Genomic DNA, 57671 nt, shown 5'->3' with positions numbered 1-57671 from the left:
CCTTGGTCAGCCGGTACAGCCGGCTGGAGAGCACACGCATGACCCAGGCAATGGCCGGAATCAGCAGCGTGACAATCAGGGTCAGTCGCCAGTTCAGGTAAAGCAGGTAACTGGACAGCGCCAGCAGGGTCAGGGTGTCCCGGGTCAGGCCCATCACCGAGTTGACCAGCATGGACGAGCCGTTTTGCACCTCGTAGACCACGGTGTTGGCCAGGGTGCTGGCTGACTGGTTCGAAAAAAGATCCAGGCGGGCGGTCATCAGCTTCTGGAACATGGCCTTGCGCAATTCCAGCAAGCCGATGTTGGTGACCTTGGCCAGCGCAATCTGCGCGAGAAAACCCGCGAAGCCGCGCACGCCGAACAGCAGCAGCAGCGACACGGGAACCATCCAGATATCGATGCCCCCCTTGCGGAAGCCCTTGTCCAGCAAGGGCTGCAACAGGGCGGGCACCAGCGGCTCGGTCGCGGAAGCCACCACGGTGGCGCCCACGGCGATGGCCCAGGCGCTGGGGGACTGGCTGAAATAAGGCCAGATGCGGCGCAGGCGCTGGCCGATGGGCGCCGGTGACGCCGTCCCCTTGGCGCCGGCAGCGGCGGCCTGCTCGGGGCCGGTCGTCAAACCGGGGCCTCGTTGCCGGCGCTGGCCGGGGCAACCACGGCCTGGCGCATGTCGCAGCCAGTCGCAGACATCCCACCGGGCGCCGGGAACGGGTCAGCAGTAACGGTGCGGGGAAGGGCTGCGATAGTTGGCATGGGCGCCGCATCAGGCCGTGAAGTGAGCAAGCCTGCATTATCGTGGAACAATTGGCGGCCAATTCCTACAAAGACCGCCGCTGGCAGCGCCCACAATCAACCGCTTGTTTGCGGAGCGTTAAATCAGGGCGGCTGTGCTTGCGACATTCACCAACACCCGAGCGCCCATGACCCTGTCCGTCATCATCATCACGAAAAACGAAGAGGCCAATTTGCAGGCATGCCTGGAGTCCGTTCGGTTCGCCGACCAGTGGGTCGTGGTTGACAACGCCAGCACCGACAACACGCGCGCCATTGCCAGAGCCTTCGGGGCGGAAGTCACTGAAACGGCCGCCTGGCCCGGCTTCGGTCCGCAAAAAAACCTCGCCCTTGGCCTGGCCACCCAGGAATGGGTGCTTTCCCTCGATGCGGACGAGCGTGTGACGCCCGAGCTGGCCGCCGAGATCCAGCAGGCGGTCCTCCATGGCGCGGCAGATGCCTTTGAAATTCCCCGCCTCACCCAGTTCTGCGGCCAGTGGATTCACCACTGCGGCTGGACGCCGGACGCGGTGCTGCGCCTTTTCCGGCGCGGCCAGGGCCGGTTCAGCGACGATCTGGTGCATGAGCGCGTGATCCTGAGTTCCGGCGCTGTGTCACGGCTGAACGGCAAGCTGTTGCACTACAGCTACCCGACGCCGGCCCACTACTGGCGCAAGCTGGAGCAATACAGCCTGGCCTGGGCCACGCAGGCGCATGCGCGCGGCCGGTCCAGCTCCATGCCGAGGGCGGTAATATCGGGCGTGGCCGCTTTCATCAAAAGCTATTTCTTTCGCCTCGGCATCCTCGACGGCAGCATGGGTTTTGCCGTGTGTGCCATGCAGGCCCAGGCCGCCTTCGGCAAGTACTTCACCCTGTATTGTTTGAACCAGAAAAATGCACCCCAAAAAACCTGACCCATCCTCGATTCAATCCCTGTCTGCAGGCCGTCGCAGCTTCATCGCCGGCCTGACCGGCAGCCTGGGCGTCCTGGCGGTACAGCCCGCCTGGGCCCAGTTCCGGGTCGAGGTGTCGGGCGTTGGCTTGACCCAACTGCCGATCGCCATTGCCGGTTTTCGCGGCGATGCGCAGTCGCCGCAGAAAATCGCCGCCATCGTGCAGGCCGACCTGGAGCGAAGCGGCCAGTTCCGCGCGGTCGATACCGCCGGCCAGAACCTGGATGAAAATTCCCGCCCCGACCTGTCGGTGTGGCGCCAGCGCGCCGCCGATTCGCTGCTGACCGGCAGCGTGACACGTCTGGCCGATGGCCGCTTCGACGTACGCTGCCGCCTGTGGGATGTGGTGCGCGGACAGGACCTCGGTGGGCAAAGCTACGTGATACCGCAGGGCGACCTGCGCCTGTCGGCCCACCGCATCGCCGACTTTGTCTATGAAAAACTGACCGGCGAGAAAGGTATTTTTTCCACACGCATCGCCTATGTGACCAAGGTCGGCCCGCGCTACAACCTGTGGGTGGCCGACTCCGACGGCGAAGGCGCGCAGTCGGCACTGACCAGTCCCGAACCGATCATTTCCCCGGCGTGGTCGCCGACCGGCGCGCAACTGGCTTACGTGTCGTTCGAGTCGCGCAAGCCGGTGATTTATGCCCATGACGTGGCTTCGGGCAAACGCCGCCTGCTGGCGAACTTCCGCGGCTCCAACAGCGCGCCGGCATGGGCGCCGAACGGCAACCAGCTGGTCGCGACGCTGAGCCGCGATGGCGGCTCGCAGCTGTATGCCATTCCGGCAACAGGCGGCGAGGCGCGCCGGCTGACGCAATCGGCCAGCATCGACACCGAGCCGGCGTTTTCGCCGGACGGGAAATACGTCTACTTCGTGAGCGACCGCGGCGGCTCGCCGCAGATCTATCGCATGGGCGCCGGTGGCGGCAACGTCGAACGCGTCACCTTTACCGGGAGTTACAACATATCGCCGGCGTTGAGCCCGGACGGTCGCTGGCTGGCCTATATTTCACGCATAGGTGGCGCCTTCAAGCTGCACCTGATGGATCTCGGCAAGGGAACCGCCATCTCGATCACCGACACCAGCGCCGACGAAAGCCCGAGTTTTGCGCCTAACAGCCGGCTGATCGTGTATGCCACCCAGCAACAGGGCAGGGAAGCCCTGCTGACCACCACCCTGGACGGCAAGATCAAAGCCCGCCTGACCGGCGCCGCCGGAGACATCCGTGAGCCGGACTGGGGACCTTTCCAGAGGTAACTCGCCCGTCTTCCACCAACCCCTTTGTTTTTTTACGGAAAGTATCCACACATGAAGCGCATCCTGATCTCACTCGCCTCCATCATCACCCTGACCGCCGCACTGGTCGGCTGCAGCTCAGGCGTCAAACTCAATGAAGTGCCTGTCGAAAGCCGGACTCCTGTCACCACGGCACCGGGAACCGGCGATGCGGCGGGCGTCAGCGGCCGCGTTGTTGCGCCGGTTCAGATCGGCGCCACCGATCCTTCGCTCGCCGGCCCGCCCGGTGCAGCCCGCGTGATCTACTTCGACTACGACAGCTTTGTCATCAAGCCGGAATTTCAGGCGACGGTGGAAGCCCATGCGCGTTTCCTCAGCGCCAACAAGGCACGAAAACTGGTGATTGAAGGCAACACCGACGAGCGCGGCGGCCGCGAGTACAACCTTGCGCTGGGTCAGAAACGTGCCGAGGCCGTGCGCCGCGCGCTGGGCCTGCTGGGTGCCACCGATGCGCAGATTGAGGCCGTGAGTTTCGGCGAGGAAAAACCTGCCGCTGCGGGCACGGACGAAGAGTCTTACTCTAAAAATCGCCGCGCTGAATTCAACTACCGTTAAGCCGAAGCCATGACCTTGAAGAACTTCCGGACTTCGCTGGGGGCCGTGGCGTGCGCACTGGCCTGCGCCATGGCGTTTAACGCCCATGCTGCGCTGTTCGAGGATGATGACGCGCGCAAGGCGATTCTTGAATTGCGCCAGCGGCTCGATGCATCAGCGTCCGAGCTGCGCAAGTCTGGTGATGAAACCGCCCAGCTGCGTCGCAGCCTGCTCGAGTTGTCCGGCCAGATCGACCAGTTGCGCAGTGAACTGGCCAGAATGCGCGGGCAGGACGAGCAGTTTGGCCGTGAACTTGCCGAAGTCCAGCGAATGCAAAAGGACTTGTCGCAGGGTGTGAACGACCGGCTCAGCCGGTTTGAACCGTCCAAGGTCAGCGTTGACGGCCGAGAGTTCGTGGCCGACCCCGCAGAAAAGCAGGAGTTCGACGCCGCGCTGGCGGTGCTGCGCAAGGGCGAGTTTGCGCCGGCCCAGGCCGCCTTCACCAATTTTCTCAAGCGTTATCCGCAAAGCGGCTACAAGGCGCCCGCGCTGTTCTGGCTTGGCAATGCCCAGTACGCACTGCGCAATTACCGCGATGCCCTGGTCAATTTCCGCGCGCTGGTCGCCGCCGACCCCGAGCATGTGCGTGCCCCGGAAGCCGTGCTGGCCGTGGCCAACTGCCAGGTCGAGCTCAAGGACGTCAAGGGGGCCCAAAAGACGCTGGCAGACCTGATCAAGGCCTACCCGCAGTCGGAAGCCGCTTCGGTCGCCAAGGAACGCCTGGCCAAGCTCAAGTAGAGACTTCGCAGGCGGCAGGACAGCGCACTTCGTGCCCAGCCCCTAAAATCGGGGGATGGATATTTCCCAGCTCAACACACTCACCGCCCAGATTCTCTGGGCGGCCTTCATTCTGGCGGCGCTGTTTGGCGCGGTTGTCCAGCGCACCCACTTCTGCACCATGGGCGCCGTCAGCGACATCGTCAACATGGGGGACTGGACACGCATGCGCGTGTGGGGCATGGCCATCGGCGTGGCCATGATCGGCTTTTACGGCCTTGCCGCAGCCGGACTGATCGACCCGGCCAAAGCCGTGTATGCCTCCAACCGTTTCGTCTGGCTTTCCGCGCTGGTCGGCGGCCTGCTGTTCGGCTTTGGCATGGTGCTGGCGTCGGGCTGCGGCAGCAAGACACTGGTACGCATTGGCGGCGGCAACCTCAAATCACTGGTGGTATTTGTGGTCATGGCGGTGGCCGCATTTGCCACTCTCAAGGGCATTACCGCGGTGCTGCGCGTGGGCACGGTGGACCGCGTCGCTATCGATTTCTCCGGCAATGCCGCCTTGCCCACATGGGCTGCGGGTATGGCGGGTGTCTCACCCGCTCTCGCCGGGCTGGTTCTGGCGCTCGTGCTGGGTGGCGGGCTGATTGTCTGGGCGTTGGCCGGTTCGGGATTTCGCCGTTTTGACAACCTGCTCGGCGGGCTTGGCATTGGCCTGCTGATTGCCGCCATGTGGTGGCTCAGCGGGCACATGGCCTATGTCGCGGAGCATCCGGAAACGCTGGAGGAGACTTTTTTGGCGACCAATTCCGGCCGCATGGAGGCGCTGAGTTTTGTGGCTCCGATGGCCTACACCATCGATTGGCTGATATTTTTCAGTGACAAGACCAAACTGCTGACGCTGGGCGTTGTGTCTGTGTTTGGCGTGGTCGCTGGCTCGGCGCTGTATTCCCTGCTGTCACGCAGCTTCCGCTGGGAAGGCTTTCGCAATACCGAAGACACCGCCAATCACCTGGTCGGGGCCGTGCTGATGGGGGTGGGCGGGGTGACCGCCATGGGTTGCACCATCGGGCAGGGCTTGTCCGGCATCTCGACGCTGAGCGCCACCAGTTTCGTCGCTGTCACGGCCATCATCGCCGGCGCCGTGGCGGGCCTGAAATACCAGATCTGGCGGCTGGAGCACAGCGTTTAATGGCCCCCACGTTTGTCGCTGCGCGTACTGCACTGTCCCCCGAGGGGGTTGATTTCCCTTGGGGCGGCCCGGCGGGAAATTACTAGTGGCTGAAATTCCTTCCGAACTCCCTGCCGATCTGGAGCGGCGCTTCGGCGGGCTGGCGCGTCTGTATGGTGTGGCAGGCGCAAAAAAAATCCGTGCGGCGCATGTGGTGGTGGTGGGCCTCGGTGGCGTGGGCTCCTGGGCCGCCGAAGCCCTGGCGCGCAGCGGCGTGGCGAGCTTGACGCTGATTGACCTGGACCACATCGCCGAGTCCAACATCAACCGCCAGATCCACGCGCTCGACATCACACTGGGGCAGGCCAAGGTCCAGGCGATGCGCGAACGCATTGCGCACATCCATCCCGGATGTGCGGTGCATTGCATCGAAGAGTTTGTCGATGCCGCCAACTGGCCGGCGATTGCCGGGCTGGAGGCACACGGTCACAGCCATGTGTCGGTCATCGATGCCTGCGATCAGGTCCGCGCCAAAACCGCCATGGCTGCCTGGGCGATGCGCCACAAGGTCAACTTCATCAGCGTCGGCGCAGCCGGCGGCAAGCGCCACGCGCACAAGGTCGACATCGAGGACCTGTCGCTGGTCACGCACGACCCGCTGCTCGCGCAGCTGCGTTACCGCCTGCGCAAGGAGCAGGGCGCAGCGCGCAAGGGAAAGATCGGTGTGGCCTGCGTGTTCAGCCGCGAGGCGGTGACGCAGCCCGCAGCCCTGCCCACGGGGGCTGACGCTGTGCTGGACGCCTGTGCTATCGAGGACGATGCGGCGAGCGATGGCAGCCTCAATTGCCATGGGTACGGATCGGTGGTCAGCGTGACATCGGCCTTCGGTTTGTGCGCTGCGGGCTGGGTGCTCAACAAAATTGCTGAGTAGTTTTTAAAGAGCCAAAAAATGACGCTATAATTTGAGGCTGTTCTGCATCACGTGCAGTACAGACCAGGGAGAAATCCTTGGGGCCTTAGCTCAGTTGGTAGAGCAGCGGACTTTTAATCCGTTTGTCGTGGGTTCGACCCCCGCAGGCCCCACCAGTATTCAAAGGGTCTGACCATCATGGTCAGACCCTTTTTTCTTTCCGGCTCCGCGCTGTCTGGCGCGCAGTTCAACGCCCGTGTCTGGCGTGACCTTCCTGTGACCACAGCTGCCCCTTCAAATGCATCCCCGGCAGGCGGTAGCCTGCCAGCCTTGCATGCGTGTAAGGCAATCGAGGTTGCAAAAGCGACGCGACTCGCTGACTGACGGGCCACCGCTGGTTGCCGCAGTGGTGCGGCCCCACAGCGATAGTCTCTTTAGGTCAAGGCGACCATCCCATAAACGAGTGATAGGAGAGCGACTCTTAATTCAATACCATGCGTTGCAGGTACGACGGTGCGCGGTTCGCCTTGCAGATTCCGGGACTGGACGGCTGGAGCTGCGTTGTGACGTGGCTGCTCAAGATATCGGGCAAATCCTTCACGCCAAAGCAAACTGAAGAGGACGTAGAACATGGACAGATCGAATTGGATTGCCCCCGATCACTCGAATGAATAAGCGCGCCATCCAGTCGTTCCTGCCATTTTGCCCCGGCTTCGCACCACGCCGACGGACTACAAACGCCATTTCCTGCTACGCCACGGTCGTCGTGTCCTGACATATGACAGGCCCTGCGTCCTATGGACGTCGACAGGTCAGAACAGGCGACACCCATTTTCCAACCCAAGGAGTTTTCATGACATTTCCATTAAATCGTCTGCACGTGTTTGTGATCGCCGGGCTTATGGGCGCTTCCGCCGTCAGCCTTGCGCACGCGCAGGAAAAGAAAGCTGCCAATCGTGGCAAGGCCGTGTCTTCCGAAAAGTCGGAAAGTGCCGCCGCCGTCGAATCCATCAGGGTTGCAGATTTGCTTGCGCGTTACGGTTATGCGAACAAGGACCCGCTGGCCTTGATTACAGCGGCCAAGATCAAGAAGCAGGCAGGCGCGTCAGAGTCGAAGGCCGTGCGTGTGGGTGGCAAGTCTGGTGAGGCAAAAAGCAAACCTGATGAGCTGGCGGCAGATGCTGTCCTGGCACGCGGTAGGGAGCTTGCTGCAGGTCGTGCAGATCTGGTGGCACTGGCGGACGATATCGGGAAATCGGGTACCCGAGGCGCAGAAAACGGCCCAGGCGCCAAGCGAACGGTGGTCAATACGCGCGCGGTTGACAGCTATCGCGTCACTTTCCGTGGCGGTGAACCTGCACGCGTGGTGGTCTCGGGTGACGGTGACTCGGACCTCGACCTGTATGTCTATGACGAAAATGGCAACCGGATCTGCCAGGACACGGATGCAACGGACACCATGATCTGCAGCTGGACGCCGCGCTACTCCGGCCCGTTCACTATCCGCGTACGCAACCTCGGCGAGGCGAATGTGTACCGTATCGTTCATAACTGAGAGAAATGATCGGGGGACGCGCGGACCCGTTGGTCTGCGCGCTTCGCGCGTGGGATGGATTCGTCCGCTTTGACTGTGGGTGAGGGGTGTTGCATGAAGTACCGTCGCGTGAAACCATGGTTGGTTGCCGGAGGCTGCCTGTTGATGAGCGCTTGCTCGCTCGCAGCCAATCTGAACTACCGTGCCCTGCTGGTTGGCGTTTCGGGATACCCTGGGCTGGACGCCAAACTGCAGTTGGAGGGGCCGCGCAATGACGTGACCCGCATGCGCGGTGTGCTGTTGCAGCGCGGCGTGCCCGCCCAGAACATCGCGGTACTGGCAGATGGCGTGCCAGGCGCAGAGTTGCCCACCCGGGCCAACATCCTCGGCCAGTTGGACCGGCTCGCGAGCACGGCAAAACCCAACGATTACATCGTCCTGCACATGGCTGGGCACGGAAGCCAGCAGCCGGTCAGTCCTGGCAGTCCGTTCGCCAGGGATGAGCCAGATGGCCTTTTTGAGATCTTCCTGCCACGCGACGTCGGCGCCTGGCAGAACCTGCCCGGGGGCAAGGGTGGTGCCGTCCAGAATGCCATATTCGACCATGAAATCCGTGCTGCGGTGGACCGCATGACGGCTACCGGTGCCTTTGTGTGGGGCATCTTCGACTCCTGCCATTCGGCTACGTTGGTGCGCTCTGCGGGAGGTAGCGAGGAAGTACGAATGCGCCAGGTGTCGCCCCAGGACCTGGGCGTGCCGGCCACCGCCATGGACCGCGCCACACCTCGCGCACCGGCGGGAACCGTCGCCACCGCCGCCACCGCCGTTGCGCCCAGCAGTGGCGCCGGCAGCGTCGCGGCCAACCGTGGCGGATCAGCATTTTTTTATGCGGCACAAACCTCCGAGCCCACCCCCGAAATGCGGCTGCCTGCAGGCCATCCGAAGCGGACCTCGCATGGACTCTTCAGTTTCGTGATGATGCAAGCGCTCGAAGGGGGCGCCGGCATGAGCTACCGGCAGTTGTCGCAGTATGTCCTGACGCGTTACGGCGGCATGAACGAAACACGCGTCACACCGCTGTTCTCAGGCACGGCCCTCGACAGTGCCGTGATGGGACAGGATGCAGCGACGGTACGCCAGTGGAAACTGACGGATGCGAAAGAGCTGACGGTCGGGGCAGGCGCATTGGCGGATCTGGAGGAGGGCGCCGTGCTCGCCATCCTGCCAACGCCAATCTCCGGATTATCCGAAGCGATCGGCTACGTGCAGGTGTCCAGAGCCGAGCTCGCCACCGCACGCATCGAACCAGTCGACTACGCCGGCATACCGAAAAAAACCGACACCGAGCTGAAGGTCGGCACCGTGGGGCGGCTGGTGCAGCAGGCCATGAAATTTTCCCTGTCTGTGGGTGTGGACCTGCAGCAATGCACCAGGCCTTGCGCCTTTGACGCGCCCCTGACGCGGCTGAGGAATGCCAAGCCGGGTGAGGGCGTTGCAGGTGCGCAGGTGCAATGGGTGGCGCCGGGCCAGGCTGCCGATGTGCGACTCACGGCGATCGGCGATCGGCTCTGGCTGATGCCACCCACGCTCGGCGGCCAGCAGGCCTGCACATTGCGGCCCATGGCGCTGAAGGCGGCTTGCGACGATCAGATGGAACGCAGCCTGGTGAGCATCACGCTTGGCTCCTTAGCCTCGCCGGGCAACGCCGCCCAAACCATAGGCCGCGCGCTCCATGCTGCCTCACGTGCCGCCAACCTGATGCGCATCGCATCGGCACTGGCTAGCTCGCCCACCAATGGTCAGGTCAAGACTTCGGTTGCGATCACCAGCAAGGGGGGCCGTCGGACGGCTTATGTCGCCGGTCAGGTTCCGCGTCTGGAAGACGGTGACAAACTCCTTGTCACACTGGAGAACACGGGCCGTGTTTCCGTGGACGTGACGGCCTTGTACCTGGACAGCCGCTACGGGATAACTGCCATGTTTCCGCGGGGCCTGGGAGCAAGTAACCGGCTGGAATCAGCGGCATCCGACAGTTTTGAACTTGAAATCCATGATGACACACTGGGTCTGGAACGCTTGGCCGTGATTGCTGTCGAGGCTGAAAAGCAAAGCGAGCGGGCTGATTTTTCCTACCTCGCTCAGCCTTCCTTGCCGAGCGAAACCGTGACGCGTGGCGGAAACGAGGCTGACGGCAACGCCCTGTTCCGCGATGCGGGTTTTGCTGAGTACGCCACCCGGGGCGGACGTCCCGCCGCCGTGTCTGCCCGCACCGGCATGCAGGTTTTCTCCTGGCAAGTGGTCCGCTAGCGTGATGTTTCGTCAATCTGGGCATCGCCTGTTTATTTCCGCACGGGGACATTGGTCATGACCGCCGACACCAGCGGGCAGGACAGGCTCTGGCTTGACCTGGTGGCCGATGGCGGGCCGCAGGCCGACAAGGCCGTGGAGTCGTTGTTTCGGCAATACCGGCGGCCGCTGATGGGTTTTCTGATCCGCCGGGGCGTTGGGGCTGACGTCGCAGAAGAGCTGGTGCAGGAGGTTTTCATCCGCATGGTACGCGGCGCGAGTGGATTCCGGCATCAGGCGCGTGTGTCGTCCTGGCTGTTCCAGATTGCAGCCAATCTGCACATAGACCAGACGCGAAGGATCAGCCTGGAGGACACCATGGATGACGCTCAATGGCAGGTTATTGAGGGCACGGTTGCCACGCAATGCGGAACGGGGGAGCAGGATGCGGCTGGCGCTGAAGCCCTCCAGGAATGCTTTGATCGAGGATTCTCCGAGTTTGCCCAGGCGCATCCCCAGCGGGCCCAGGCGCTGCAGCATGCGGTCCTGCACAAATGGTCGGTACGCGACATTGCCACCTTCTTGAACCGTACCGAGGGCGCCACGCGCGAGTTCCTGTCGCAGTGCCGCAAGAAGCTGCGCGAGCACCTGGCGCCATGCCGAGACTTCCTGCGCGAGATGTAAATGGCTTTACCCGGGGAAAACGATGATATCGACCAGTGGGTCGAGCAGCTTGCAGGTCGCTGGGGCATCAACCCCTCGGCCCAGGGAGCGCCCGAGGGGCCCGCTGAGGTGCGGGTGCTGCGCGAGGTGCTGGCGCACCGCTCTGCGCATGAACGCGAAGTGCTGGACCGCACGCACGGCCTGCAGGCCAGCGAAGATCATGCACTGCAACGCCTGCGTTTCCGGTTGAAGCGGGAGGGGTTGCTCGGCCGGCCTGTATGGCGCCGCCTGCGCTGGTTGCCGGCCGTGGCCGCGGCCCTGCTGCTGGCCGTCGCGGGTGTCAGGCTCCACTTGCCGGAGCCGGAGTTGCCGCATGTGGCCTATGCCTTCGCTTACGAAGAGCCGCCGCGTTATCGGGGTGCGGTGTCGCAGGTGCCGGTTCGCGTCGACAAGCCAGTGGCCTCTGCACTTCAACTTGCTGCCGCTCTGGAGAAACTGGGCGCGCAGCCAAGGCTGTACGTCTGGCAGGGCGAGGCCATTGTCGATTTTGAGGCTACACCCGCAACGTGGGACGCGCTGCAGAAGAACCTGCCCACCCTTATTCTGCCGGCAGACGCAAGGCACGTCGGCCTGAATCGACTGGTTTTCAGTGCGCGCTAAAGCGTTGTTGGGCCTTTGGTTTGCCGCGGGCGTGGTGGCGGCCGAGCCCAATGGAGCTGTCTGGCAGGGCACCATGGAGGTACGGGAGCAGCAGGGGAGGGCCTGCGCGATGCAGCGCATGCCCCCTTATCAGCTGCCTGTGCACATGGTGCGCTGGACCGGATCGGCGCGGGGTGAAACACTGTTTGCCTGGGGCGCCATGCAGCCTGCCATGTTGCAGTCCGCGGCTCAGGGCGGGGACGCGTATACCGTGCGTTTTTTCGACGCCACACAGCCAGTTGGTGAAGCGCAACTGGGATTTTCAGGTGGCACGCTGCGTGTCAATTGGCGCGAAAGCGCCACAGCGCAGTCGCCCGGCTGCAACTGGACCCAGGCCACGCTCTCGCTGCAACCCGTGGCCTCTCCCGAGGCAGCGCTGTCATTGATGGTTCACGCGCGTTATCTTCATCGGACCCAAACCCTGCTTCAGCAGTTGCGGACAGTCGACAAGGCATCAAGCCTCCCATTGCTTGAGCAGTTTTCGGCCCTGGCCAGCGAGATTCCCGAGCCTGCCCTGGCCGACAAGGGCGTCGCACAAGCCTTTCTGGAAGCAGGTGAGCACGCCATGGCGATGCGACGGCCCGCGCAGGCGATGCGGATGCTGCACCTATCCAGCGGCATCTACCGCCGCCTCGCGCCCGGCCATCCCGACGACGCAGCGCTGGCCTTGTCGCGCGAGGCTCATCTCCTTCGCCGCCAGGGTGGTTTGCCGGCAGCTCTGGACCTGATGGACGAGGCTCTCGCCGTACTGGCCGCTGCCCATCGCGGGAACGGAGCAACAGCATCGAATCTGCTCAACCTGCTGGGTGCCTGGCGGCTCAAGGATGGGCAGACACAGGGCGCGCTCGAGGTTTTTCAGCGCGCGGTGCGTATTGATCTTGCGCGGCAGGCTCCCAATGATGAGCAGGCCATGTCCCTCAACAATCTGGCCCAGGCTCTTCAGCGCGCGAACCAGTTCGATGCTGCTGCCCGGATGTTTGAACAAGCGCTGGCGCTGGCAGAGCTGGATCCGGCCGAGAGTGACTCGCTTGTGCAGGCTATCCGTGACAACCTGGCAGCCTTGCGTAACCAGTCCGACAGCATGCCGCGCACCCGGGGCAAGCCTGACATCTCGCCTCGGACGACGTCAGACAGCAGGATGACTGCCATCGCGCGGCACCCTTCCATTTTTACGACAGGCTGAACCATGTACGCATATGCTCCCATCCTTAGTTGTCCAGGATCCGGCTGGCGGATTTTCCTGAGGCTTGTCGCCGCCGGATTGCTTTCTTGCGGCGCCGCGAGTGCTCAGTCCCAGGGAGTTCATGCCCCGCCACTGCATCCACGATCCCGGCCCGTTGTCGCCGTGCCGCTGCTGGTGGTACCCGAGGCTCGCCTGGCCATCCAGCTCGCCCGCGTGCAGGTGGATGCAGAAGTGGTGGGATTGGCGGCGCGCACGCGCATCGAGATGGAGTTTCGCAATCCCAATGACAGGGCGCTCGAAGGCGAACTGCAGTTTCCCCTGCGTCCGGGGCAAGCCGTCACTGGCTTTGCACTGGACATTGACGGCGCGCTGCGTCCCGCCGTCCCAGTTGAAAAAGCCAAGGGCCGCCAGGTCTTTGAAGAGGTCACCCGCACGCGGGTCGACCCGGCCCTGCTGGAGGCCGCTGGCGGAAACAACTACAAACTGCGCGTGTATCCTTTGCCAGCCGGGGGAACACGCCGCGTCGTGCTGGAAATCTCCGAGACGCTGATGCGCAGCGACCGGGCTGGCCGAAGGGTGCTGGACTATCAGCTGCCGCTGCAATTTGGCCAGAGTGTCCAGCGGCTGGACGCTGCCGTGCGCTTTCCCGGTGCCGACCCCGCGGCTGTCAAGGCAATCCTTGGCAGTGAGCGCGTTGCCGTGCAACGTGGCGCCGACGGCGTTGCTGTGGTTACGCTGACACGCATCGGGTATACGAGTGGCCGGATTTTGCAGGTCACCGTTCCAGCGGCGGCCAGCCAGAGCTTCGTCAGCACCCAGACCTACCGGGACGCGACCTATTTTTATGCGGAGCTGCCGGTTGCGCTGAAGTCGCAACCACGCCCGGCACCAGCCAATCTGGCCATCGTCTGGGACGCATCGGGTTCCGGTGCGGCGCGCGACCATGCGCGCGAACTGGCCGTGCTCGACGGTTACTTCAGCGCCGTGGAGAGCGTGGCGGTTCAATTGCTGCTGGTACGCGATGTGGCTGAGCCCGTACAGCGGTTTCAGGTGACACGCGGCGACTGGCGTAGCTTGCGCGAGCAACTCGAAAAAGTCGTTTATGACGGCGCGACCAACATGGGCGCCATGGCTGTGCCCGATGGGGCGACGCAGGCCCTGCTGTTTACCGATGGGCTGGGAAATTTCGGTGGCCTGGCCATGCCGGCCAGCGGCGTGCCCCTGCATGCGCTGTCCTCGTCGATCAGTGCTGACGCCGTGCTGCTGCGGCACGCGGCAGAGGCTTCCGGCGGCACCTTGGTGGACTTGCTGCGCGTGAGCGCGCCGGATGCGGTGCGTGAGCTGCGTACAACGCGTACCCGTCTTGCCGGCCTGCGTGCAAATGGCGCGACGGATCTCGTCAGTGCCGGGGCTTACCCGGAAAACGGGCGCCTGGTCATTGCCGGCCGCCTGACGGGACCGGCAGCCCACGTCGAGCTTGAGGTGGAGGCCCCGGACGGCACACGAGCAAACCACCGCTTCATCGTGGCCGGGGCCTCTGTCCCGGAGGCTGCAAAAATACCGTTGGCGGCATATCGCTGGGCCACCCTGAAGCTGGCCGCGCTTGAAGCCGACCGCGAGCGCAACCGCAGCGCCATTCGCCGCCTCGGGACACGGTTTGGTCTGCTGACTGCCGAAACCTCCTTGATCGTGCTCGACGCCGTTGCCGACTATGCGCGTTACGAGATCGAGCCCCCGGAGTCGCTGCGTCCCGCCTACGAACGGCTGATTGCCCAGAAGCGGGACCGCAACCTGAATGAACGCGCCACGCATCTGGACCGCATTGCTGCACGTTTTGTGTCCAAGCAGGCCTGGTGGGACAGAGCGTTCCCCAAGGACGAGCCGCCTCAGCCCAAGCCCAGGCCGGGCACGCCGGCATGGGGTCCTGGTGCGGGCATGGCCACGCCTTCGGCGCCCGCACCCATGGCCATGGCACCGCGGCCTGTGCCCGCACCTGCCGCGATGCCGGCGCCGTCCGTCAGCGCACGCATGGCAGCGCCGCCTACACCGACAGCGGTTGCGGCAGCAGGGCCTGTCTCGGCCAGCATTCAACTCAAGAAATGGCTGCCCGACGCGCCTTACGCCAGGCGCCTGCGTGAAGCCCGAGTCGAGGACATGTACGCGGTGTACCTGGATGAACGGCCCTCCTACCTATCGAGTACGGCATTTTTCCTCGATGCTGCGGACATTCTCCTGGAGCGTGGCCAGACCGCACTGGGTCTGCGGGTGTTATCCAATCTGGCGGAGATGAACCTGGAGAACCGCCAGATCCTGCGTATCCTGGCCTACCGCCTGAAGCAGGCCGGACAGGTGAAGCTGGCACTGCCGGTGCTGCAGAAAGTGCTGGTCCTGAGCCCGGACGAGCCGCAGTCCTTGCGCGACTTGGGGCTGGCGCTGGCTGAAGACGGCCAGTCCCAGGCTGCCGTCAACCAGCTTTGGGAAGTGGTGGCCAGGCCGTGGAACAACCGTTTTCCCGACATCGAGCTCATTGCCCTGGGCGAACTCAACGCGATCAACGCGGGTGTTGCCGCCGCCGGTCAGCCCGGGCTGGACACCAGCGCCATGGACACGCGTCTTCTGCGCAACTTGCCGCTTGATGTGCGCGCGGTGCTGTCCTGGGATGCGGACAATACCGACATCGACCTGTGGGTGATCGACCCCAACGGTGAGCGCGCCTACTACGGCCGCCAGCTGACCTACCAAGGCGGCCGCATGTCGAACGATTTCACAGGTGGCTACGGACCCGAGGAATTCGTATTGCGCGATGCCAAGCCCGGCATCTACACGGTCAAAGCGGAGTTCTACGGTCACAACCAGCAGATCGTGGCGCCCGCCACCACGCTGATGCTGCGTCTGTCCACCGGTTTCGGCACACCGGCCCAGAAAGACGAAAACATCATCCTGCGGCTGGCCGGTAAAAAAGAGGAAGTGACCGTGGGAACCTTTGTCGTTGGCGTGAAGGCCAGGCCATGACCGGCCTCTCGCAACCCACCTGGCGTGTGCTGGTGCTGCTTGGGGTAGCTCTGGTGCTCTCGGCTTGTGCACCGCCACCAATGTTCGGTGAAGCGCCTGCCGTGCGCTACGGCATCACCGTGCCAGCCTCAGCCGCCGGTCTTTGGGCCAAGGAAGGCAAGGACGAGGGCAGCCGTGTGCGGATTGTCCAGACTGGGAGCAATACCCTGCGGCTCGAGATATTCAACACCAGGGCTGGAGAGGCCGCCGAGCCGCCGTTGCCGCCGCTCAGTGGTCGCACGGCGCGCCTTGCCGGAAACGACTGGCTGGTTCTGGACGTGGCCGCCTGGGATTACGGCAAGAGCGAGCGCGGCGAGATGAACGGATTCCTGCTGTTGCAATACCGCTTCGACAATGCCACCCGCGTGTGCTTGCAAGTGCCGGCTTCCGCGGCTTTTGCCGCAGCGGTGTCGGCCGGTGAGCTCACCGGCAAGCTCAAGCCCGAGAGAAACCTTCAGGCCGTGCTGGTGACGTCGCCGGCGGCTGAATGGGTGGCCTGGTGGGGCCTGCATCAGGGCGTCGTTGAATTCTCGCAGGACAGCCTTTGCCTGCGGCGCGTGGGGTAGTCCTCTGCCATTTCGAAAACCATGAATTGAGAGGATCTCCATGCTATTTAAATCGATCGGTCTGTCTTTCGCGCTGCTCGTCTGCAGCGTTGCTGAGGCGGCCTGTCCTGCGCTGCTGGAGGCAAGCGGCGTGGAAGGTAAAGAGCCGCTGACGCTTGGCCGCTGCGAGGTTCAGGTGGAGGTCCAGAGCCCCGGCGCACGGGGGCAGGTCCTGCTCAAGCTCAATGAAGCTGCGGCACAGCGCTGGCGTGAAGACCTGAAGGCAGGGACTCCACGGTGGTCTGCCATGCTGGGTGCCCGCGCGAACGTGCGTGGTTTTATCGTCATGGTGCCGCAAGGTGTTCTGCTGGAGTCGCATTCCGCGCGCCTCTTGCCCGGGGCGGCGTGGCTTTGGGACGCGCGCGCGGCCACCTTGCTGCTGGTGATGCCCGGTGGCAATGCGCCTGCACCTGCTGAAGCGCCAGCACTTCCACCTGGGGTCGACTGTGCCCTCTTCAACACGGGCAGACTGCTTTTCTGGTTTGATGATCGCGACGTGCAGGCGGGTGAATTGCTGGCCAGTCAGCCGGCATTGGTGCGCGCTCCGCATGACTTCGTGGTGGTGCCGGCAGCCTGTATCGGCGGCTGGCGGCTCAGCCCCGGCGCACCGGCTGCCATGGATGCCGTGAGCGGCATAGGCATGGTGGCACAGGACGCGAAAGACGGTACAACATTCACGCTGATCGCGCAGGTCGGCGCGCAAACCGTGCAGGGAAAAATGCGCGTGGTCGATCCGGTGAAGCATCCTTTGCGCGGCCTGTGGCGCCAGACGCGGGAAATCGCCTGCGGTACCGGCGCGCAGCGCGTGCCGCCGCAACCCCTGCACGAATTGCGCTTCCGCAGCAATGGCGACTTCTCGGCGACCTGGACGCCGTTTGAACGTTACATCGACTACGAGGGCAGCTTCATTTACGACCCGGCCAGCGGCGCCCTGAACCTCGCGGTGACGGGCGGCAACAACCTGCCGGTAGATCGAAAAATCGTTGCCAGAACCCGGCTCGACGCCGACGGCAGGCTGATCGTCTCCGTGCTGCCCGGCGGATCGCGCAATCCCACGGACGCGGGTGTGTGTGAAATGATTTTTGTACGACGCTGACATTTTTTAAAGAGGTTCATCCATGATTCGCAAACTCGGCCTATTTGTCCTCCCCCTGCTCGTGACCGCCTGCCAGATGGCGCCACAGGCACATCCACCGGAAGTGGTTGCGACCAAGCCGGGGGCTGAAGAAGCCAGGGCCCAGTTCAATCTGGGCGTGAAATATGCCAATGGAAATGGCGTTCCCCAGGATGATCAAAAGGCGGTGGAGTTGTATCTCAAGTCCGCTGAAAAGAATGACCCTCTGGCCCAATACAACTTGGGATTCATGTTTGAAAAGGGCAGAGGCGTGCCTCAGGATTACGGCCTGGCCGCCATGTGGTATCTGAAAGCCGCCAACCAAGGCGACGCAGAGGCTGCATTCAACCTGGGCGTGTATTACGCCAACGGCCGGGGCGTTGAGGAGAACCCGGAAAAAGCCGCCGAGTGGTATGCCAGATCCGCCGAAAAGGGGCTTGCAACGGCGCAATACAACCTCGGCCAGCTTTACGACAGCGGAACGGGTGTCCCACAGAACGAAAAAAAGGCGGCCGAATGGTATGTCAAGGCCGCTGAACAAGGCCTGGCCCTGGCGCAAAACAATCTGGCGAACCTGTATCACTTTGGGAAAGGAATTCCAAAGGACGACAGGAAGGCGGTGTTTTGGTACACCAAGGCTGCGGAGCAGGGGCTGGGAGCCGCGCAATTGCCACTCGCGGAAAAATACTATTTTGGCAAGGACGGCCTTTCGCAAGACTATCCACAAGCTCTTTTCTGGTATTCCAGGGCGGCAAAAACTTCAGTTCATGCCCAGTACATGACGGGGCTCATGTACGAGGAGGGGTATGGCGTGAAGAAGAACTTGTCCGAGGCGCTTCGTTTTTACGAAACCGCAGCCAGACAGGGTGACTTTGCAGCCCAATACAACCTGGGCAACCTCTATCGCAAAGGTGAAGGCGGCATCGAGCAGGACGACAGAAAGGCGTATCTCTGGTTTTCCATTGCAGCGTCCCACGCCGAATCTGCCAATGCCATCAAATACCGGGACATGGCTGCCGCCAGGCTGTCGCGAAAGGACCTGGATGCCCTGAACCAGATCGTGGCGCGTTACGCCCGGACCAACAAATAGTGCGTGGTTCCCAATTGTTCTTCAGCATCCAGCCGCGGTCATCACGGGTTGCCCGGATGCGCCGGCCCACCGAGGGGAGATGAAATGAAAAAAACGGTTGTCTTGTTGTTTGCATCGCTGCTTTGGTTCGGTGCTCACGCCGACGGCGCCAAAGAGGCGACCAAGCAAGAGCAGATCAGAAAACTGAGAGCACAAGCTGCGGCTGCACATGGTCGTGGCGACGCACTGAGTGCCCAGGCGGAGAAACTGGAATTGGAGTCCGGCATGAACCCCGGTGAAAAGCTGCGCGGCGGCCCCGTCGGCAAACCGGAGAAGCGTCAGATTGCCGGGCAATGCGGGAACGACGGGCGAGCAGGTTGTGCCCTCTCGGGGAAATAGTGCAGACCTCGGGGCCAGCGTTACTCGGGGAAATTTTTGGGGACGAGGGTGTGTCTTTGCCGGCCGTGCACACCCGGGGCAACCAGGCGGGTATTCATCAAGGAACCGTGAAATGAAAAAATTATTTGTTGTGCTTTTCGCTTCAGCCCTCGGATTCGGCATGGCCGTCCATGCTCAAGATACGAAGGGATCGGCCATACAGGCACAGGTCAAGAAATTGAGGACTCAAGCCGATCAGGCGCACAAGCGTGGAGACTCATTGACTGCCCGGGCGGACAAACTCGAGTCGCAGGCGGCTGCCAATCCTGGCGAGAAGATGCGTTCATTCAGCAGCCCTGCAGACGGTGCATCCACCCAATCGAAACCAAGTGTGTACAAGCCTTCTCCAAGAAACGTAGGGACGGGCGTCAGGGGTTGAACCGGGGCACTGGCGTCCCGGTTTGTGCGTTGTCAGCAGGCAGCTGCCTTTAATCTGATGGAAGAATTGCCCGGGTAAGAATCGTGTCGTCGAGCAAGACGCCGTCGCAGGGGGGCTGTGCACTTTCCCACCGCACGGGTGGCGGAGGTGCACGCGCGATCTCGTCGACCGCATTGTTGCCAAGGGTGCATGATTCAGCAATGGAAGATGGAGCGCGGACCCGAACTCAGATACGGCCGCCAGCGACGGTCCAAATCGTCCAGACTCGTCCACGCCCTGTCCAGCACTATCGCCTCGGTCATTGCCTCCGTGCCCATGACAGCTACTGCAGCTGCAGTGGTACGCCGTACTGCACAAACGCGGCCCAGATGCGCGGATCGCGGTTTTTTTCCCCGTACCGGCCCGCGGCAAAGTCGCGCTTGGTAAGGTTGAGGGCCGTGACAAGGTCAACCCCGCCGCGCGCCTTGGAAAGGAAGGCCGGCATGAAGGCCGCCGTGCCCGCATCGTCCACCGGCCACAGTGACATCAGTGTGTTGATGTTGCCCGCCAGCATGAAGGCGTAGGGCAGTCCCACCACACCTTCGCCTGACTGGCTGCGGCCCAGGCCGGTGTCGCAAGCCGAAAGCAGCACCAGGTCGGTCCTGAGCTCGAGTGTGCTGATGTCCGAGTCGAGCAGGTAGGCCTGCTGCAGGCCGTCGCGTGTGGAGAGCACCAGGCTGCTGCGCCGGTCGTCCACATAGCCGTGTGTGGCGAAATGCAGGATGCGAAAGTCCCGGAGTTCCTTGCTCTCCTGCATGGCCAGCACACGGGCACGTGCTGCATCGGTGCCGGTGAGCTGTCGCGCGTCGGGAAAGAGCGGCTTGAGTGCTTCGGCTTCGCTGCGTGTGCCCGGCAGGGCGTTCCAGCGCAGCGATGCCATCCACGAGGGTACCGGGCCCGCCCCTGCAACGGCGGCCGCCGCATAGTCCGGGTCGGCGAACGACAGCAGACTTTTGCCGCCGGCACGCGGCTGCCCGGCGCGGCGCGCCAGCTCTGCATGCACCTCCAGCGATTGCACATAAGAAACGTCAATCACGTCCAGCAGCGGCCGTTCGCCAGCCCACAAGGTTTCAAACGGCAGCCGGGTCAGCAAACCATCCGGGCTCAGCAGCAGGCGCTTCGCCGGACTCCACTGCGCGTGCAGGGGCTCCAGCAGCACGCGGTACAGGTACTGCCCGATTTCCCGGAGGTCTTGCGCACGTGTAGCACCGGCCGGGGCAGAGGCCTGCGCCAGATAACTTCCGTCGGCTGTCCGCCAGACCGGCAAGCTGCGCAGGCGCAAGCCAGCACCGTCGGTAAGTGGCACATCCACCCGGCTGGCGCCGCGGTTGGTGGCAGCACCCGACATCAGGAGCGCGCGGTACAGGCCGAGGGTTTCTTCCTGGGCTGCAGACACGGCGATAAAGCGGCTGGACTGCCGGTGTCCGCCCTTCACGCCAGGCGCCTCGGGCGGGTAGTGCTCGGCATCGAAGCTGGCTACGCTGGCCACATAGCCGCCGGGCACCTGCAACCAGCTCAGATAGGCGGTATCGCGCGGCAGCGACATCAGGTCGCGTCGGACGCCTGTCGGGTTGGCCTTTCTCTGCAGCTCGGTGATGGCGGCAGAGCCGCCCAGCTTGCGTAGCCAGCTCTGCCCGGGTTTGCCGCCGTCGAGCTTGCGGGCCGCCAGGGTTTCCAGCAGGACCAGCCGGGCATCGACGGCGGCGTCGTCCAGCATCCGGTCCACCAGTGCGATGATGGCCTGCGCCCGGGCGTCGGAGCCTCCGATCGCACCGAGCTTTCGCCGGCTGTCCTGCGCGGCCGCAACCACCTCGCGGTAGTGCAACTCGGCCGGGGCGTCGCGCACGCCGGCGAGTTCGCCCGCCAGGCTGCTCAGCCGCAGGCGCCGCAGCAGCGTCTGCGCCCGCATCGCTTCCAGCCGCCCAAGCTCGAGCTGGGTGCCCTGCTGCACCGCTGCCAGGGCGGCGCTGCGGTGCAAGACGTCGAAACGTGAACGGTTCTGCTGGGCGCCGAAAGAGCTGAAGTTGTCGGCGTCGTTGCCTGCAAGAAGATGGGTCTGCAGCGACGTCAGGAGCTCCAGACCCTGACGCTTCAGCGCCGGTTGGCGCAGCACCACCGCCGCCGTGGCCCAGCTCAATTGAACGTCGGTCTCCAGAAAACCACCGAATTGGTCCAGCCGGGTCTGTGCAGCCCTGGCATGTGCCGCCAGCTCTTGCGCCTCTGGCTTCGCGAGAGCTTGCAGCACGCGCAGCGTCTCCAGGCGTGCGGGCGCGCAGTTGCCCTTGCACGCCGCGCTGCCGACGGCAAGCATCCTTGTCAGTGGGGCGGAAGCGCCGACCATTCCCGGATCGGCGATCAGGGTGTCGGTGCCGTATTCAGCCAGGGCTTGCGAATAAGCGCAATCCGCGGCGATCAATGCACCCAGCGTCTCCGACGCTTTGGCCAACGGCTCGCGCAGGGCTTGCGAGCGGGCGATATCGATTCGCCACTGCTCATGCCGCTCCCAGCAAGGCAAGGCCGCTTCGCCAGCCTTTCCTGGCAGCCCCGCCAGATACTGCTGCCAGCTCCGCGCAAGCTCGTCATCTCCCAGGCGCCAGGACAAACGCGCCAGCCGGTAGGCTGCCATGCGTTCCTGATTGGCATTGGGCTTGTCGCTGCCAACGGCTTCGATCAACGTCGTCAGCCAGAGTTCGCGCGCGGCGCTGAACTTGCCCGTCAGCTCGAAATAGCCGGCACGAATCCAGGCAGGCAGCTGGGGCAGGGCGGCCAGCGTGGAGGCCGATGGCGGTGTGCCCTGCGTCTTGAGCCATTCCAGGTACTGGTTGCGCTGGCCGTCGTAGCGATCGAGGTAGGCCACAAAAAGCGCATCGTGGCCCAGTTGCATCCAGCGTATGGCTGTCTCGTGCAAGTACGCACTCAGCGGGCAATCGCCTGTGACGCCGCTCATGCCGCACAGTTCGGACACAGCGCTCAAGGTCGCGGCGCTGGCTTTGCTGGCGGGGGCATCGGCGCTTTCCCGCAGTGCGCGGGTCATGGTCCGGATCTGTGCGGCGAGCAGAGGCGCGCAGGCGGGCTTGTCGGCGGCACACACCTTGCCAAATTTTTGCAGGGCCTCGCTCCAGATACGTTCACGAACGTAGGGCCTGCCGTCGGGGCTGTGCCCGCGTTCGGTCCAACGCAACGATGTGGCTGCCGGCAGGCGGTCCTGGTAATCGCCCAGCACCTCGCGCAACAAGCCTGGCAGCTCACCCGTGACCTGTGCGGCCGGTGCGAGGGGAATGCGTTCCAGCGGCGCTGCGGCGTACGCCGGCGTCAGCAGGGGCGCAAGCAGCAGTGCAGTGAGCCAGGAGAGATGCTTTTTCATGGTTTGGATCGCTCCTGTCAACGGGCCGTGCAACTCATCAGCGCCGGCTGCTGGTTGGACCAGCTCGCAAAGCCACCCATGTGGCCCTCGCCGCCACGGTCAAATTCAAGGCCCGACCAGAGCAGCGACAGGGTGCCGACCTCGGGGCGGGCCGGGTCTGCCCAGTACAGGTTGAGGTATCGGGCACGGCAATTCTCGCAGGCGTCGCTGCGCTCCAGCGCAAGGCGGCGCGATCGGCCGCCGGGGTCCGTGTAGTCGGCGCCAATGCCGCCGGCGAACGACAGCTGGTGAGAGCCTGCCGCATCCTGCCAGCGGCATTGCAGCGGTTTGCAGCGGTTTCCCTGGCAGGCGAGGGTGACGCGGTCTTTGGCATTCACCGCCGATGGATGGACAGCCAGTTCACCGGCGTGCCAGGGCGTCGCGCTTGCTTGCGCGAAGGCAGGCAAGGCTGCGGTGGCCGTGCCGCTGCGGCCGGGCACCGCGGACTTGCTCGCCTGATCGCAGGCAGGGACGGCCGCGATGCCGGCGCCTTGCGCCAGCGTGCAGCACAAGGCAAGCGCCGCCGCAACCCGGCATCCGGGCTTGCTCACGGCACGCCTGCCGATGCTGCAACGGCGCTGGCGGTCATCACTCGGAAGCGGTGATTTTCGCGCTGACCGTGACGGTCGTTCCAGGACTGGCGCATTCCAGTTTTTTGCGTGCCTCAGCCGTGGCGCTCCTGCATTCCGGCGGCATCTCCCAGGTGCGTTGCAGCGTGGCGGTGGTCGTGATTTTCTCGTGCGGCAAACCGTGCATTTCCAGCAACCTCGCGAGGCGCTCCGCGCGCTGGCCGGCCAGTGCCAGCCGGTACTTGTCGCTGCCAGACTCATCGGCATGACCTTCGACGGTGACGGCGGTGATCGTGCCGCTGCGGCGAAGCTGCGCCGCGAACGAGGCGAGATGCTCTTCCCGCTCCGCCGACAGCTTGTTCATGCGTGGGGCAAAAACAAGCGCCATCGCCAGCGTGGTTTGCGCGGGAGGACGCCGGGGTGCAATGACCGTTGTAGGGCGCGGCGCCTCAATGCGGCTGACCAGTGCCGGTGGCGGGATGTCAGGCCCCGGCGAAGGTGGGGGCGCCACGGGTGTGGCGCAGGCAGCCAGCAGCGCAGGCAGGACGCAAAAAAGTGGGGCAAATTTCATGATCGAGGGGCTTTCATCAGCGTTCGGGACCGTAACTAATGGGACGCAAACCGACAAACTTGTCAGGACGACAAACCCTGGCTGGATTCAGCATGCGGGGATCGCCCGGCTGCGGATGACAAAGGAAAACCGTTTGCCTGCTCCGCTCACGGTGAGCCCTGTTTCGGGCCCCAGCGCGGAGTTTTGAGAAAAACGCAGGCGAACCCTGCCCGCCGCGGCTTCGGCAGCCTTGTCGGCGGCCACGGCTTCTACCGCAACCAGCTTCAGGCCTCGGGCATCGGCAGGCGTGACGGTCCAACCCTCGCCCGGCGAACCGGGGAGGTCCAGCTCCAGACTGTCAAACATGGTGATGAACAGCGGCTCCGCCTGGTTGTTCTCGTTGCCACGGACAGTCTGGCCGCGCGGGGTCACCTTGGGGGGCTGGACGTCCAGCCGGATCAGGCCTTCGCGGCCGGCATGGCTGAGCTGGATATAAACCAGGCCGCTGCCCTGCGCGCCGAAGCGGTGCCAGCTCATGGCGCCGGCACGGTTGCCACCCATCACGGCATCGGCCTCCGGCGCCACCCTGCCGCCGCCCTGGGCCGCCAGGGTGCGAAAGCGCGCTTCATCGAGAGCGAGAAGCACCGGCTGGGGCCGGTCCCGGGGCTCATCCACCAAGGTCAGAACCGCCCGGGCGGGCGCCAGCACCGAGATCAGGTCGCCAGCCCGCAGGCTGCGCTCCTGGGGCAGAGGGGGTGTTCCCGGCTTGCGGGAAGCCAGGCTTTCGAAGAGGACGACCTGTCCCCGGGCCGGCGGGTCGGCCATACAGGCGAATGCCGGTGCCGTGAGCATCGCGGCCCCCATGGTGATCAGCAAGGGAAACAGCGATGTCTGGAATGTCATGGGTGTTTGCGGCGCTGCAGGATCGCGAGAATCCCCAAGGCCATGATGAAACAGTTTGTAAGATGACGGAGCTTAACGCCTTTTTTCACCCGCCGGGGGTGGTCGCACCTCACAAGCTTTGGCGCGCTGGGGCCCTAGGCGGCGTAGCCCAGCAGCGGCACTTCCAGCTGCGCCTGCCGCGCTACGCGAATGCAGTCTTTCATGTGTTCCTCGCCCAGATAACGGATGGCCGCATAACCGACGGTGGCGGCCACGATCTGGCCGGCGAAGGGCACGTACTTGGCGAGTTGTTTGGTGGTCAGCCGCATGCCGATTTTGGTGGCGGCCTTGAGGACCAGGTCGCGGCTGATGAACTTGCCGATCAGAACCGAACCGACCAGGGTGACCGCCTTCTGGACCTGGTCGCGTTTTTTCGGATCGAGCTGGTCGAGCTGCTGTGGCGTGAGGCCAAACTCCCGGTTGATTTCAGGAATCAGCTTCGACAGCATCGCGGCATCGACCGCCCAGTCGAGGCCGGGCACCGGCACGGCGCTGGCCGCGGCGGCGACCATGGCGCGTTTGTTGAGCAGCTTGCGGCTGCGGATCACTGCGGCCGCAAGGGACGCGTCGTCGGAGGCCATCTGGAGGGCGGTGGGCATGATTGCACTTTAGCGCGAAATGCCCAATGGGGTTAGAGCCGCAAGCCCAACCCCGTCCGCTCAACGCCGGCTCCATGCCGGCGTAACCCCGACTCAGGCCAGCGAGGTTTCGATCTGCTCGGTGAGTTCCAGCCAGCGCTCTTCCAGCGTACCCAGTTCGGTGTCGATCACCTTCAGGCGCTTGCCGGACTGCGCCATTTCCGCCGGCGCGGTGGTGGTGGCCAGCGAGGCCTGCAGGCTGTCGCGTTCAGCGCTCAGCGACTGCATGCGGGCGTCGATTTTTTCCAGTTCCTTGCGCAGCGGTTTGGTCGTGTCCGACTGCTGCTGCCGGCGCTGGGCATCGTCCTTCTTGCTGGCCGGTTTTTTGACATCAACAGGGGCTGAAGCCACCGTCGTTGTTACGCTGGCAGCTACTGTTTTGGTAGCAGCTGCAGCCGGCGCCGGGTTGCTCGCGGACTTCTTGGCTTCCTCGCGCTGGCGCTTGGCTTCGTCGAGCAGGTAACGCTGGTAGTCGTCGAGATCGCCGTCGAACGGCGCGACACCGCCGCGTGAAACCATCCAGAATTCGTCGCACACCGCGCGCAACAAGGCGCGATCGTGGCTGACCAGCATGACCGTGCCTTCAAACTCGTTGAGCGCCATCGACAGCGCCTCACGGGTGGCCAGGTCCAGGTGGTTGGTCGGCTCATCGAGCAGCAGCAGGTTGGGGCGTTGCCAGACGATCATGCACAACACCAGGCGCGCTTTTTCGCCGCCGCTCATGCTGCCGACGGCCTGCTTGACCATGTCGCCGCCAAAATTGAAGTTGCCCAGAAAACTGCGCAAGTCCTGCTCGCGGGTTTGCTGGCCGCTGATCTTGCCGGCGGCGGTGACTTCCTTGACGAGCCGGATCATGTGTTCCAGCGGGTTGTCGGCCGGGCGCAGCACGTCGAGTTCCTGCTGCGCGAAGTAGCCGATGTTCAGGCCCTTGCCCTCCAGCATCTCGCCACTGAGGGGGGCCAGCGCACGCGCGATGGTCTTGACCACGGTGGACTTGCCCTGGCCGTTGGCGCCCAGGATGCCGATGCGCTGGCCGGCCAGCACCGACTTGCTGACGTTCTGCACGATGACCGTGGGCGGCGTGCCTGCGGGCGCATCGGGCGGCGGCGGGTAGCCGAAGTCGACATGCTGCATCGAGAGCATGGGGTTGGGCAGGTTCGCCGGTTCCTTGAACTCGAAGGTGAAGTCGGCCTCGGCCAGCAGCGGCGCGATTTTCTCCATGCGGTCCAGCGCCTTGACCCGGCTTTGCGCCTGCTTGGCCTTGCTGGCCTTGGCCTTGAAGCGGGCAATGAACTTCTGCAGGTGGGCAATCTTGTCCTGCTGCTTGTTGAAAGCACCCTGCTGCAGTGCCATCTGCTCGGCGCGCAGGTCCTCGAACTTGCTGTAGTTGCCGCCGTAACGCGTCAGCTTGGCGCCTTCAATATGCACGGTGACATCGGTCACGGCATCGAGGAACTCGCGGTCATGGCTGATGACCAGCATGGTGCCCTGGTAACGTTTGAGCCAGGCCTCCAGCCAGACCAGCGCGTCCAGATCCAGGTGATTGGTCGGTTCGTCGAGCAGCAGCAGGTCGGACGGGCACATCAGTGCGCGCGCCAGCTGCAGGCGCATGCGCCAGCCGCCGGAAAAACTGTTGACCGGGTTCTCGAGCTCGCTGAGCTTGAAGCCCAGACCGAGGATCAGCGCCTGGGCTCTAGCCGGCGCGTCGTGCGCGCCCGAGTCGTAGAGCTCCATGTAGGCATGCGCCATGCGGTCGCCGTCGCCGCTGGCCTCGGCCGCATCGACCTCGGCCTGCGCGGCCTGCAGCACCACGTCGCCTTCAATCACGTAGCTGGTGGCGCTTTGTTCGGTTTCGGGCATGTCCTGGGCGACTTGTGCCATGCGCCACTGGGCGGGGATGTAGAACTCGCCGCCGTCTTCGTGCAGCGTGCCGTTGAGCATGGCAAACAGCGAGGACTTGCCCGCGCCGTTACGCCCCACCAGGCCGACTTTTTCGCCGGGGTTGAGGGTGACAGACGCGCTGTCGAGAATCACTTTGGCGCCGCGACGCAGCACCACATTTTTAAGGGTAATCATTTAAACCAAGCAGACACAAGAAAAATAGCCAGTCGGCGCGTTGCGCCCCAATGCCGGCCCGAGACGCAAGTCTCAAGCCAGTTGTTGGCGCGTGAGGAGCAGAACCTGGTCGGGGCCGGCGCTGGTTTCAAACCAGAGCGGTTCCAGGTGCGGGAAGGCGCGTTCAAAATTCTCGCACTCGTTGCCGATTTCCAGCACCAAAACACCATTTTCGCTCATATGGCCGGCCGCGTTTAGAAAAAGGCTTCGAATGAAGTCCATGCCGTCCTCGCCACCGGCCAGCGCCAGGGCCGGTTCAGCCCTGAATTCGGCCGGCAGGGCGGCCATGCGGGTGGCATTGACATAGGGCGGGTTGCACAAAATCAGGTCGTAGGGACCCGGGCAGGCGGCCAGCCCGTCCGATTCGATCAGGGTGATGCGGTCCTGCAACTGGTGCCTGTCCACATTGATGCGGGCCACCGCCAGGGCGTCCGGGCTGATGTCGGCCGCGTCCACCAGCACGTCCGGGTAACACATGGCGGCCAGCACGGCCAGGCTGCCGTTGCCGGTGCACAGGTCCAGCACGCGCCGCGTGTCCTCGCTGAGCCAGGGGTCGATGTCGCCATCGGCCAGCAACTCGGCAATCAGGGAGCGCGGAATGATCACGCGTTCATCGACGTAAAAGGGCACGCCCTGCAACCAGGCTTCCTTGGTCAGGTAGGCCGCCGGCTGGCGCGTGCGGATGCGGGTTTCCAGAAGGGCCGCAACCTGCGCGGCATCGGCAGGGCTGACGGGCCGGTTCTCCACCGCATCGAGCTCGTCCAGCGGCAGGCCCAGCTTCCAGAGCACCAGCCAGGCCGCCTCGTCAAAAGCCGTCAGCGTGCCCTGGCCGAAACCGTTGGTGTGGCTCAGGCCGGCAGCTTCGAGCCGGTCGGCCCAGTGGTCGATCAGGCCCAGCACCGTCGAGGGGGCGCCGGCTGTCACAGCGCGGCCAGGCGTTCCAGCACGCCCTTGTAGATGTTTTTGAGCGGGTCCAGCGAGCTGACCAGCACGTGTTCATCGATCTTGTGAATGGACGCGTTGATCGGGCCGAACTCGATGAGCTGCGGGCAAATGCTGGCGATAAAACGCCCGTCGCTGGTGCCGCCTGTGGTCGACAGCTCGGTCTGCAGCCCGGTCTCGGCCCGGATGGACTCGCTGACGGCCTGCACCAGCTCGCCGGGCGTGGTCAGAAAGGGCTGGCCGCCCAGCGTCCAGGCCAGCGTGTAGTCGAGCTGGTGGTGTTGCAGGATGGCCTCGAGCCGCGCCTTCAGGCTGTCGGCGGTCGATTGGGTGGAAAAACGGAAGTTGAAGTCCACCACCAGCTCGCCAGGAATGATGTTGGATGCACCGGTGCCGCCGTGCACATTCGAGACCTGCCAGCTGGTGGCTGGAAAAAACGCATTGCCGGCATCCCACTCGGTGGCGACCAGCTCGGCCAGCGCGGGCGCAAAGGCGTGAATCGGGTTTTTGGCCAGGTGCGGGTAGGCGATGTGGCCCTGCACGCCCTTGACCGTGAGCTTGCCGCTCAGCGTGCCGCGGCGGCCGTTCTTGATCATGTCGCCAAGCTGGTTGACCGAGGTCGGTTCGCCGACGATGCAGTAGTCCAGCACCTCGCCGCGCGCCTTCAGTTGCTGCACGACGACGGCGGTGCCGTCCACCGACGGGCCTTCCTCGTCGCTGGTGATCAGGAAGGCGATGGAGAGCTTCGGTTGCGGGTTGGCAGCCAGGAACTCCTCGACAGCCACCACCATGGCCGCGATCGAGGTTTTCATGTCGGCGGCGCCGCGCCCGTACAACACGCCGTCGCGGTGGCTGGGGGTGAAGGGCGGGCTGGTCCAGTGTTCCAGCGGGCCGGTCGGCACCACATCGGTGTGGCCGGCAAAGACCAGGGTGTGGGGTGCTATCGAATTGGGAGCTGCCTGCCCACGTTCCGCCTGGGTTGCAGGGCTAAAACCATTGAATTTCGCCCACAGGTTGGTGACACGAAAGTGTTCTGGCCCGCTGACGATGGTTTCACATGCAAAACCCAGCGGCTGCAAACGCCCGGCCAAAATGGCCTGGCAACCCGCGTCGTCAGGCGTGACGGACGGGCAGGCGATCAGTTGTTCTGCAAGGCGGAGGGTGGAAGACATGGAACGATGCCGGACAGTATTTACAGGGGGGTGAAGCCGGTGGTGCCGTACTTCGAGTTGGAACCCGAGTCCGGGCGCACGTCGAGCGTGATCTCGGTGAAGGAGGCTTCGTCATCCGGGTCTTCTTCGGGCTCTTCTGCTGCCTTGGCGGCCATGGCAAAGTCGTTTTCCAGTCGCCACATCAGGTTGGTCGGCGAGTCGGAATGCAACAGGCCTTCCTTGCGCGTGACGGTGCCCTCGACGATCAGCTTGGCGATGTCCTGCTCGAAGGTCTGCGAGCCTTCGGCCATGGATTTTTCCATCGCCTCCTTGACGCCCGAAAAATCGCCTTTTTCGATCAGTTCCGAGATCAGCTTGGTGTTGAGCATGACCTCCACCGCCGGCGTGCGGCCGCCCGCCTGCGTGCGCAGCAGGCGCTGCGAGACGATGGCTTTCATCGCCGCGCCGAGATCGCCGAGCATGGTGTTGCGCACCTCGACCGGGTAAAAACTCAGGATGCGGTTGAGCGCCTGGTAGCTGTTGTTGGCATGCATGGTGGCCAGGCACAGGTGCCCGGACTGCGCGTAGGCAATCGCGGCCGACATGGTTTCGCGGTCCCGGATCTCGCCGATCAGGATCACGTCGGGCGCCTGGCGCAGCGCGTTTTTCAGCGCCACCTGCAGCGACTGCGTGTCGCTGCCGACCTCGCGCTGGTTGACCACCGACCTCTTGTTGGTGAACAAAAACTCGACCGGGTCTTCGATCGTCAGGATGTGGCCGGACTGGGTCGCGTTGCGGTGGTCCATCATGGACGCCAGGGTGGTGCTTTTGCCGGCGCCGGTGGAGCCCACCATCAGCAGCAGCCCGCGCTTTTCCATGATCAGGTCGGCCAGGATGGGCGGCACGTTGAGGCTGTCGAGCGGCGGAATTTCACCGGGCACATAGCGGATCACCACCGCATAGGTGTTGCGCTGCCGGAAGCCGCTGATGCGGAAATTGCCGACGCCGGCCAGCGGAAAACCCATGTTGAGCTCGCCGAGTTCTTCCAGCTCCTCGATGCGTTCGGGCGGCAGCACCTCGGCCAGCAGGTTGCGCGGTGCCTCGGCCGGCAGGATCTGGCTGTTGATCGGAATCGCCTCGCCATTGATCTTGATGAGGGCCGGCGAATGGGCCGACAGATAGACGTCGGAGGCCTTTTTATCGGCCATCAAACGCAGGATACGTTCCATCGTGCTCATGGTCTGCGTAGTCATCGTCGGTTCCGATCAATCAGTCAAAGGACACACAAGGAACAAGCCGCGACGGCTCCATCTGCACCAGCCGGGGCCGCAGTCGCAGCGCCCCCCTCGGGCGGTAGCGGAGCACACGCAGTGGCGAGCGTGGGGGCCATCAATCCCGCAGCAGGTCGTTCAGGCTGGTCGTGGCGCGGGTCTTGGCGTCCACCTTCTTGACGATCACGGCGCAGTACAGGCTGTATTTGCCGCCGGCCTTGGGCAGGTTGCCCGACACGACCACAGAACCGGCCGGAATGCGGCCATAGGTCACGGTATCCGCCTCGCGGTCATAAATCGGTGTGCTCTGGCCGATGTAGACACCCATGGAAATGACGGAGTTTTCCTCGACGATCACGCCTTCCACCACCTCGGAGCGCGCACCGATGAAGCAGTTGTCTTCAATGATGGTCGGGTTGGCCTGCAGGGGTTCGAGCACGCCGCCCAGGCCGACGCCGCCGGACAGGTGCACGTTTTTTCCGACCTGCGCGCAGCTGCCGACCGTGGCCCAGGCGTCCACCATGGTGCCTTCGTCCACATAAGCGCCGATGTTCACGTAGCTCGGCATCAGGATCGCGCCCTTGGCGATGTAGCTGCCGCGGCGCGCCACGGCCGGCGGCACCACACGCACGCCGCTTTCCTTCATTTCCTGCTCGCTCAGGTGCGAGAACTTGGTCGGCACCTTGTCATAAAAGCCCAGGTCGCCGGCGCGCATCAGCACGTTGTCTTTCAGGCGAAAGCTCAGCAGCACGGCTTTCTTGATCCACTGGTGCGTGGTCCACTGGCCCACACCCTGGCGCGTGGCGACGCGCAGGCGGCCGCCGTTCAGTTCGGAAATCGTGTGCTCGACCGCATCCTGGATCTCTTTGGACGCAGCCTGCGGCGAGAGGTTGGCGCGGTCTTCCCAGGCGGCGTTGATGATGCTTTGAAGTTGGTCTTGATTCATTTTTTTTCAGATCAGGTGGATTGGATAAATTGAACGATTCTTTCGGCAGCTTCCACACATTCAGCGGTTTCAGCCACCAGCGCCATGCGGATGCGCCCGGTACCGGGGTTGTGGCCCCGGGCTTCGCGGGCAAGGTAACTGCCGGGCAACACCACCACATTGTAAAGAGCGAGCAGTTCGCGCGAAAACGCAGGGTCGTTGTTGTCAAAACGCGCCGGAATCTGCGCCCACAGGTAAAACCCGGCGTCGGGCAGGGCCACGTCCATGACGCGGGCGAGCAGGGGGGTGACCTGGGCAAACTTTTCGCGGTACAGCGCGCGGTTCTCCACCACATGTTTCTCGTCGTTCCAGGCGGCGATGCTGGCCGCCTGCACGATGGGGCTCATGGCGCTGCCGTGGTAGGTGCGGTACAGCAGAAAAGGTTTGATCAGCGCCGCGTCACCGGCAACAAAGCCGCTGCGCAGGCCCGGCACGTTGCTGCGTTTGGACAGGCTGGTCAGCGCGATGATGTTTTTGAAGTCATGCCGGCCCAGCTGCGCCGCGGCCTGCAGCGAGCCCAGCGGCGGCTCCTCACGGAAATAGATCTCGCTGTAACACTCGTCCGAGGCAATCACAAAGCCGTACCGGTCGCTCAGTTCAAACAGCAGCCTCCACTCGTCCAGGCCCATGACCGCACCGGTCGGGTTGCCCGGCGAGCAGACAAACAGCAGCTGCGTTTTTGCCCAGACCTCTTGCGGCACAGCGGCCCAGTCCACCGCAAAATTGCGCGCCGGGTCGCTGGGCGCGAACCAGGTGTCGGCACCGGCCAGCAGCGCCGCGCCTTCGTAGATTTGGTAAAACGGGTTCGGGCTGACCACTGTCGCGCCGGGCTGCGTCGGGTCGATCACGGTCTGCGCCAGCGCAAACAGCGCCTCGCGCGAGCCGTTGACCGGCAGGATCTGCGTGGCCGGGTCCAGCGCCAGGCCGTAACGGCGCTGCAGCCAGTCGGCCATGGCCTGCCGCAGTTTGGGTTCGCCGGCGGTGGCCGGGTAGCTGGCCAGGCCAGCCAGGCTGGCGCTCAGGGCGGTCTTGATCAGTTCCGGCGTCGCATGCCGGGGTTCGCCAATGCCCAGGCTGATGGGGCGGTAGGCCGGGTTGGGCGTGACGTCGGCGTGGAGCTGGCGCAGCCGCTCGAAGGGGTAGGGCTGCAGGCGTTTCAACAATGGATTCATCGCCCGGATTATCCCGTGTGAACACCGCGCGGGTGGCGGCCGGCCAGTCTCCAAAGCTGCTTTGCTATGAAAAAGATAGCTTCTTGCGCACGACAGACAAGGGCTGGAGGCCATTTTGATGCATGAATTCGGGGAGGAACCGGCCACGGAAGGGCGCGCCACCACCGCCACCATGGCCCGCGCGGCGCCGGTCACCATTTTTTACAGCGGTCCGGGCGTCGGGCTCGGGTAACATTGCGGCCTGTGCATTGCCTGAAGCAAGCCGGGCATTCCAGAAAAATGCCATACAAATCAACTGCTTAGCTTCAAAGGTTCCCCAGCGCCAGGAAAAAAACAGGGTCCGCCGTGCGTCTCAATTCAATCAAGTTATCCGGCTTCAAATCGTTCGCGGAGCCGACCAATTTCGTGCTGCCGGGCCAGCTGATCGGCGTGGTCGGCCCCAACGGCTGCGGCAAGTCCAACATCATGGATGCCGTGCGCTGGGTGCTCGGCGAAAGCAAGGCCAGCGAGCTGCGCGGCGAATCCATGCAGGACGTGATCTTCAACGGCACCAACCTGCGCAAGCCGGCCAGCCGCTCCAGCGTCGAGCTGGTGTTCGACAACGCCGACCACCGTGCCGGCGGCCAGTGGGGCCAGTTCGCCGAAATTGCCGTCAAGCGCGTGCTCACGCGCGACGGCACGTCCAGCTATTACCTGAACAACCAGCCAGTGCGCCGGCGCGACGTGCAGGACGTGTTCCTCGGCACCGGCCTGGGCCCGCGCGCCTACGCCATCATCGGCCAGGGCACGATCAGCCGCATCATCGAATCCAAGCCCGAGGAGCTGCGCCTGTTCCTCGAGGAAGCGGCCGGCGTGTCCAAGTACAAGGAACGCCGGCGTGAAACCGCCAACCGCCTGAGCGACACGCGCGAGAACCTGACCCGCGTCGAGGACATCCTGCGCGAGCTCAACGCCAACCTCGAAAAACTCGAGAAACAGGCCGAAGTCGCGCTGCGCTACAACACGCTGCACGCCGACGCCACGCTCAAGCAGCACCAGCTCTGGTTCCTCAAACGCGCCGAAAGCGAGGCCGACCAGGCCAAGGTCAAGGCCGACGCCGCCAAGTCGGTCAACGACCTGGAAAGCCGCATCGCCGACCTGCGCCATATCGAAGCCGACCTGGAAACCATCCGCCAGGCGCATTACGCCGCCGGCGACCAGGTCAACCAGGCCCAGGGCAAGCTGTATGAGGCCAGCGCCGAAGTCGGCCGGCTCGAGGCCGAAATCCGTTTTGTGGTTGAAGGCCGGCAACGCGTCGAGCAGCGCCTGGCGCAACTCAAGGAACAGACCAGCCAGTGGGCCGCGCGCAAGGAAGAGGCCGCGCTGGAAACGGAAACCCTGACCGAGCGGGCGATTCAGGCCGAAGAACAGGCCGAGCTGCTGGCCGCGCAGAGCGAAGACCAGGCCGGCCAGTTGCCCGCGCTGGAAGAAGCGCTGCGCGCCGCGCAATCCAAAGCCAATGAGCAACGCACCAGCGTGGGCCAGGTGCAGCAGCAGATCCAGGTGCTGGCCGCTGACCAGCGCAACATCGAGGAACAGTCGCGCACCCTGGGCCTGCGCCACGAACGCTTGACGGCCGACAAAAATGCCCTCAATGCGCCCGACGAAGCGCGCCTCGTCAACCTGAACACCCAGTTCGCCGCGGCCAGGGAGGAGCAGGACGAAGCCGAAGCCAGGCTGCACGAGCTGACCGACAGCGTGCCGCAGCTCGACGAAGACCGCCGCAACAAGCAACAGGCCGTCAACACCGAGTCGGCGAAACAGGCCGACCTGTCGGCACGCATGGAAGCGCTCAAGGCGCTGCAGGAAAAAGTCAAGACCGACGGCAAACTCAAGCCCTGGCTGGCCAAACATGGCCTGGATGGTTTGCAGGGCCTGTGGAGCCGCATCCACATCGAGCAGGGCTGGGAAAACGCCCTCGAAGCCGCGCTGCGTGAGCGGCTCGGCGCGCTCGAAGTCTCGCGCCTGGACATGGTGCGGGGTTTTGCCGGCACGGACGGGCGCGACACACCGCCGGCCAAACTCTCGTTTTATTCACCGCCAACGGCTGCCGCACCGGCCAGCGCTTCCGCCAGCGGCCTCAAACCCCTGGCCGATCTGCTGCGTCTGGGCGATGCCGGCCAGACGGCGCTGCTGGGCGACTGGCTGCACGGCTGCCTGACCGCGAGCAGCCTCGACGAAGCCCTGGCGGCGCGCCAGAAGCTGCAGGCCGGTGAAGTCATTTACGTGAAAAGCGGCCACGCGGTCACGCTGCACAGCGTGAGTTTTTACGCCCAGGATTCCGAGCAGGCCGGCCTGCTGGCCCGGGCCCAGGAAATCGAAAACCTCGAAAAACAGCTGCGCGCCCAGGCCCTGATCGGCGACGAGGCGCGCAGTGCCCTGATCCGGGCCGAAGCGGCCTACGCCGATGCGGCGCAGCGCCTGGCCACAGCACGCCGCGAGGCCGCCGAAGGCCAGAGCCGCACGCACGAGCTGCAGGTCGAGGTGTTGCGCCTGACCCAGCTGGCCGAACAGACCCGCGCCCGCAGCGAGCAGATTGCCGGCGACCTCGCTGAAATCGACGCGCAGATGAACGACCTGCAGGAGCGCCGGGTGACGGCCGAAGGACGCTTTGAAGAGCTGGACATGCAGCTGGCCGACAGCCAGGAGCGCCACGCCCAGCTCGACGACCGCGTCATCGAGGCTGAGCGCAAACTGAACGAATCCCGCGAGCAGCAGCGCGCGCTGGAGCGCCAGTCGCAGGAAGCGCAGTTTGCGCTGCGCAGCCTGGCCTCGCGCCGCGACGAACTGACGCGTTCCATCGACATCGCCGCGCAGCAGGCGGCGTCGATTGCCGGCGAGGAAGAACGCGCCAAAGAGGAGCTTTCGCGCCTGACGGACGCCGCGGCGCAAGCCGGTCTGCAGGGCGCGCTCAACGTCAAGCTCGAGCGCGAGGCCGACCTCGGCGCCAAGCGCAGCCAGTACGACGACCTGACCACCAAACTGCGCGCCAGCGACGAGCGCCGCCTGCAGCTGGAGCGTGAACTCGAGCCGCTGCGCCAGCGCATCACCGAATTCCAGCTCAAGGAGCAGGCCGCGCGCCTGGGCTTCGAGCAGTATGCGCAGCTGCTGGAGGACGCGCAGGCCGACATTACTGCCGTCGAGCTGTCCATCCAGACCGGCAATGTGCGCCTCTCGGGCCTGCAGGGCGAGATCGACCGCATCAACCGCGACATCCAGTCCCTGGGCGCCGTCAACCTGGCCGCGCTGGACGAACTCAGCAGCGCCCGCGAACGCAAGCAGTTCCTCGACGCCCAGTCGGCCGACCTGAACGAAGCCATGACCACGCTGGAAGATGCGATCAAGAAGATCGACGCCGAAACGCGTGACCTGCTGTCGAGCACCTTTGAGACGGTGAACCGCCATTTCGGCGAGATGTTCCCGCGCCTGTTCGGCGGCGGCAACGCCAAACTCATGATGACCGGCGAGGAAATCCTGGACGCCGGCGTGCAGGTGCTGGCCCAGCCGCCGGGCAAGAAAAACCAGACCATCCACCTGCTGTCGGGCGGCGAAAAGGCCCTGACCGCGATTGCGCTGGTGTTTGCGATTTTCCAGCTCAACCCGGCACCGTTCTGTCTGCTCGACGAGGTCGATGCGCCGCTGGACGACGCCAACACCGAGCGTTATGCCAAGCTGGTGGCCAGCATGAGCAAGGAAACCCAGTTCCTGTTCATCAGCCACAACAAGATCGCCATGGAAATGGCCGAACAGCTGATCGGCGTGACCATGCAGGAGCAGGGCGTCTCGCGCATCGTGGCTGTCGACATGGAAGCAGCGCTTGGTTTCGCTGAAGCAGCGTAAATAAAGATGAGCACACTCCAGATCAGTTTGGCCATCCTCGGTGGTTTGATTCTTGCCATCGTGGTGGCCCACAGCACCTGGTCGGCCCGCAAAAACCTGCCGCGGCGCGCCACGCCCGACCCGGCCGCGACTACTCCGGTGGAGCCGGTGGGCGAGCCGTCCTTTGACAGCGAGCCGGAGCGGCAGGAGCCTGGTTTTGACCGCGATTCCGGCCTGGACGCGCTGACCGCCATGACCGTGCCCGAGAAAAAACCCGGGCTCGATGCGCTGATTGACGTCATTGCGCCGATTCTGGTGGATGCGCCGGTTTCGGGCGAAGCCGCGCTGGCAGCCATGCCCGCCACGCGCCGTGCCGGCAGCAAGCCGTTTGCGGTGGAAGGCCTGAATGTGGCCACCGGGGCCTGGGAAACCCCGTTCGCGGGCCAGCGCTACAGCGCCTTCCAGTCCGGCGTGCAGCTGGCCAACCGCACCGGCGCACTGAACCAGATCGAGTTTTCGGAGTTTGTCATCAAGGCGCAGGCCTTTGCCGACGCGATTGACGGCCAGCCCGAGTTTCCCGACATGCTCGACGAGGTTGCCCGGGCCCGTGAACTGGACAACTTTGCCAGCGCCCATGATGCGCAGCTGAGCTTCACGCTGCGCGCGAAAAACACCGCCTGGAGCCCCGGTTATGTGCACCAGAGCGCCGCCAAGCTCGGTTTTGTCACCGGCTCCATCCCGGGCCGCATGGTGCTGCCGGCCAGCGAGTCCGGCCATGCGCCCATCCTGGGGCTGGCCTTCGACACGCAGGCGGCCATGGCCGAAGACCCGGAGCAGACCGCCCTGCGCGAGTTGACGCTGTCGCTGGACGTGCCGCAGGTGCTGCGTTCCGAGCAACCGTTTGTGCGCATGTGCGAGGCCGCGATCGCGCTGGCCAGCAGCATGGACGGCGTGATCATCGACGACCAGGGCCAGCCGATCCGGCCCGAGGCCATGGAAATCATCCACGCCGACCTCGAGCAGCTCTACGACACGCTGGAAGGCCGCGACATGCCGGCCGGCTCGGCGCTGGGCCGGCGCCTGTTCTCCTGATTTTTCTTCCCATGGTCACCCCCGACATGTTTGCGCCGCCCGAGCCGCGGAAGATGCCGGCGCCTGCCGAACGCGCCGCGGCCCTGCGCGCCCTGCTCGACGAACACGCACACCGTTATTACGTGCTCGACGAGCCAGCCATTCCCGATGCCGAATACGACCGGCTGTTCCAGGAGTTGCAGGCGCTGGAAGCGCAGCACCCCGAACTGGCCAGCCCGGATTCGCCAACCCGACGGGTGGGCGGCAAGCCACTGGACCAGTTCGCCAGCGTGCGCCATGCCGTGCCCATGCTGAGCATCCGCACCGAAACCGACACCGAGGCGACGGGCGCGAAAAATTTCGATCTGCGCGTGCGCAAGGAGCTGGGCCTGGGGGAGGGGGATCCACCGGTGGAATACGTGGCCGAACTCAAGTTCGACGGCCTGGCGATCAACCTGCGCTACGAACATGGCGTGCTGGTGCAGGCGGCGACGCGCGGCGACGGCGAAACCGGCGAGGACGTCACGCAGAACATCCGCACCATCCGGCAGATCCCGCTGCGGCTGCCCAAAGATGCGCCCCCTGTGCTGGAAGTACGCGGCGAGGTCTACATGCGCCGCGACCATTTCGAGGCGCTCAATGAGCGGCAGCGTGAAAAAATTGCCAAGGGTGCCAAGGGTGAAAAAACCTTCGTCAACCCACGCAATGCCGCCGCTGGCGCAGTGCGCCAACTGGACCCGGCGATCGCCGCGCAGCGCCCCCTGAGCTTTTTTACCTACGGCGTCGGGGAAGTCACGCCGCCGGAACAGGGCGGGCCGGACTTCGACACCCACTTCCAGCTGTTGCTGACCCTCAGATCATGGGGTTTTCCGGTCGCAGCCCAGACGCAGACTGCGCAAGGTGCTTCTGAATTGATAGCATTTCACGAGAAGATGGGCCGCGCGCGCGACCAGCTGCCCTACGACATCGACGGCGTGGTCTACAAGGTCAACAGCCTGGCGCTGCAGAAAAAACTCGGGTTTGTGACGCGCGAGCCGCGCTGGGCGGTGGCGCACAAATACCCCGCCCAGGAACAGATGACCAAGGTGTTGGCGATTGACGTGCAGGTGGGCCGCACCGGCAAACTCACGCCGGTGGCCAAGCTGGCGCCGGTGTTTGTCGGCGGCGTGACCGTGACCAACGCCACGCTGCACAACGAGGACGAAGCCCGGCGCAAGGACGTGCGCGTCGGCGACACGGTGATCGTGCGCCGCGCCGGCGACGTGATTCCCGAGGTGGTCAGCGTGCTGCTGGACAAGCGGACGCAGCACGCGCCGCAGTTCACCATGCCGCGCACCTGCCCGGTGTGCGGCTCGGACGCCGTGCGGGAGGAGGGCGAAGCCGACTACCGCTGCACCGGCGGCCTGTTCTGCGCAGCCCAGCGCAAGGAAGCCATCCTGCATTACGCCCACCGGCGCGCGGTCGAGATCGAGGGCCTGGGCGACAAGCTGGTCGAGCAGCTGGTCGACGCCGGCGTGGTCCGCACCCTGCCGGACCTCTACCGCCTGGGCCTGACGGCGCTGGCCGGGCTGGAGCGCATGGCCGACAAATCCGCCAACAACCTGCTTGACGCCCTCGAAAAATCCAAGCAGACCACCTTGCCGCGTTTTCTGTTCGGCCTGGGCATCCGCCACGTCGGGGAGGCCACGGCCAAGGAACTGGCGCGCCATTTCGGCAGCCTTGACGCGGTCATGGACGCGACCGAGGAACAACTGCTCGAGGTCAGCGATGTCGGCCCCATCGTCGCGCAGAGCATACGCACCTTCTTCGACCAGCCGCACAACCGCGAGGTGGTCGAGCAGTTGCGCGCCTGCGGCGTGACCTGGCCAGAGGGGAAACCGGCGGCACGCGCGCCGCAGCCGCTGTCGGGCAAGACCTTTGTCATCACCGGCACGCTGCCCACGCTAAGCCGCGACGAGGCCAAGGACCGGGTCGAGGCTGCGGGCGGCAAGGTCGCGGGTTCGGTCAGCAAAAAAACCGATTTTGTGGTCGCCGGCACAGAGGCTGGCAGCAAGCTGACCAAGGCCCAGGAGCTGGGTGTGGCCGTCATCGACGAAGCAGCCCTGCTGGCCATGCTGGCCGCCCCCGCGGCCTGACACCTTCAAGTTTCCGGCGGCGCAGCTTCGTCGCTGAGGTGTTCCGGCCGGCGCCACAGCCAAGCCAGCACGCCGGCCATGCAGCCGATGGCGAGCAAGGCCACCCAGCGGGTTGGCACCATCACCAGCATGAAGGCGGCGCTCCCACCCATGACCGCCGTGGCGGTCCATTTGGCGCGCCGGCGCACCACGCCGCCGCGGCGCCACTCGACCAGCATGGGCCCAAAGGAGGTGTGGCTTTCCAGCCAGGCCAGCAGACGCGGCGAGCTGCGGGCCGCCGCCCAGGCCGACAGCAGGATAAAGGGCACGGTGGGCATCACCGGCACAAAGATGCCTATCACGCCCAAGGCCAGGCTCAGCAGCGCCAGAACCAGCAGCGCCCAGCGCGTCACCAGGGGCAGCGGGGCGGCCGGCTCGGCGGGAGGCTCAGGCGGGCGGAAGGAGGGCGCGGACATGCCCCCATTTTGCCGTGCCGCAGGCGGCATGACCGCCCCGCCTGCGTTCTGTTTCTGTATGCTCGATGGTTTGACGACAGAGCAGACAGGATTTCCATGAGCGTACGCGACATTCTCAAAATGGGGGACCCGCGCCTGCTGCGGGTGGCCCCGCCCGTGACCGGCTTCGACACCGATGAACTGCACCTGCTGGTGGCCGACATGTTCGAGACCATGCGCGCCGTCAACGGTGCCGGCCTGGCCGCGCCGCAGATCGGCGTGGACCTGCAGCTGGTGATTTTCGGCACGGATGCGGTGAACCCGCGTTACCCCGATGCGCCCCTGGTGCCGCGCACGGTGCTGCTGAACCCGGTCATCACGCCCTTGTCGGACGACGAGGAAAACGGCTGGGAGGGTTGCCTCTCGGTGCCCGGCCTGCGCGGCGTGGTGCCGCGCTTCTCACGCATCCGCTACACCGGCTTCGATCCTTACGGCGATCCGATCGATCGCACGGTGGACGGCTTTCACGCCCGTGTGGTGCAGCACGAGTGTGACCACCTGATGGGTGTGCTGTACCCGATGCGCATCCGGGACTTCACCCAGTTCGGCTACACCGAGGTGCTGTTCCCGGGCCTGGATGCGTCTGAAGACGATTGAGTCCGCCCGTACGCGGTTTCAGCCGGCCTGGGCCCCCGGGCGGTCCGCCGGCAGGCGCGCCTTGCCACCGGAACCGAACACCGAGTGCCACCAGGCGGCAGAACCGTCGGGCGGCACCGGCGGTGTGGTCTCGATCCGGGCGTCCAGGTAGTCCAGCGTGACACGGCGGCGGTATTGCGCGACCTCTTCACCGGCCAGCTCGATCAGCGGCCGGGCCGCGCCCCGGCTCTGGATCAGCACCTGCTTGCGCCCGGCGCCGGCCTTGATCAGCGCCGAGCGTACGGCCATGGCACGGCGGTCGCCCATCAACCAGAAAAAGCGGTGGCTGCCGGTGCCGTAGCTGTGGCCGGACACCAGCACCCGCTGCTCGGGCCGGTCGGCCAACCAGGCCGCATGGGCGGCCAGCAGGTCGCCATAACCCTCGGGCACCAGCCAGTTGTCGGGTTCAAAAAAGACCTGGCGGGCCAAGGGCCGGCCGTCGTCGTCGCATTCGCCCGAGGCGTGCAACTGCTGCTCACGGGTCAACAGGGTTTGTGTCTGGGCATGCATGGCAAGCTCCTTGGGTGAAATGTCCGGTGGCCGGACCGGCCGCCATTTCTTCCTGGTTGCCAATCCGCAGTTCGTTCATTGTCTGCTTCTGGCAGCCCATCACAAGCCTCAAACAGTGATCATGTGTAACATCAAGAAAGCCGTTTAACTTATTGATTTAAATAAGTAAATATATTTTTTTGAGCCTGCGAACTGACGGGGAGCGACCGGTCCCCGGCCGGTGGCGGCTGGCGTTCAGGCCGCGAGGGCTTCGAGCAGTTCGGTCTCGATGGCGATCTGCGCCTTGTTGTGCTGCAGCTCCGGCCCGTCGATCAGGAAGGTGTCTTCCACCCGTTCACCCAGGGTGGTGACCTTGGCCAGTTGCAGGTTGATCCGGTGGCGGGCCAGCACGCGGGCGATCGAATACAGCAGGCCGACGCGGTCGCTGGCCGAGACGCTGAGCAGCCAGCGCTGGGCTTTTTCGTCGGGCCGCAGGTCCACGCGCGGCGTGACCGGGAAGCTCTTGACGCGGCGCGACACCCGGCCTTTGCCCGGCGGCGGCAGCGGGCCGTTTTCTTCAATGGCCCGGGCCAGTTCGGCTTCGACCATGGCCACGAGTTCGCGGTAGTGGTCGGCCAGTGTCGGGCTGACCACCTGGAAGGTGTCCAGCGCGTAACCGGGAGAGCCTTTGGCGGGCTTGGCCGTGTGGATCTTGGCGTCCAGAATGCTGAAACCGGCTTCCTCGAAATAACCGCAGATGCGGGCAAACAGGTCGGGCGCGTCAGGCGTGTACACCAGCACCTGCAGGCCTTCACCAGCGGCCGAGCGGCGCGCCCGCACAATACATTTGGCCGTGCCCACATGGCGTGACAGGTGGCGCGCATGCCAGGCAATGTCGCCGGCCTCATGGCGCATGAAATAACTGACGTCCAGCGAGTCCCACAGGGCCTTGTGCGCCTCGAAGGGTTCGGCATGCAGGGCCAGGATGGTCAGGGCCTCGCGTTTGCGGGCCTCGACCTCGGCGTCCGCATCGGGCGCCCGCCCGCCCAGCACCCGCAGCGTGTAGCGGTAGAGGTCTTCGAGCAGCTTGCCTTTCCAGGCATTCCACACCTTGGGGCTGGTGCCGCGGATGTCGGCCACCGTGAGCAGGTAAAGCGCGGTCAGGTAGCGCTCGTTGCCGACGCGTTTGGCAAAACCGGCGATGACCTGCGGATCGCTGAGGTCTTCCTTCTGGGCAATGCGGCTCATGGTCAGGTGTTCGCCGACCAGGAACTCGATCAGTTTGGCGTCTTCGGTGGCAATGCCGTGCTGCCGGCAAAACACCCGCACGTCCTTGCGGCCGAGCTCGGAATGGTCGCCGCCGCGGCCCTTGGCAATGTCGTGGAACAGGGCCGCGACGTACAGGATCCAGGGCTTGTCCCAGCCGGCGGCCAGTTGCGAACACGCCGGGTATTCGTGCGCGTGTTCGGCCATGAAAAAGCGCCGCACATTGCGCAGCACCATCAGGATGTGCTGGTCCACCGTGTAAACGTGGAACAGGTCGTGCTGCATCTGCCCGACGATCTGGCGGAACACCCACAGGTAGCGGCCCAGCACCGAGGTCTGGTTCATCAGGCGCATCGCGTGGGTAATGCCGGTAGGCTGCTGCAGGATGCGGCGGAAGGTGTCGCGGTTGACCGGGTCGCGCCTGAAGCGCGCGTCCATCACGCCGCGTGCGTTGTACAGCGCGCGCAGGGTGCGGGCCGACAGGCCCTTGACGCCCACCGTGGTCTGGTAGACCAGAAAGGTCTCGAGGATGGCGTGCGGGTTGGTCAGGTAGAGGTCGTCGCTGGCCACCTCGATCATGCCGGCCTTGTTCAGGAAGCGTTCGTTGATCGGCTGCGGCGCCTGCCCGCTGGGGTGGAGCCGCTCCTCGATGTTGAGCAGCAGAATCTGGTTGAGCTGGGTCACCGCCTTGGCGGTCCAGTAAAAGCGCTTCATCAGGGCTTCGCTCGCACGCGAAACCACGCGTCCGGTGTCGCTGTGGGTCACCGTCGCATAACCGAAGGACTCGGCCACCACGGTCTGCAGGTCGAACACCAGGCGGTCCTCGCGCCGGCCGGCCAGCAGGTGCAGGCGGGCACGTATCAGGCTCAGCAGGGCTTCGTTGGCCTTGATCTGGCGGACCTCGAAGGCCGTGGCCAGCCCATTGCGCGCCAGGTCGTCCCAGGACTTGCCCAACCCCGCCGCGCGCGCCACCCAGAGGATGACCTGCAGGTCGCGCAGGCCGCCCGGGGACTCCTTGCAGTTGGGCTCCAGGGAGTAGGGCGTGTCTTCAAACTTGTTGTGGCGCTGGCGCTGCTCCAGCGTCTTGGCCACGAAAAAGGCCTGCGGGTCCAGCACGCCTTCGAGTTGCGTCAGCAGGTCGGCAAACATGCTTCTGGAGCCCGCCAGCAGGCGCGCTTCAAGCAGCGAGGTCTGCACCGTCACGTCCTTGGCGGCTTCCTCGACACAGTCGCCGACCGAGCGCACGCTGGAGCCGATCTCCAGCCCCGTGTCCCAGCAACTGCCGATGAAGTGCTCGATCCGGGACTTCAGCGCCGCATCGCTGTCCACCCGGGCGTCGTCGGGCAGCAGCAGCAGCACGTCGACATCGGAATGCGGAAACAGCTCACCCCGACCAAACCCGCCGACCGCCACCAGGCAGAAGTCGGCCGGGAATCCGGCGCGTTGCCAGAGCTGGCGCAAGGTGTCGTCGGTGTGCCGGGCCAGCTTGCGCAGCAGGCTGCGGATGCCGCGTGTGGACGCGCCGCTGCCGGCCAGCGAGGTCAGCAGTGCATTTTTGCCGGCCTTGTACTGCTCGCGCAACTGGGCCGGTTCGGTGGGGGGCAACGAAACGGGAGGCAGCGCGGAAAGCATGGGCAGCAGGCGCTGTGGGCGCAGGATGGCGCGGGGCGGAGAGCCGACTCAGGCGGCCGAGTCGGCGGTCGAGGGGGTCTCGGCCTTCGCCGTGGCCGCCTGCGGCGCCGACTGTGGCACAAAGTCCGGGATGGCCGGGCTGCCGGCCGACAGCGTCAGCACTTCGTAGCCGGTTTCGGTCACCAGGATCGTGTGCTCCCACTGCGCCGACAGCGAGTGGTCGCGCGTCACGATGGTCCAGCCGTCTTTTTCGGGGCCGTCCTTGATGTCGCGCTTGCCGGCGTTGATCATGGGCTCGATCGTGAAGGTCATGCCGGGCTTGAGCTCTTCGAGCGTGCCGGGCCGGCCGTAATGCAGCACCTGCGGCTCTTCGTGGAAACGCTTGCCGATGCCGTGGCCGCAGAACTCGCGCACGATGGTGAAGCCCTGTTTTTCCGCAAAGGTCTGGATCGCATGGCCGATGTCGCCGAGCCGGGCGCCGGGTTTGACGCGCATGATGCCGTGCCACATGGCTTCGTAGGTGACATGGCACAGGCGCCGGGCCGCAATCGAGACGTCGCCAATCAGGTACATGCGGCTGTTGTCGCCGAACCAGCCGTCCTTGGTGATGACGGTGACATCGATGTTCATGATGTCGCCCTTTTTCAGGGGCTTGTCATTGGGAATGCCATGGCAGACCACGTGGTTCAGCGAGGTGCACAGCGAGGCCGGGTAGGGCGGGTAACCGGGCGGCTGGTAACCCAGCGTGGCCGACACGGTGCCCTGCACATTGACCATGTAGTCGTTGGCAAGCTTGTCGATTTCCCGGGTGGTGACCCCGGCCTTCACGAAGGGCGTCAGGTAGTCCAGCACCTCGGAAGCCAGTTTGCAGGCGACCCGCATGCCCTCGATGCCGGCTGCGTCTTTGTACGTAATACTCATGCGGTGATTATCCCACTGCCACACCGGCCCTGCATGGCACCCCTCCCCGCCGGGTCTCTGGCGGGCTCGGCTGGTCGCGGCCCGGCGCCGACTCACTGATAAAATTGCGGGTTGACGCGACTCCTCCAGCCCTCTGCGCCTGCAGGCGGTGTTAAACCCCAAAACAGCTTGTGAGCTGCCCACCTCCCACTACAAGGCCACCGCCACCGTGACCCTGCATCTGACGACTTTCGAGGGCGAACCCCAGGGGATCAACGCCCTGAGCGACTTTCGCGTCCAGCAACTCCTGCCGCGCCTGCAAGCCATCGAGGGCAGGATTGCGGGCATCAGCGCCTGCTTCGTGCACCTGGTCGCCACCGGGGCGCCGCCCGACGCCGCGCTCAAAAGCCGGCTCGCGGCGCTGCTGACTTACGGCGATCCCTGCCCGGAGCGCATTGCCGGCACCCCCAAGGGGGATGAAGCGCTGCTTTTCATCGTCACGCCGCGTTTCGGCACGGTCTCGCCCTGGGCGTCCAAGGCCACCGACATTGCCCACAACTGCGGGCTGGCCATCAAGCGCATCGAACGCATCACCGAATACCGGCTGACCCTCAAGTCGGGCTTTTTCAGCAAAACGGCCCTCAGTGATGCCCAGCGCGACCAGGTCGCCGCCTTGCTGCACGACCGCATGACGGAAAGCGTGATGACGGACCGGGCACAGGCCGCCGGCCTGTTCACCGAGCTGCAGGGCGCGCCGCTGCAGACCATTGACGTGCTGACCGGCGGCAAGGCTGCGCTGGAAGCCGCCAATACGGAATTCGGCCTGGCGCTGGCTGTGGACGAAATCGACTACCTGGTGACCGCTTTCACCCAGCTCAAGCGCAACCCGACCGATGTCGAACTCATGATGTTCGCCCAGGCCAACAGCGAGCACTGCCGCCACAAGATTTTCAATGCCGATTTCACCATCGACGGCGTGGCCCAGAACCTGAGCCTGTTCGGCATGATCCGCAACACCGAAAAGCTCAACCCGCAACACACGGTGGTGGCCTATTCGGACAACGCTTCGGTCATGGAAGGCCTGCCGGTCCAGCGTTTTTATGCCAAATCGGCCTCCAGCCCAGAAGGGTCGGGTGCTACAAGCTATCAAAGTTATAGCGCCACCGATGACGTCTTAACCCATGTGCTGATGAAGGTGGAGACGCACAACCACCCGACGGCGATTTCCCCGTTCCCCGGCGCCTCGACGGGAGCCGGTGGTGAAATCCGCGACGAAGGCGCGACCGGGCGCGGCTCCAAACCCAAGGCCGGCCTGACCGGCTTCACCGTGTCCCGCCTGTTTGCCGGCGAGGGTGAGGGGTATGGCAAGCCGGAGCATATCGCCAGCCCGCTGCAGATCATGACCGAGGGCCCGCTGGGCGGCGCGGCCTTCAATAATGAGTTCGGTCGGCCCAACCTGGCCGGCTACTTCCGCGAGTATGAGCAGACCGTGGGCGGCCAGCGCTGGGGTTACCACAAGCCCATCATGATCGCCGGCGGCGTCGGCACGATTGACGCCGGCCTCACGAAGAAAATCCTGTTCCCGGCCGGCACCCTGCTGATCCAGCTGGGCGGCCCCGGCATGCGTATCGGCATGGGCGGCAGCGCGGCCAGTTCCATGGCCTCGGGCGCCAATGCGGCGCAACTCGACTTCGACTCGGTGCAGCGCGGCAACCCGGAGATCGAGCGGCGAGCCCAGGAAGTCATCAACCAGTGCGCCCAGCTCGGCAGCGCCAACCCGATTCTGGCGATCCACGACGTGGGCGCCGGCGGCCTGTCCAACGCCTTTCCCGAACTCGTCAACGACGCCGGGCGCGGTGCTCGTTTTGATCTGCGTGCGGTGCCGCTGGAGGAAAGTGGCCTGTCGCCCAAGGAAATCTGGAGCAACGAAAGCCAGGAGCGTTATGTGATGGCGATTGCGCCGGAATCGCTGCCGCAGTTCCAGGCTTTTTGCGAGCGCGAGCGTTGCCCGTTTGCCGTGATTGGTGTCGCCACCGAAGAGAAACAACTGGTGCTGTCCGACAAGGATGCCGCCCCCCCGGTGGACATGCCGATGAACGTGCTGCTCGGCAAGCCGCCCAAGATGCACCGCGACGTGACATCGGTTCGCCACGAGATCAAGCCCCTGGCCCTGACCGGCGTGGACCTGCAGCAAAGCGTGATCGCCGTCCTGAGCCACCCGACCGTGGCCTCCAAACGTTTCCTGATCACCATCGGCGACCGCACCGTCGGCGGCCTGACACACCGCGACCAGATGGTCGGCCCCTGGCAGGTGCCGGTGGCCGACTGCGCCGTGACCCTGGCCGATTACCAGGGTTTTGCCGGCGAAGCTATGAGCATGGGTGAACGCACGCCGCTGGCGATCGTCAATGCGGCGGCTTCCGGCCGCATGGCGGTTGCCGAGGCCATCACCAACCTGCTGGCCGCGCCGATCGAGCTGCCACGCGTCAAACTCTCGGCCAACTGGATGGCTGCCTGCGGCGAACCCGGCCAGGACGCCGCGCTGTATGAAACCGTCAAGGCGGTCGGCATGGAGTTGTGCCCGGCGCTGGGCGTGTCGATTCCGGTCGGCAAGGATTCGCTGTCCATGCGTACGGTTTGGAGCGACGATGGCGCCAGCAAAAAGGTCACCTCGCCGGTGTCGCTGATCGTGAGTGCCTTCGCGACCCTCCCGGACGTGCGCGGCACGCTGACGCCGCAGCTCGACGCAGCGGAGGCCGACAGCACCTTGATCCTGATCGACCTGGGCAAGGGGCAGTCCCGCATGGGCGGCTCCATCCTGGCGCAGGCGCTGGAACTCGAAGACGGCGCGGTGCCGGACCTCGACGACCCGCAGGACCTGGTGAACCTGGTCCACGCCATCAATGCCTTGCGCGCCCAGGGGCAGGTGCTGGCCTACCACGACCGCAGCGACGGCGGCCTGTTGGCCACCGTCTGCGAAATGGCTTTTGCCGGCCATGTGGGCGTTTCGCTCAACATCGACATGCTGCTGCTCGAAGGCGACGGCATTTCCGACAGCCGCATGGACACCGGCGACAGCAAGAACTGGGCGTCGCAGGTCGGCGCGCGCCGGGAGGAGCTCACGCTCAAGGCGCTGTTCAACGAAGAGCTGGGCGTCGTGATCCAGGTGCGGACCGAAGCGCGCAATGCGGTGATGCAGACGCTGCGCGAACACGGCCTGTCGAAATTCAGCCACTTCATCGGCAAGACCCGGCCGCAGCATGCCTCGCTCGAGTTGGGCAAGGGCGAGATCCAGGTCTGGCGCGACACCAAGGCCGTCTTCAGCGCGAAGCTGCAGGACCTGCACCAGGTCTGGGACGCCGTGAGCTGGAAGATCAACCAGCAGCGCGACAACCCCGCCTGCGCCGATGCCGAACACGCGGCGGCCGGCGATCCGGCCGATCCCGGCCTGCACGTGCACCTGACATTCGACCCGGCCAAGCCGCCGCAGGCGCCGGCGCTGAACCTGTCGCGGCCCCGGGTCGCGGTGCTGCGCGAGCAGGGCGTCAATTCGCATGTGGAAATGGCCTACGTCTTCACCCAGGCCGGCTTCGAGGCCTGCGATGTGCACATGACCGACCTGCAGAGCGGCCGTGCGCAACTGGCCGACTTCACCGGCGTGGTCGCGTGCGGCGGTTTCAGCTACGGCGACACCCTGGGCGCCGGCATCGGCTGGGCCCGCTCCATCACCTTCAACCCGGCGCTGTCGGACCAGTTCCAGGCGTTTTTCGCACGCACCGACACCTTTGGCCTGGGCGTGTGCAACGGCTGCCAGATGTTTGCCGAGCTGGCCGACATCATTCCGGGCGCCGAGGCTTGGCCGCGTTTCACCACCAACCGCAGCGAGCGTTTCGAAGCCCGTTTGAGCCTGGTCGAAGTGCTGCCTTCGCCGAGTCTCTTCCTCCAAGGCATGGCCGGCAGCCGCCTGCCGATTGCCGTGGCGCATGGCGAGGGGTATGCGAACTTTGCCTACCGTGGCGATGCCTCCAGTGTCATTGCGGCCATGCGTTTCACCGACCACCACGGCCAGCCGACCGAAGCCTATCCGGCCAACCCCAACGGCAGCGCCGGTGGCCTGACCGCGGTGACCACCGCCGACGGCCGCTTCACGGCGATGATGCCGCACCCCGAACGCGTTTTCCGCAATGTGCAAATGAGCTGGACCGACCAGGACATCAACGCCCGCAGCGCCTGGATGCAGCTCTGGCACAACGCCAGGAAATGGGTCAAATAGGCCTGTAACCCTTGTTAAACATGCGCTGATAGCTATTTAAAAGATAGCAGTCAGACCGGCCGCACCAGGTTCGCCCCGGGTTGGTCCTGATGCGCGGAGGCGGTGCACGCGGTTCAATGCCGCATGAACGCCTCTGCCCATCCCCCCGAGTCCACCACCACCGCCCTTGTCGCGCCGTCAGCGCCGCAGGTGCGCGTGTTGCAGCCGCTGCGGCTGGGCGACCCCCTGCGCTGGCTGCGCGCCGGCTGGCACGACCTGATGGTGGCGCGCGGCATTGCCCTGTTTTATGGCATCTGTTTCTGGCTCATGGCCGTGGTGCTGGGCGCGGTGTTCCGCAACCTGCCGCAGTACACCATGTCCTTTGTGTCGGGCTGCTTTCTGGTCGGCCCCTTCCTGGCCATGGGGCTGTATGAGGCCAGCCGGCGGCGCGAGCAGGGGCTGCCGCAAAGCCTGGGCGCCTCGCTGACCTGCTGGGACAGCCACCTGGGCAGCATGGGCATGCTGGTGCTGGTGGTGATGCTGCTCGAGCTGCTGTGGGGCCGCGCCTCGCTGGTGGTGTTCGCCGTGTTCTTCAACACCGGCATGCCGAGCACGGCCGGCGTGTTGAAGGCCATTTTCAATCCCCAGAACTGGCAATTCATCGCGGTGTACACCGTGGTCGGCGGCATTTTCGCCGGCCTGGTGTTTTCCACCTGCGTGGTGTCCATCCCGATGATCCTGGACCGCGACACCGATGCCATCACCGCTGGTATCGCCAGCATCCAGGTGGTGGCGGGGCGCACCGGCCCCATGCTGGTCTGGGGCGCGTTGATCGTGCTGCTGGTCCTCGGGGCCATGCTGCTGCCCTGGGCGCTGGGTCTGCTGCTGGTCGGCCCCTGGCTGGGCCACGCGAGCTGGCATGCCTACCGCGGCAGCTTCACTTGGCAGTCGCCGGTGCCAGCACCGGGGGATTAAGAGGCCCCAGCCCCGGGTTTGCCCTTGTCGAGCACCCGTGCCAGCAAATCCATCGGCAGCGGAAAAACAATGGTGGACGCGCGGTCGCCGGCCACCTGCGTCATGGTCTGCAGGTAACGCAGCTGCATCGCTTCGGGCTGCTGCGCCAGCATCTGCGCGGCCTCCAGCAGCGCCACCGCGGCTTGCTTTTCCCCCTCGGCGTGGATGACCTTGGCGCGGCGTTCGCGTTCCGCTTCAGCCTGGCGCGCGATGGCGCGCACCATGGATTCGTTCAGGTCGATGTGTTTGATTTCCACATTGGTGACCTTGATGCCCCAGGCGTCGGTCTGCGCGTCCAGGATCTGCTGCACGTCCAGGTTCAGCCGTTCCCGTTCGGCCAGCATTTCGTCGAGTTCATGTTTGCCCAGCACCACGCGCAACGTCGTCTGCGCCAGCTGGCTGGTGGCCATCAGGTAGTCTTCCACCTGGATGATGGCCTTCTGCGGATCGACCACGCGAAAAAAAACCACGGCATTGACCTTGACCGAGACGTTGTCGCGCGAGATCACGTCTTGCGGCGGCACGTCCATGGTCACCACCCGCAGGTCAACGCGCACCATCTGCTGGATGCCTGGAATCACCAGCACCAGCCCCGGGCCCTTGACGCGCCAGAAACGCCCCAGCTGGAAAACCACGCCGCGCTGGTATTCGCGCAGCACGCGAAACGAGCTGAAGGCAAGCAGCAGCAGCAGCGGCAACAACACACTGCCGAGTCCCAAGTTGAAGTCCCAGAACATGATGACGTTCTCCTTTCAGGGTTACATCTCTGCCAAATCGTCGGGGCGCACTTCCAGCGTCAGGCCGTTGACCGCCACCACGCGGACCCGTTGCCCCGGCCGCAAGGCTTGAGGCCCCTGCACCTTCCAGCGTTCGCCATGGACCAGGGCCCAGGCGCCGTCTTCGCCGACGGCCAGCACCTGCGCGGTCGCGCCTACCATTTGTTCCTGCCCACTGACCACAGGACGGCGCCGCGCGCGCAGGGCCATGCCGCCACCCAGCAGCACCAACGCGGCAGAACTGGCGGTCAGCCCGAAGATGAGCGGCAGCGGCAGGCCCAGGCCCGGAACATCGCGGTCGAACAGCAGCAGCCCACCGGCGATGAAGGCGACAGCGCCGCCCACGCCAAGCACGCCAAACGCCGGTGTCAGGAGTTCCGCGGCAAACAGCGCCATGCCCAGCAAAATCAGCGCCAGCCCGGCATAGTTGACCGGCAGCATCTGCAGCGCAAACAGCGCCAGCAACAGGCAGATGGCGCCGGTCACCCCGGCCACGCCGAAGCCCGGCGACGAGAACTCGAACATCAGGCCGTAGATGCCTATCATCAGCAGGATCAGCGCAAAGCTCGGGTTGGCAATCACCGACAGCAGCCGCTGCCGCCAGTCAGGCAACACGACCTGCTGGCCCAGTCCCCGCGTGGCGAGCCTGACATCGCCCGTCGGCACGCGGACTGTGCGGCCGTCAATTTGCGCCAGCAGGTCAGGCACATCCCTGGCGACCACGTCAATCACCTTCTCCCGCAGCGCCTCCGCGGACGTCAGGCTGACCGCCTCGCGCACCGCACGCTCGGCCCATTCGGCATTGCGCCCGCGCTGCTGGGCCAGCCCGCGGATAAAGGCCGATGCATCGTGAACCTGCTTGGCGGTCATGACGTCGGCCATGTCCACAGGCGGCGGGTCGGCTCTTTTACCGTTCGCCTTGTCGCGCCCGCCCTGGTCCGGGCTGTCGCTCCTGCGCTCTGCGGGCGGCTTGCGGTCCATGCCTGGCATGCCGATGGCCACCGGCGTGGCCGCGCCCAATGTGGTGGCCGGCGCCATGGCGGCGATGTGGGCGGCGTACAGGATATAGGTGCCGGCACTGGCGGCGCGTGCGCCCTCGGGACTGACATACACCGCAACCGGCACGGGCGATGCAAGAATGGCCTGGATGATCTGCCGCATGGAAGTGTCCAGGCCGCCCGGCGTGTCCAGCCGGATCACCACCAGCGGCGCAGCCGCGTCCTTTGCTTTCCCGATGCCACGAATCAGGTAGTCGGCGCTGGCCGGACCGATGGCATCGCGCACTTCCAGCACCAACACCGGGGCAGCCGCCGCCTGCGACAGGGTGTAGCCGCAAAGCAGGACAGCGGCGAGCGCGCCGGCCAGCCCCACCCTGAAACGCATGCACTCAAGCCGGCGCATGGTGAGAGAAAAAAGGCCCGACAACACAGGGACTGACCACATGTAGACCTCCAGACGCGATGCTGTTGGACACACAGGACCGTGACTCCCATGGCGCAAGCGTCCGGAGCGGCCGGTCCTACGGTTTCAATCTATCACAGGCCGGGCTGGCAGGCCCGGTGACCGTCAGCGAAAACCGGGCCGCACTTGAGCGGCATCAAGCGGGGTCTTCTACGCTCAGCCCACCCGCCGGGACTCGGCGCGCGGCGGGCGCCACCGCCGAGCCTTCAACCCCGTGGCGTGCCAGCGCGGCGGCCACCTCGAGCCTGTCCGCCAGAAACAGGGCGGTGACGGCGTTCGGCAACCGGGAAACTCACGCGGTCCAGGGTTTGAAGAACAAAAAAGCGGCTCAAGAGCCGCTTTTTTTTTTTGATGCAACAGGCTTTTCAACCCGCCACGGCGATCACTCGACCTTGGCCTTTTCGCGCAGCCCTTGCTGGAAGGCGCCGAGTTTTTGCTGTTGCATCTGCTGCGCGATCTGCGGCTTGAGTTCTTCAAACGGTGGCAGCTGGGCGGTGCGGATGTCGTCGACGCGGATCACGTGGTAGCCGAACTGGGTTTTCACCGGCACGTCCGTCAGCTGGCCTTTGTTCATCTTGGTCATGGCTTCGGCGAACTCGGGCACATAGCTGCTCGGGTTGGCCCAGTCCAGGTCGCCGCCGTTGGCGCCAGAGCCGGCGTCCTTGGAGGACTTCTTGGCGATGTCTTCAAACTTGCCGCCTTTTTTCAGGCTGGCAATGATGGCTTTGGCTTCGTCTTCCTTTTCCACCAGGATGTGGCGCGCCTTGTATTCCTTGCCGCCGTTGGCTGCAACAAACTTGTCGTACTCGCCCTTGAGCTCGGCATCGGTCACCGGGTTTTTCTTCTGGAAATCGGCGAACAGCTCGCGGATCAGGATGGCCTGGCGGGCCAGTTCCATCTGCGTCTTGAAGTCGTCGCCGGCCGACAGTCCGCGTTTCTCGGCTTCCTGCATGAACACTTCGCGGGCGATGACTTCTTCCTTGATCTGGCCCTGCATTTCGGGGGTGACCGGACGGCCGGAGCGTGCCAGCTGCTGCGCCAGCGCGTCAACGCGGGCCTTGGGCACGGCCTTGCCGTTGACGATGGCAATGTTCTGGGCAAAGGCACCCGATGCGCCCAGCGCCATCAGGCCGGTGAGGGCGCTTGCCAGTAAGACTTGCTTTTTCATGGGGTTCCTTGGGTAGTCGTTGATGGAAGAACGGCGCCGCTGTAGGCGTGGGCCGAAAATCAGGAGGTTGGAAGGATTTCAATGGCCAGCGCGTGCAGGCCCTGATCAATGAAATTTTGCAGTGCATCATACACAAGCCGGTGGCACGCGACGCGGCTCTTGCCCGCGAAGGCGGGGCTCGCAATCCGCACGCGGAAATGGCTGCCGAAACCCTGGGCATTGGCGCCGGCGTGGCCGGCATGCGCCGCGCTTTCGTCGATTACTTCCAGCAGGCTCGGGCTCAGGCGCTGACGCAGCTGTTCCTCGATCCGGGCCGCGTGGACGGGCAGGACGGTGGAGGGGGTAGATGGGGTGGAGGGCATCATGGCTCGGTCTTGACGTGTTTGTTCAGGAAAACCGCCTGCGCCAGCACAAAAACCAGCATCAGGCCCAGGCCGCCGAACAGCTTGAAGTTAACCCAGGTGGCCGTCGGGAAGTTAAACGCCACCCACAGGTTGAGCACACCCATGACCGCGAAAAACGCGATCCAGCTGTAGTTGACCTTGCGCCAGACCGCATCGGGCAGGGTCATCTGCGCGCCCATCAGCGACTGGATGCCGTTTTTGCCGAACACCAGCTGCCCGACCAGCAGTGCGCCACCCATGACCCAGTAGAGCACGGTGGGCTTCCACTTGATGAAGCTGTCGCTGTGGAAATAAATCGTGGCACCGCCGAGCAGGGTCACCAGCCCCAGGCTGACCCAGAGCATGGTGTCTATCTTGCGGCCGCGTGCCACCAGCCAGAGGATCTGCCCCAGGGTGGCCAGGATCACCACCACCGTCGCCAGCAGCACCGGCGCCTCGGCGATGCCCACCACGCCGCCGGAGACCATGAAGCCGAGCCAGTCGGTCGCCGTCTGGGCCGACCAGGCGGTGTTGGCCTCGGCGTACTTGAACATGCCGAAGAAAAGAACAATGGGCAGGAAATCGAACAGAATTTTCATGGACTGATTATCGCGGAGCAAAAAGTAACAAAAAGAGCTGGCTTGACTTTATGGCCACCGACCTGCAAGCAGGGACCGCGGGACTGGCTTCGCCAGACCGCAGACGCAGCGCCCCCTCGGGGGGCAGAGAGCACACAAAGTGAGCGAACGTGGGGGCCAACAAGCTATTCAGGCTTGAAATCCAGCGAGGCGGAGTTCATGCAGTAGCGCAGGCCGGTGGGTGTGGGGCCATCCGGGAACACATGGCCCAGGTGGGCGCCGCAGTTGGCGCAGACGGTTTCGGTGCGGGTCATGCCGTAGGCGCGGTCCACATGTTCTTCGATCGCGCCTTCCCGCACTTCCTGCGAGAAGCTGGGCCAGCCGCAGCCCGCGTCAAACTTGGACGAGGCGTCGAACAGTTCGGCGTCGCAGCAGATGCAGCGGTAAGTGCCCGGTGCAAAATTCTTGTCGTACTTGCCGGTGAAGGCGCGTTCGGTGGCCGCCTGGCGCGTCACCTGGAAAGCGCCGGGTTCGGCCCCTTTGGCGGCGAGCAGGGCTTGCCACTCGGCATCGGTTTTCTGGATCTTCGGGGGCATGGCTTTACCTTTTGAAATGACTTCTTGAGTCTGCTTACGAACTGCAGCTGATTTCTATGGAGGCCGCCCAGTCGGGCGGAAAACCGGCATGGCTGTCGTGCTCCGGGTGTTCTTCAAATGGGGCCTGAAGCAGGGTCAGCAAGGTGTTGACCCCGGAAAAATCTTTTAGTTTCGCGGCCTGGATCGCCTGTTCGCCGAGATGGTTGCGCAACACATATTTCGGATTGGTCTTCAGCATCAAATCAGCCGCCGGCCCAATATCTGCGTGCGCCAGGCGCTCTGAATACTGTAGCGCCCAGGCATCGAAGCCGGCCCGGTCCAGAAACAGGTCGCGCACCGCTTCCTGCCCCGGCGGCGTGCCGAAATGGCACAGGCGGCGCCAGAAGATGGTGTAGTCGACCTTGTCCGCGGCCAGCAGCTTGAAGGTGGCTTCGATCAGCGCCTTGTCTTCCGGCCGGGCATCCGGCAGGCCCAGCTTGGCGCGCATGCGGGCCTCGAGCGCCTCGGGAAACACGGTCTTGTAGGACTCCAGCGCGGCCAGTGCCTGGTCCTGCACCTCGATCAGCGGCAGCAGGGCCTGCCCCAGGCAAAACAGGTTCCAGTAGGCAATGTTCGGCTGCTTGTTGTAGGCGTAGCGGCCCTGGGTGTCCGAGTGGTTGCAGACGTGGCCGGGGTCAAACGCATCGAGGAACTGGAAAGGGCCATAGTCGATGGTCAGGCCCAGGATGCTCATGTTGTCGGTGTTCATCACGCCGTGGCAAAAGCCGGTGGCCTGCCAGGCCGCCATCAGGCGGGCGGTGCGTTCGCTGACGGCCTGCAGCAGGGCGGCATACGGCTGGCTGCTCTCGCGGCAGGCGGGGTAAAAGTGGTCGATCACGAAATCGGCCAGCACCTTGAGCTGCGCGTGTTGGTCGCTGTAGCTGAAATGCTCGAAGTGCCCGAAGCGGATGAAACTCGGCGAGGTGCGTGTCACCACGGCAGCCGTTTCGATCTCCTCCCGGCGGACCCTGGCGTCAGACCCGGTGACACACAGGGCGCGTGTGGTCGGGATGCCCAGGCCGTGCATGGCCTCGGAGCAGAGATACTCGCGGATCGAGCTGCGCAGCACGGCGCGACCATCACCCATGCGGGAGTAAGGCGTCATGCCGGCGCCCTTGAGCTGCACTTCCTGCGGCCCGCCGGGGGTGGCAATCTCGCCCAGCAGGATGGCGCGGCCGTCACCGAGCTGACCGGCCCACTGGCCGAACTGGTGGCCGCTGTAGACGCTGGCCAGCGGCTGCAAGCCCTGGGCTAGCTGGTTGCCGGTGAACAGCGCCAGCGCTTCCTGCGATTCAAACCAGGCCTGGTCCAGACCCAACTCGCGGGCCAGGGCCTGGTTGCGGCTGACCCAATACGGGGCAGGCAGGGGGCTGGGAAGGCGGTCGGTGTAAAAATCCGTACCCAATTGGGCAAAGCGGTTGGCCCATTTCAGGCCCGGAATCGCAGCAAGCGGCTCGCCGATGACAGAGTTCATGAGATCATTGTCCTATGGCACAAGCAGCCCCGTGCTGGTGGGGTTAAAGCCGCGTCGGGGCATCCTTCGACAAGCTCAGGGCGAGCGGAATTGCGCGAACTTGGACTTCGATCCAGACCAGCCGGGGCCGCGGAACCGGCTTTGCCGGGCCGCAGGCGCAGCGGCCCCCTCGGGGGGCCGGGAGCTGCACGCAGTGAGCGACCGTGGGGGCCTTATCCCTCGGGCCGGACCG

The 57671-nt window shown here is 64.8% G+C and carries 47 protein-coding genes and 1 tRNA gene (2 of these 48 cut by a window edge); 24 read left to right on the top strand and 24 right to left on the bottom strand.

Translation table 11 applies throughout. From position 1 onward, the window contains the following. Positions 1 to 619, bottom strand: the start of a protein-coding gene (msbA, locus tag B7G53_RS01275) for a lipid A export permease/ATP-binding protein MsbA (protein ID WP_096662451.1). Its footprint begins 1199 nt before the window's first position; 619 of the gene's 1818 nt are visible here — the first part of the coding sequence; the start codon lies at positions 617 to 619; its stop codon lies off the left edge, out of view. A gap of 301 nt (positions 620 to 920) precedes the next feature. Here msbA and B7G53_RS01270 point away from each other — a divergent pair, with 301 nt between their 5' ends. The 18 genes from B7G53_RS01270 (at position 921) to B7G53_RS22390 (ending at position 19440) form a co-directional block, all read left to right on the top strand. Then, entirely contained in the window at positions 921 to 1685 is a 765-nt protein-coding gene (locus B7G53_RS01270) for a glycosyltransferase family 2 protein (RefSeq protein WP_096662450.1), read from the top strand. Continuing rightward, positions 1666 to 2988, top strand: coding sequence for a Tol-Pal system beta propeller repeat protein TolB (gene tolB / locus B7G53_RS01265; RefSeq protein WP_096662449.1), 1323 nt, complete (start codon positions 1666 to 1668; stop codon positions 2986 to 2988). The genes B7G53_RS01270 and tolB overlap by 20 nt, the downstream gene beginning before the upstream one ends. A gap of 51 nt (positions 2989 to 3039) precedes the next feature. Continuing rightward, entirely contained in the window at positions 3040 to 3582 is a 543-nt protein-coding gene (gene pal / locus B7G53_RS01260) for a peptidoglycan-associated lipoprotein Pal (protein ID WP_096662448.1), read from the top strand. A 9-nt stretch (positions 3583 to 3591) separates the two neighbouring features. Further along, positions 3592 to 4359 (top strand): tol-pal system protein YbgF, encoded by a 768-nt coding sequence (ybgF, locus tag B7G53_RS01255; protein ID WP_096662447.1) that lies wholly within the window; start codon positions 3592 to 3594, stop codon positions 4357 to 4359. 55 nt (positions 4360 to 4414) lie between these two features. Then, entirely contained in the window at positions 4415 to 5530 is a 1116-nt protein-coding gene (locus tag B7G53_RS01250) for a YeeE/YedE family protein (protein ID WP_096662446.1), read from the top strand. A gap of 85 nt (positions 5531 to 5615) precedes the next feature. After that, positions 5616 to 6440: a tRNA threonylcarbamoyladenosine dehydratase gene (locus tag B7G53_RS01245; RefSeq protein WP_096662445.1), complete on the top strand. Its 825-nt coding sequence runs from the start codon at positions 5616 to 5618 to the stop codon at positions 6438 to 6440. Positions 6441 to 6519: 79 nt separating this feature from the next. Next, positions 6520 to 6595: transfer RNA gene (locus B7G53_RS01240), tRNA-Lys, on the top strand. Positions 6596 to 7272: 677 nt separating this feature from the next. Beyond that, positions 7273 to 7974: a hypothetical protein gene (locus B7G53_RS01235; RefSeq protein WP_141396268.1), complete on the top strand. Its 702-nt coding sequence runs from the start codon at positions 7273 to 7275 to the stop codon at positions 7972 to 7974. A gap of 93 nt (positions 7975 to 8067) precedes the next feature. Continuing rightward, positions 8068 to 10260 carry a caspase family protein gene (locus tag B7G53_RS01230; protein WP_176491246.1) on the top strand — a complete coding sequence of 731 codons (2193 nt, stop codon included), beginning with the start codon at positions 8068 to 8070 and terminating at the stop codon, positions 10258 to 10260. Between the two features lie 57 nt (positions 10261 to 10317). Next, the gene (locus tag B7G53_RS01225; protein WP_096662442.1) at positions 10318 to 10923 is read left to right on the top strand and encodes an RNA polymerase sigma factor; all 606 of its coding nucleotides are present in this window, start codon (positions 10318 to 10320) and stop codon (positions 10921 to 10923) included. Beyond that, positions 10924 to 11562, top strand: a complete 639-nt coding sequence (locus B7G53_RS01220; protein ID WP_096662441.1) for a hypothetical protein — start codon at positions 10924 to 10926, stop codon at positions 11560 to 11562. Next, entirely contained in the window at positions 11552 to 12784 is a 1233-nt protein-coding gene (locus B7G53_RS01215; RefSeq protein ID WP_096662440.1) for a tetratricopeptide repeat protein, read from the top strand. Before B7G53_RS01220 ends, B7G53_RS01215 begins: the two co-directional genes overlap by 11 nt. Positions 12785 to 12946: 162 nt before the next feature. After that, positions 12947 to 15796 (top strand): VIT domain-containing protein, encoded by a 2850-nt coding sequence (locus B7G53_RS01210; protein WP_176491245.1) that lies wholly within the window; start codon positions 12947 to 12949, stop codon positions 15794 to 15796. Beyond that, on the top strand, positions 15793 to 16401 hold the full coding sequence (locus tag B7G53_RS01205; RefSeq protein ID WP_141396267.1) for a hypothetical protein: 609 nt from the start codon (positions 15793 to 15795) through the stop codon (positions 16399 to 16401). The genes B7G53_RS01210 and B7G53_RS01205 overlap by 4 nt, the downstream gene beginning before the upstream one ends. Before the next feature lie 40 nt (positions 16402 to 16441). Beyond that, the gene (locus B7G53_RS01200) at positions 16442 to 17536 is read left to right on the top strand and encodes a hypothetical protein (RefSeq protein ID WP_096662437.1); all 1095 of its coding nucleotides are present in this window, start codon (positions 16442 to 16444) and stop codon (positions 17534 to 17536) included. A 22-nt stretch (positions 17537 to 17558) separates the two neighbouring features. Next, positions 17559 to 18644, top strand: a complete 1086-nt coding sequence (locus B7G53_RS01195) for an SEL1-like repeat protein (RefSeq protein WP_096662436.1) — start codon at positions 17559 to 17561, stop codon at positions 18642 to 18644. An 84-nt stretch (positions 18645 to 18728) separates the two neighbouring features. Beyond that, positions 18729 to 19022 carry a hypothetical protein gene (locus B7G53_RS01190; protein ID WP_141396266.1) on the top strand — a complete coding sequence of 98 codons (294 nt, stop codon included), beginning with the start codon at positions 18729 to 18731 and terminating at the stop codon, positions 19020 to 19022. Between the two features lie 112 nt (positions 19023 to 19134). After that, complete coding sequence (locus tag B7G53_RS22390; RefSeq protein WP_141396265.1) at positions 19135 to 19440, top strand: hypothetical protein; 306 nt, start codon at positions 19135 to 19137, stop codon at positions 19438 to 19440. Between the two features lie 322 nt (positions 19441 to 19762). Here the strand turns inward: B7G53_RS22390 and B7G53_RS01185 are convergent, their stop codons facing one another. The 11 genes from B7G53_RS01185 to dapC all read right to left on the bottom strand — a co-directional run bounded on the left by B7G53_RS01185 (position 19763) and on the right by dapC (position 33217). Further along, a complete protein-coding gene (locus B7G53_RS01185; RefSeq protein WP_096662434.1) occupies positions 19763 to 22843 on the bottom strand; it encodes a CHAT domain-containing protein in 3081 nt (1026 codons plus the stop codon). A 17-nt stretch (positions 22844 to 22860) separates the two neighbouring features. Beyond that, on the bottom strand, positions 22861 to 23433 hold the full coding sequence (locus tag B7G53_RS01180) for a hypothetical protein (protein ID WP_141396264.1): 573 nt from the start codon (positions 23431 to 23433) through the stop codon (positions 22861 to 22863). A gap of 37 nt (positions 23434 to 23470) precedes the next feature. Continuing rightward, complete coding sequence (locus B7G53_RS01175) at positions 23471 to 24022, bottom strand: OmpA family protein (protein ID WP_096662432.1); 552 nt, start codon at positions 24020 to 24022, stop codon at positions 23471 to 23473. Between the two features lie 87 nt (positions 24023 to 24109). Further along, complete coding sequence (locus B7G53_RS01170) at positions 24110 to 24904, bottom strand: hypothetical protein (protein WP_096662431.1); 795 nt, start codon at positions 24902 to 24904, stop codon at positions 24110 to 24112. Between the two features lie 134 nt (positions 24905 to 25038). Continuing rightward, the gene (locus B7G53_RS01165) at positions 25039 to 25542 is read right to left on the bottom strand and encodes a hypothetical protein (protein ID WP_096662430.1); all 504 of its coding nucleotides are present in this window, start codon (positions 25540 to 25542) and stop codon (positions 25039 to 25041) included. 93 nt (positions 25543 to 25635) lie between these two features. Continuing rightward, positions 25636 to 27657, bottom strand: a complete 2022-nt coding sequence (locus B7G53_RS01160) for an ABC-F family ATP-binding cassette domain-containing protein (protein ID WP_096662429.1) — start codon at positions 27655 to 27657, stop codon at positions 25636 to 25638. 72 nt (positions 27658 to 27729) lie between these two features. Next, positions 27730 to 28620: a 50S ribosomal protein L3 N(5)-glutamine methyltransferase gene (gene prmB, locus B7G53_RS01155; protein WP_096662428.1), complete on the bottom strand. Its 891-nt coding sequence runs from the start codon at positions 28618 to 28620 to the stop codon at positions 27730 to 27732. Next, the gene (gene dapE, locus B7G53_RS01150) at positions 28617 to 29810 is read right to left on the bottom strand and encodes a succinyl-diaminopimelate desuccinylase (protein ID WP_096662427.1); all 1194 of its coding nucleotides are present in this window, start codon (positions 29808 to 29810) and stop codon (positions 28617 to 28619) included. The genes prmB and dapE overlap by 4 nt, the downstream gene beginning before the upstream one ends. 20 nt (positions 29811 to 29830) lie before the next feature. Beyond that, entirely contained in the window at positions 29831 to 31027 is a 1197-nt protein-coding gene (locus B7G53_RS01145; RefSeq protein ID WP_096662844.1) for a PilT/PilU family type 4a pilus ATPase, read from the bottom strand. Between the two features lie 151 nt (positions 31028 to 31178). Then, positions 31179 to 32006, bottom strand: coding sequence for a 2,3,4,5-tetrahydropyridine-2,6-dicarboxylate N-succinyltransferase (gene dapD / locus B7G53_RS01140; protein ID WP_096662426.1), 828 nt, complete (start codon positions 32004 to 32006; stop codon positions 31179 to 31181). An 11-nt stretch (positions 32007 to 32017) separates the two neighbouring features. Further along, complete coding sequence (gene dapC, locus B7G53_RS01135) at positions 32018 to 33217, bottom strand: succinyldiaminopimelate transaminase (protein ID WP_096662425.1); 1200 nt, start codon at positions 33215 to 33217, stop codon at positions 32018 to 32020. A gap of 345 nt (positions 33218 to 33562) precedes the next feature. On the opposite strand from dapC, the gene smc reads away from it, so the two are divergent. Genes smc through ligA form a run of 3 tightly spaced genes read left to right on the top strand, consistent with a single transcriptional unit; the run spans position 33563 to position 40281 of the window. Beyond that, complete coding sequence (gene smc, locus B7G53_RS01130) at positions 33563 to 37096, top strand: chromosome segregation protein SMC (RefSeq protein ID WP_096662424.1); 3534 nt, start codon at positions 33563 to 33565, stop codon at positions 37094 to 37096. A 6-nt stretch (positions 37097 to 37102) separates the two neighbouring features. Next, entirely contained in the window at positions 37103 to 38167 is a 1065-nt protein-coding gene (locus tag B7G53_RS01125) for a cell division protein ZipA C-terminal FtsZ-binding domain-containing protein (RefSeq protein ID WP_096662423.1), read from the top strand. A gap of 11 nt (positions 38168 to 38178) precedes the next feature. Then, positions 38179 to 40281, top strand: a complete 2103-nt coding sequence (gene ligA / locus B7G53_RS01120) for an NAD-dependent DNA ligase LigA (RefSeq protein ID WP_096662422.1) — start codon at positions 38179 to 38181, stop codon at positions 40279 to 40281. A 5-nt stretch (positions 40282 to 40286) separates the two neighbouring features. Here the strand turns inward: ligA and B7G53_RS01115 are convergent, their stop codons facing one another. Beyond that, complete coding sequence (locus B7G53_RS01115; RefSeq protein ID WP_096662421.1) at positions 40287 to 40736, bottom strand: YbaN family protein; 450 nt, start codon at positions 40734 to 40736, stop codon at positions 40287 to 40289. A 96-nt stretch (positions 40737 to 40832) separates the two neighbouring features. Here B7G53_RS01115 and def point away from each other — a divergent pair, with 96 nt between their 5' ends. After that, positions 40833 to 41372, top strand: a complete 540-nt coding sequence (gene def / locus B7G53_RS01110; protein WP_096662420.1) for a peptide deformylase — start codon at positions 40833 to 40835, stop codon at positions 41370 to 41372. 18 nt (positions 41373 to 41390) lie between these two features. Here the strand turns inward: def and B7G53_RS01105 are convergent, their stop codons facing one another. The 3 genes from B7G53_RS01105 to map all read right to left on the bottom strand — a co-directional run bounded on the left by B7G53_RS01105 (position 41391) and on the right by map (position 45719). Further along, positions 41391 to 41921 carry an OmpA family protein gene (locus B7G53_RS01105; RefSeq protein WP_096662419.1) on the bottom strand — a complete coding sequence of 177 codons (531 nt, stop codon included), beginning with the start codon at positions 41919 to 41921 and terminating at the stop codon, positions 41391 to 41393. A 234-nt stretch (positions 41922 to 42155) separates the two neighbouring features. Next, on the bottom strand, positions 42156 to 44798 hold the full coding sequence (locus tag B7G53_RS01100) for a [protein-PII] uridylyltransferase (protein WP_096662418.1): 2643 nt from the start codon (positions 44796 to 44798) through the stop codon (positions 42156 to 42158). Positions 44799 to 44846: 48 nt separating this feature from the next. Further along, positions 44847 to 45719, bottom strand: coding sequence for a type I methionyl aminopeptidase (gene map, locus B7G53_RS01095; protein ID WP_096662417.1), 873 nt, complete (start codon positions 45717 to 45719; stop codon positions 44847 to 44849). A gap of 208 nt (positions 45720 to 45927) precedes the next feature. On the opposite strand from map, the gene purL reads away from it, so the two are divergent. Together purL and B7G53_RS01085 are read left to right on the top strand one after the other, a co-directional pair. After that, on the top strand, positions 45928 to 49971 hold the full coding sequence (gene purL, locus B7G53_RS01090; RefSeq protein WP_096662841.1) for a phosphoribosylformylglycinamidine synthase: 4044 nt from the start codon (positions 45928 to 45930) through the stop codon (positions 49969 to 49971). Between the two features lie 123 nt (positions 49972 to 50094). Then, complete coding sequence (locus B7G53_RS01085; RefSeq protein WP_096662416.1) at positions 50095 to 50925, top strand: DUF2189 domain-containing protein; 831 nt, start codon at positions 50095 to 50097, stop codon at positions 50923 to 50925. On the opposite strand, the gene B7G53_RS01080 is transcribed toward B7G53_RS01085, so the two are convergent. The 8 genes from B7G53_RS01080 to B7G53_RS01045 all read right to left on the bottom strand — a co-directional run. Then, the gene (locus B7G53_RS01080) at positions 50922 to 51701 is read right to left on the bottom strand and encodes a slipin family protein (RefSeq protein ID WP_096662415.1); all 780 of its coding nucleotides are present in this window, start codon (positions 51699 to 51701) and stop codon (positions 50922 to 50924) included. The two genes, B7G53_RS01085 and B7G53_RS01080, sit on opposite strands and share 4 nt — an antisense overlap. Positions 51702 to 51722: 21 nt before the next feature. Continuing rightward, positions 51723 to 53141, bottom strand: coding sequence for an NfeD family protein (locus tag B7G53_RS01075; RefSeq protein ID WP_096662838.1), 1419 nt, complete (start codon positions 53139 to 53141; stop codon positions 51723 to 51725). Between the two features lie 442 nt (positions 53142 to 53583). Then, the gene (locus B7G53_RS01070; protein WP_096662414.1) at positions 53584 to 54369 is read right to left on the bottom strand and encodes a peptidylprolyl isomerase; all 786 of its coding nucleotides are present in this window, start codon (positions 54367 to 54369) and stop codon (positions 53584 to 53586) included. Positions 54370 to 54428: 59 nt separating this feature from the next. Then, positions 54429 to 54731, bottom strand: a complete 303-nt coding sequence (locus B7G53_RS01065; RefSeq protein WP_096662835.1) for a BolA family protein — start codon at positions 54729 to 54731, stop codon at positions 54429 to 54431. After that, positions 54731 to 55351, bottom strand: a complete 621-nt coding sequence (locus B7G53_RS01060) for a septation protein A (protein WP_096662413.1) — start codon at positions 55349 to 55351, stop codon at positions 54731 to 54733. The genes B7G53_RS01065 and B7G53_RS01060 overlap by 1 nt, the downstream gene beginning before the upstream one ends. 164 nt (positions 55352 to 55515) lie before the next feature. Continuing rightward, a complete protein-coding gene (gene msrB / locus B7G53_RS01055; protein ID WP_096662412.1) occupies positions 55516 to 55926 on the bottom strand; it encodes a peptide-methionine (R)-S-oxide reductase MsrB in 411 nt (136 codons plus the stop codon). 34 nt (positions 55927 to 55960) lie between these two features. After that, positions 55961 to 57439 (bottom strand): protein adenylyltransferase SelO, encoded by a 1479-nt coding sequence (locus B7G53_RS01050; RefSeq protein ID WP_096662411.1) that lies wholly within the window; start codon positions 57437 to 57439, stop codon positions 55961 to 55963. Between the two features lie 212 nt (positions 57440 to 57651). Continuing rightward, positions 57652 to 57671: the end of a Crp/Fnr family transcriptional regulator gene (locus tag B7G53_RS01045; protein WP_096662410.1), read on the bottom strand. The gene runs 670 nt beyond the window's last position; 20 of the gene's 690 nt are visible here — the last part of the coding sequence; the start codon falls outside the window, past its right edge; its stop codon occupies positions 57652 to 57654.

Source organism: Polaromonas sp. AET17H-212, from assembly GCF_002379085.1.
Taxonomy (GTDB): domain Bacteria; phylum Pseudomonadota; class Gammaproteobacteria; order Burkholderiales; family Burkholderiaceae_C; genus Polaromonas.
The sequence above is the reverse complement of the archived record's forward strand: the minus strand, read 5'-3'. Positions and strand labels throughout refer to the sequence as shown.

Excerpts from the sequence above, each read along its gene's own strand:
- B7G53_RS01185 (WP_096662434.1), bottom strand. The coding sequence starts at position 22,843 with ATGAAAAAGCATCTCTCCTGGCTCACTGCACTGCTGCTTGCGCCCCTG.
- B7G53_RS01190 (WP_141396266.1), top strand. The coding sequence starts at position 18,729 with ATGAAAAAAACGGTTGTCTTGTTGTTTGCATCGCTGCTTTGGTTCGGT.
- B7G53_RS01195 (WP_096662436.1), top strand. The coding sequence starts at position 17,559 with ATGATTCGCAAACTCGGCCTATTTGTCCTCCCCCTGCTCGTGACCGCC.
- B7G53_RS01125 (WP_096662423.1), top strand. The coding sequence starts at position 37,103 with ATGAGCACACTCCAGATCAGTTTGGCCATCCTCGGTGGTTTGATTCTT.
- dapE (WP_096662427.1), bottom strand. The coding sequence starts at position 29,810 with ATGTCTTCCACCCTCCGCCTTGCAGAACAACTGATCGCCTGCCCGTCC.
- B7G53_RS01230 (WP_176491246.1), top strand. The coding sequence starts at position 8,068 with ATGAAGTACCGTCGCGTGAAACCATGGTTGGTTGCCGGAGGCTGCCTG.
- map (WP_096662417.1), bottom strand. The coding sequence starts at position 45,719 with ATGAGTATTACGTACAAAGACGCAGCCGGCATCGAGGGCATGCGGGTC.
- B7G53_RS01270 (WP_096662450.1), top strand. The coding sequence starts at position 921 with ATGACCCTGTCCGTCATCATCATCACGAAAAACGAAGAGGCCAATTTG.
- B7G53_RS01080 (WP_096662415.1), bottom strand. The coding sequence starts at position 51,701 with ATGTTCTGGGACTTCAACTTGGGACTCGGCAGTGTGTTGTTGCCGCTG.
- B7G53_RS22390 (WP_141396265.1), top strand. The coding sequence starts at position 19,135 with ATGAAAAAATTATTTGTTGTGCTTTTCGCTTCAGCCCTCGGATTCGGC.
- def (WP_096662420.1), top strand. The coding sequence starts at position 40,833 with ATGAGCGTACGCGACATTCTCAAAATGGGGGACCCGCGCCTGCTGCGG.
- B7G53_RS01100 (WP_096662418.1), bottom strand. The coding sequence starts at position 44,798 with ATGCTTTCCGCGCTGCCTCCCGTTTCGTTGCCCCCCACCGAACCGGCC.
- B7G53_RS01075 (WP_096662838.1), bottom strand. The coding sequence starts at position 53,141 with ATGCGCCGGCTTGAGTGCATGCGTTTCAGGGTGGGGCTGGCCGGCGCG.
- msrB (WP_096662412.1), bottom strand. The coding sequence starts at position 55,926 with ATGCCCCCGAAGATCCAGAAAACCGATGCCGAGTGGCAAGCCCTGCTC.
- B7G53_RS01065 (WP_096662835.1), bottom strand. The coding sequence starts at position 54,731 with ATGCCCTCCACCCCATCTACCCCCTCCACCGTCCTGCCCGTCCACGCG.
- B7G53_RS01160 (WP_096662429.1), bottom strand. The coding sequence starts at position 27,657 with ATGATTACCCTTAAAAATGTGGTGCTGCGTCGCGGCGCCAAAGTGATT.
- pal (WP_096662448.1), top strand. The coding sequence starts at position 3,040 with ATGAAGCGCATCCTGATCTCACTCGCCTCCATCATCACCCTGACCGCC.
- B7G53_RS01070 (WP_096662414.1), bottom strand. The coding sequence starts at position 54,369 with ATGAAAAAGCAAGTCTTACTGGCAAGCGCCCTCACCGGCCTGATGGCG.
- B7G53_RS01200 (WP_096662437.1), top strand. The coding sequence starts at position 16,442 with ATGCTATTTAAATCGATCGGTCTGTCTTTCGCGCTGCTCGTCTGCAGC.
- B7G53_RS01085 (WP_096662416.1), top strand. The coding sequence starts at position 50,095 with ATGAACGCCTCTGCCCATCCCCCCGAGTCCACCACCACCGCCCTTGTC.
- ligA (WP_096662422.1), top strand. The coding sequence starts at position 38,179 with ATGGTCACCCCCGACATGTTTGCGCCGCCCGAGCCGCGGAAGATGCCG.
- B7G53_RS01250 (WP_096662446.1), top strand. The coding sequence starts at position 4,415 with ATGGATATTTCCCAGCTCAACACACTCACCGCCCAGATTCTCTGGGCG.
- B7G53_RS01205 (WP_141396267.1), top strand. The coding sequence starts at position 15,793 with ATGACCGGCCTCTCGCAACCCACCTGGCGTGTGCTGGTGCTGCTTGGG.
- dapD (WP_096662426.1), bottom strand. The coding sequence starts at position 32,006 with ATGAATCAAGACCAACTTCAAAGCATCATCAACGCCGCCTGGGAAGAC.
- B7G53_RS01060 (WP_096662413.1), bottom strand. The coding sequence starts at position 55,351 with ATGAAAATTCTGTTCGATTTCCTGCCCATTGTTCTTTTCTTCGGCATG.
- B7G53_RS01170 (WP_096662431.1), bottom strand. The coding sequence starts at position 24,904 with ATGACATTCCAGACATCGCTGTTTCCCTTGCTGATCACCATGGGGGCC.
- B7G53_RS01115 (WP_096662421.1), bottom strand. The coding sequence starts at position 40,736 with ATGTCCGCGCCCTCCTTCCGCCCGCCTGAGCCTCCCGCCGAGCCGGCC.
- B7G53_RS01050 (WP_096662411.1), bottom strand. The coding sequence starts at position 57,439 with ATGAACTCTGTCATCGGCGAGCCGCTTGCTGCGATTCCGGGCCTGAAA.
- dapC (WP_096662425.1), bottom strand. The coding sequence starts at position 33,217 with ATGAATCCATTGTTGAAACGCCTGCAGCCCTACCCCTTCGAGCGGCTG.
- B7G53_RS01235 (WP_141396268.1), top strand. The coding sequence starts at position 7,273 with ATGACATTTCCATTAAATCGTCTGCACGTGTTTGTGATCGCCGGGCTT.
- ybgF (WP_096662447.1), top strand. The coding sequence starts at position 3,592 with ATGACCTTGAAGAACTTCCGGACTTCGCTGGGGGCCGTGGCGTGCGCA.
- B7G53_RS01175 (WP_096662432.1), bottom strand. The coding sequence starts at position 24,022 with ATGAAATTTGCCCCACTTTTTTGCGTCCTGCCTGCGCTGCTGGCTGCC.
- B7G53_RS01145 (WP_096662844.1), bottom strand. The coding sequence starts at position 31,027 with ATGAGCACGATGGAACGTATCCTGCGTTTGATGGCCGATAAAAAGGCC.
- B7G53_RS01105 (WP_096662419.1), bottom strand. The coding sequence starts at position 41,921 with ATGCATGCCCAGACACAAACCCTGTTGACCCGTGAGCAGCAGTTGCAC.
- B7G53_RS01165 (WP_096662430.1), bottom strand. The coding sequence starts at position 25,542 with ATGCCCACCGCCCTCCAGATGGCCTCCGACGACGCGTCCCTTGCGGCC.
- tolB (WP_096662449.1), top strand. The coding sequence starts at position 1,666 with ATGCACCCCAAAAAACCTGACCCATCCTCGATTCAATCCCTGTCTGCA.
- B7G53_RS01225 (WP_096662442.1), top strand. The coding sequence starts at position 10,318 with ATGACCGCCGACACCAGCGGGCAGGACAGGCTCTGGCTTGACCTGGTG.
- B7G53_RS01220 (WP_096662441.1), top strand. The coding sequence starts at position 10,924 with ATGGCTTTACCCGGGGAAAACGATGATATCGACCAGTGGGTCGAGCAG.